Source organism: Nocardia sp. NPDC049190 (assembly GCF_040648115.1).
In the GTDB taxonomy this organism is placed as follows: domain Bacteria; phylum Actinomycetota; class Actinomycetes; order Mycobacteriales; family Mycobacteriaceae; genus Nocardia.
In genome coordinates, this window is record NZ_JBEZDE010000043.1 from 1 (window position 1) to 42,253 (window position 42,253).

31 protein-coding genes, 1 tRNA gene and 2 pseudogenes are annotated in these 42,253 nt (G+C 67.6%); 18 read left to right on the forward strand and 16 right to left on the reverse strand.

Translation table 11 applies throughout. From position 1 onward, the window contains the following. Positions 1–192 (forward strand): hypothetical protein (locus AB0B25_RS27125; RefSeq protein WP_357185080.1); only part of this gene is annotated, 192 nt, incomplete at its 5' end. A 425-nt stretch (positions 193–617) separates the two neighbouring features. Further along, positions 618–2,351, forward strand: coding sequence for a glycerol-3-phosphate dehydrogenase/oxidase (locus AB0B25_RS27130; protein ID WP_357185083.1), 1,734 nt, complete (start codon positions 618–620; stop codon positions 2,349–2,351). Between the two features lie 191 nt (positions 2,352–2,542). Here the strand turns inward: AB0B25_RS27130 and AB0B25_RS27135 are convergent, their stop codons facing one another. The 3 genes from AB0B25_RS27135 to AB0B25_RS27145 form a co-directional block, all read right to left on the reverse strand. Continuing rightward, the gene (locus tag AB0B25_RS27135; RefSeq protein WP_357185086.1) at positions 2,543–2,725 is read right to left on the reverse strand and encodes a hypothetical protein; all 183 of its coding nucleotides are present in this window, start codon (positions 2,723–2,725) and stop codon (positions 2,543–2,545) included. Between the two features lie 158 nt (positions 2,726–2,883). Further along, complete coding sequence (locus AB0B25_RS27140) at positions 2,884–3,666, reverse strand: DNA-formamidopyrimidine glycosylase family protein (RefSeq protein WP_357185089.1); 783 nt, start codon at positions 3,664–3,666, stop codon at positions 2,884–2,886. Between the two features lie 204 nt (positions 3,667–3,870). Next, the gene (locus tag AB0B25_RS27145) at positions 3,871–8,928 is read right to left on the reverse strand and encodes an ATP-dependent helicase (RefSeq protein WP_357185092.1); all 5,058 of its coding nucleotides are present in this window, start codon (positions 8,926–8,928) and stop codon (positions 3,871–3,873) included. 102 nt (positions 8,929–9,030) lie between these two features. On the opposite strand from AB0B25_RS27145, the gene AB0B25_RS27150 reads away from it, so the two are divergent. Then, positions 9,031–9,576, forward strand: coding sequence for a histidine phosphatase family protein (locus AB0B25_RS27150; protein ID WP_357185095.1), 546 nt, complete (start codon positions 9,031–9,033; stop codon positions 9,574–9,576). Positions 9,577–9,618: 42 nt separating this feature from the next. On the opposite strand, the gene AB0B25_RS27155 is transcribed toward AB0B25_RS27150, so the two are convergent. Together AB0B25_RS27155 and AB0B25_RS27160 are read right to left on the reverse strand one after the other, a co-directional pair. Beyond that, on the reverse strand, positions 9,619–10,719 hold the full coding sequence (locus AB0B25_RS27155) for a lipase family protein (RefSeq protein WP_357185152.1): 1,101 nt from the start codon (positions 10,717–10,719) through the stop codon (positions 9,619–9,621). Positions 10,720–11,181: 462 nt separating this feature from the next. Further along, the gene (locus AB0B25_RS27160; RefSeq protein ID WP_357185097.1) at positions 11,182–11,676 is read right to left on the reverse strand and encodes a hypothetical protein; all 495 of its coding nucleotides are present in this window, start codon (positions 11,674–11,676) and stop codon (positions 11,182–11,184) included. A gap of 312 nt (positions 11,677–11,988) precedes the next feature. Here AB0B25_RS27160 and AB0B25_RS27165 point away from each other — a divergent pair, with 312 nt between their 5' ends. Together AB0B25_RS27165 and AB0B25_RS27170 are read left to right on the forward strand one after the other, a co-directional pair. After that, the gene (locus AB0B25_RS27165; RefSeq protein WP_357185100.1) at positions 11,989–15,462 is read left to right on the forward strand and encodes an indolepyruvate ferredoxin oxidoreductase family protein; all 3,474 of its coding nucleotides are present in this window, start codon (positions 11,989–11,991) and stop codon (positions 15,460–15,462) included. A gap of 613 nt (positions 15,463–16,075) precedes the next feature. Continuing rightward, complete coding sequence (locus AB0B25_RS27170; protein WP_357185103.1) at positions 16,076–17,425, forward strand: cytochrome P450; 1,350 nt, start codon at positions 16,076–16,078, stop codon at positions 17,423–17,425. 702 nt (positions 17,426–18,127) lie between these two features. On the opposite strand, the gene AB0B25_RS27175 is transcribed toward AB0B25_RS27170, so the two are convergent. Then, positions 18,128–18,201 (reverse strand) — tRNA-Met (locus AB0B25_RS27175). A gap of 75 nt (positions 18,202–18,276) precedes the next feature. Continuing rightward, the gene (locus tag AB0B25_RS27180; protein WP_357185106.1) at positions 18,277–19,806 is read right to left on the reverse strand and encodes an aldehyde dehydrogenase family protein; all 1,530 of its coding nucleotides are present in this window, start codon (positions 19,804–19,806) and stop codon (positions 18,277–18,279) included. 110 nt (positions 19,807–19,916) lie between these two features. Between AB0B25_RS27180 and AB0B25_RS27185 the strand changes: the two genes are divergently transcribed. The 3 genes from AB0B25_RS27185 (at position 19,917) to AB0B25_RS27195 (ending at position 23,112) form a co-directional block, all read left to right on the forward strand. Next, a complete protein-coding gene (locus AB0B25_RS27185) occupies positions 19,917–20,375 on the forward strand; it encodes an Lrp/AsnC family transcriptional regulator (protein WP_357185109.1) in 459 nt (152 codons plus the stop codon). A 59-nt stretch (positions 20,376–20,434) separates the two neighbouring features. Further along, positions 20,435–21,769, forward strand: a complete 1,335-nt coding sequence (lat, locus tag AB0B25_RS27190) for an L-lysine 6-transaminase (protein WP_357185112.1) — start codon at positions 20,435–20,437, stop codon at positions 21,767–21,769. Positions 21,770–21,894: 125 nt separating this feature from the next. Beyond that, complete coding sequence (locus tag AB0B25_RS27195) at positions 21,895–23,112, forward strand: YncE family protein (RefSeq protein WP_357185115.1); 1,218 nt, start codon at positions 21,895–21,897, stop codon at positions 23,110–23,112. A 154-nt stretch (positions 23,113–23,266) separates the two neighbouring features. On the opposite strand, the gene AB0B25_RS27200 is transcribed toward AB0B25_RS27195, so the two are convergent. Beyond that, the gene (locus tag AB0B25_RS27200; protein ID WP_357185117.1) at positions 23,267–23,611 is read right to left on the reverse strand and encodes a hypothetical protein; all 345 of its coding nucleotides are present in this window, start codon (positions 23,609–23,611) and stop codon (positions 23,267–23,269) included. A gap of 348 nt (positions 23,612–23,959) precedes the next feature. Here AB0B25_RS27200 and AB0B25_RS27205 point away from each other — a divergent pair, with 348 nt between their 5' ends. Beyond that, on the forward strand, positions 23,960–25,999 hold the full coding sequence (locus tag AB0B25_RS27205; RefSeq protein WP_357185120.1) for a protein kinase: 2,040 nt from the start codon (positions 23,960–23,962) through the stop codon (positions 25,997–25,999). A gap of 37 nt (positions 26,000–26,036) precedes the next feature. Here the strand turns inward: AB0B25_RS27205 and AB0B25_RS27210 are convergent, their stop codons facing one another. The 3 genes and pseudogenes from AB0B25_RS27210 to AB0B25_RS27220 form a co-directional block, all read right to left on the reverse strand. After that, positions 26,037–26,975: a patatin family protein gene (locus AB0B25_RS27210; protein ID WP_357185122.1), complete on the reverse strand. Its 939-nt coding sequence runs from the start codon at positions 26,973–26,975 to the stop codon at positions 26,037–26,039. A 240-nt stretch (positions 26,976–27,215) separates the two neighbouring features. Further along, entirely contained in the window at positions 27,216–29,021 is a 1,806-nt protein-coding gene (locus AB0B25_RS27215) for an acetyl/propionyl/methylcrotonyl-CoA carboxylase subunit alpha (RefSeq protein ID WP_357185124.1), read from the reverse strand. Positions 29,022–29,411: 390 nt separating this feature from the next. After that, positions 29,412–29,564, reverse strand: a pseudogene (locus tag AB0B25_RS27220) (sulfurtransferase); the annotation flags it as partial. Between the two features lie 252 nt (positions 29,565–29,816). Between AB0B25_RS27220 and AB0B25_RS27225 the strand changes: the two are divergent. After that, positions 29,817–30,608: a transcriptional regulator gene (locus tag AB0B25_RS27225; protein WP_357185126.1), complete on the forward strand. Its 792-nt coding sequence runs from the start codon at positions 29,817–29,819 to the stop codon at positions 30,606–30,608. Here AB0B25_RS27225 and AB0B25_RS27230 read toward each other — a convergent pair. The 3 genes from AB0B25_RS27230 to AB0B25_RS27240 all read right to left on the reverse strand — a co-directional run bounded on the left by AB0B25_RS27230 (position 30,537) and on the right by AB0B25_RS27240 (position 33,290). Further along, entirely contained in the window at positions 30,537–31,169 is a 633-nt protein-coding gene (locus AB0B25_RS27230) for a nucleoside triphosphate pyrophosphatase (RefSeq protein WP_357185129.1), read from the reverse strand. The genes AB0B25_RS27225 and AB0B25_RS27230 overlap by 72 nt on opposite strands. Then, the gene (locus tag AB0B25_RS27235; protein WP_357185132.1) at positions 31,166–31,501 is read right to left on the reverse strand and encodes an acyl-CoA carboxylase subunit epsilon; all 336 of its coding nucleotides are present in this window, start codon (positions 31,499–31,501) and stop codon (positions 31,166–31,168) included. Before AB0B25_RS27235 ends, AB0B25_RS27230 begins: the two co-directional genes overlap by 4 nt. Positions 31,502–31,649: 148 nt before the next feature. Next, positions 31,650–33,290: an acyl-CoA carboxylase subunit beta gene (locus tag AB0B25_RS27240; protein ID WP_357185135.1), complete on the reverse strand. Its 1,641-nt coding sequence runs from the start codon at positions 33,288–33,290 to the stop codon at positions 31,650–31,652. A gap of 432 nt (positions 33,291–33,722) precedes the next feature. On the opposite strand from AB0B25_RS27240, the gene AB0B25_RS27245 reads away from it, so the two are divergent. From AB0B25_RS27245 to AB0B25_RS27260, 4 genes are all read left to right on the forward strand, one after another. After that, positions 33,723–34,523, forward strand: coding sequence for a biotin--[acetyl-CoA-carboxylase] ligase (locus tag AB0B25_RS27245; protein WP_357185137.1), 801 nt, complete (start codon positions 33,723–33,725; stop codon positions 34,521–34,523). Between the two features lie 124 nt (positions 34,524–34,647). Next, positions 34,648–35,190: a PH domain-containing protein gene (locus AB0B25_RS27250; RefSeq protein WP_357185139.1), complete on the forward strand. Its 543-nt coding sequence runs from the start codon at positions 34,648–34,650 to the stop codon at positions 35,188–35,190. A 16-nt stretch (positions 35,191–35,206) separates the two neighbouring features. Continuing rightward, positions 35,207–35,884 (forward strand): response regulator transcription factor, encoded by a 678-nt coding sequence (locus tag AB0B25_RS27255; RefSeq protein WP_357185142.1) that lies wholly within the window; start codon positions 35,207–35,209, stop codon positions 35,882–35,884. Between the two features lies 1 nt (position 35,885). Next, complete coding sequence (locus tag AB0B25_RS27260; RefSeq protein WP_357185144.1) at positions 35,886–37,193, forward strand: HAMP domain-containing sensor histidine kinase; 1,308 nt, start codon at positions 35,886–35,888, stop codon at positions 37,191–37,193. 61 nt (positions 37,194–37,254) lie between these two features. Here the strand turns inward: AB0B25_RS27260 and AB0B25_RS27265 are convergent. After that, a pseudogene (locus AB0B25_RS27265) lies at positions 37,255–37,734 on the reverse strand (GtrA family protein); the annotation flags it as partial. A gap of 87 nt (positions 37,735–37,821) precedes the next feature. Between AB0B25_RS27265 and AB0B25_RS27270 the strand changes: the two are divergent. The 4 genes from AB0B25_RS27270 to AB0B25_RS27285 all read left to right on the forward strand — a co-directional run bounded on the left by AB0B25_RS27270 (position 37,822) and on the right by AB0B25_RS27285 (position 41,638). Then, complete coding sequence (locus AB0B25_RS27270) at positions 37,822–38,994, forward strand: 5-(carboxyamino)imidazole ribonucleotide synthase (protein ID WP_357185155.1); 1,173 nt, start codon at positions 37,822–37,824, stop codon at positions 38,992–38,994. Continuing rightward, positions 38,987–39,502, forward strand: a complete 516-nt coding sequence (gene purE / locus AB0B25_RS27275; RefSeq protein WP_357185147.1) for a 5-(carboxyamino)imidazole ribonucleotide mutase — start codon at positions 38,987–38,989, stop codon at positions 39,500–39,502. The genes AB0B25_RS27270 and purE overlap by 8 nt, the downstream gene beginning before the upstream one ends. Before the next feature lie 190 nt (positions 39,503–39,692). After that, positions 39,693–40,319 (forward strand): TetR family transcriptional regulator, encoded by a 627-nt coding sequence (locus AB0B25_RS27280; protein ID WP_357185158.1) that lies wholly within the window; start codon positions 39,693–39,695, stop codon positions 40,317–40,319. A gap of 161 nt (positions 40,320–40,480) precedes the next feature. After that, positions 40,481–41,638 carry an acyl-CoA dehydrogenase gene (locus AB0B25_RS27285; protein ID WP_357185161.1) on the forward strand — a complete coding sequence of 386 codons (1,158 nt, stop codon included), beginning with the start codon at positions 40,481–40,483 and terminating at the stop codon, positions 41,636–41,638. A gap of 105 nt (positions 41,639–41,743) precedes the next feature. Here the strand turns inward: AB0B25_RS27285 and AB0B25_RS27290 are convergent. Next, the coding region (locus tag AB0B25_RS27290) for a cytochrome P450 (RefSeq protein WP_357185149.1) at positions 41,744–42,253 on the reverse strand (510 nt) is incomplete at its 5' end.

Below are 42,253 nucleotides of genomic sequence, written 5' to 3' on the forward strand. Positions count from 1 at the left end.
GCGAACTTCGTCGACCATCATGACCCGCGCGGCGCGCAGCAGAGCACCCGCACGGCGCTGGCCGCGCTGGACCCGGCCGAATTCCCGGTACTGACAGGGCAACTGGACACCATCGTCGCCGCGGTCACCGACCACGGCGTCTACCACGACGGGCTGCGGCGGATCATCGCCTCCTGGGTCTCACCTGCGTGAGGGCGCGATCGATCTCATCGACGGCCGCACAGCCCGCATGCCGTACAGCCGCGGTAAGCGATACGGCAGGTGCAGGGGCACATCGTTCGTGCGGAGGGCGCGGCGCGCCTGAGCAGTTCCGGCTCGGAAGCAGTGCCTGGGCTTGTGTGTGGAGACGGTGGAATGGGGTTTCGGGGCTGTGTTCGGCTGGCGGGATATCGGCGGTGAAGGGTGATCGTGGTCTCGCGCCGCTCGGAAATCGGGATCAGCCGGTGCGCTGTGCCGACACCGTGCGAGGGCGCGCCGGTCGGCTAGGGTGGATCTTGTTACCGACGGGTAGTTGATTGTGGCATGAACTCGGCTGCGGTCCGGGATCCAGGTAGGTCGCCTAGCCTGGAGCTGAACGGCTCGATCGAGCACATCCGCGGCGGCTGGAGGAGTCGAGCATGACCATGAAACCGGATTCGCAGTTCCTCGGCCCGGAGCAGCGCAGGACGGCCTGGGATCGCTTCGGCAAGGAGCACTTCGATGTGGTCGTGGTCGGCGGGGGCGTGGTCGGAGCGGGGATCGCACTGGACGCGGCGACCCGCGGCCTGCGGGTCGCGCTGGTCGAGGCGCGCGACCTCGCCTCCGGTACCTCCAGTCGGTCGTCGAAGATGTTCCACGGTGGCCTGCGGTACCTGGAGCAGTTGGAGTTCGGGCTGGTGCGCGAGGCACTGCGGGAACGCGAACTCGCGCTGTCCACCCTGGCGCCGCACCTGGTCAAGCCACTGCGCTTCCTGTATCCGCTGACCCGCCGGGCCTGGGAACGTCCATATGTGGCGGCCGGGCTGCTGCTCTACGACACCATGGGTGGTGCCAAATCGGTACCCGGACAACGTCATCTTTCCCGCGCCGGCGCGTTGCGGTTGGCGCCGGGGTTGCGGCGCGACTCGTTGATCGGCGGTGTGAGTTACGACGACGCGGTCGTCGACGATGCGCGGCACACCATGACCGTGGCCCGCACGGCCGCGCACTACGGCGCGGTGATCCGCACCTCGACCCAGGTGGTCGGGCTCCTGCGGGAGGCCGACCGGGTGATCGGCGTCAAGGTGCGCGACACCGAGGACGGGCAGATCGGCGAGGTCCGCGGACACGTGGTGATCAACGCGACCGGCGTATGGACCGACGAGGTCCAGGCACTCTCGCATCAGCGGGGCCGGTTCCATGTGCGCGCGTCCAAGGGGGTGCACATCGTGGTACCCCGCGACCGGATCGTCAGCGACACCGCGATCATCCTGCGCACCGCGACCTCGGTATTGTTCGTCATCCCGTGGGGCACGCACTGGATCATCGGCACCACCGACACCGACTGGAACCTCGATCTGGCACATCCGGCGGCCACCAAGGCTGACATCGACTACCTGCTCGACCGGGTGAACCAGGTGCTGGTCGCCCCGCTCACCCCGGATGACATCGACGGCGTGTACGCGGGTCTGCGGCCGCTGCTGGCGGGGGAGAGCGACGAGACCTCCAAGCTGTCGCGTGAGCACGCCGTCGCGAGGGTCGCGCCCGGACTGATCGGTATCGCGGGCGGCAAATACACCACCTACCGCGTGATGGCTTACGACGCGATGGACGAGGCGGCACAGGATATTCCGGCCCGGGTCTCGCCCTCGATCACCGAGAAGGTGCCGTTGCTCGGCGCGGAGGGCTATTTCGCACTGGTCAACCAGACGGTCCAATTGGCCGAGGCATACGGTGTGCACCCCTACCGGATCAAGCATCTGCTCGACCGGTACGGCTCGCTGATCGATGAGGTCATGGCCCTCGCCGACGGTAAACCCGAACTGCGGCAACCGATCACCGACGCGCCATCGTATCTGCAGGTGGAGGCGGTCTACGCGGCCGCGGCCGAGGGCGCCTTGCATCTGGACGACATTCTGGCCCGGCGAACCAGGATCTCGATCGAGTACTCGCACCGCGGCGTCAACTGCGCCGAGCAGGTGGCCAGGCTGGTCGCGCCGATCCTGGGCTGGGACGACGACGAAATAGATCGCGAGGTTCTGACCTATCAGGCGCGGGTCGAGGCGGAGATCCGCTCGCAGACCCAGCCCGATGACGCCGCCGCGGACGCCTTGCGGGTGGCGGCGCCGGAAACCCGGCCGGAGATCCTGGAACCGGTGCCGTCGGAAGGCTGAGCCGACTGCGCGGGCCACGCCCGCCGTGTGGCCACCACGCGCCCCGCGACATCCACCGCGACGTCGGCGCCGTCGGAACGTGGTGCTTGCTCCCGATGCCGTTGGATGCGACCGCGCTCGACCCCCGCGCTACGGGCTGGTAGCGGCATCTGCTTGCCCGTTGTCGGTCGACCGGGGAGGGGCGTGGTGGGTCAAGGGTGTGACGAGACGGTCGACAGCGGTCCGCCGGGGGTGGTAGGCCTGCCCGTCAACGAATTCTGGTGCAGCAGAAGGTAGCTGAACACGACGGTGGCGAGCGTTGCCGTCACAGCCGTCAGCAGGCGCATCGCGATCGCGATGAGCAGCCGCCCGCCCGATCTCGTTACCGCCGTCATGTGCCTGCTCCTGTGTTCGGGTCACTGTCCTGAACTGTCACCAGGGGTGTCGTGACGCGGGCACGGATCGTTAGCAACTGGGCGGCATACGGTGGCTCGGCGGGTTCGGCGTCCGGGATCGCCCACACGGCAGGCGCGGTGTCGCGGCGGTGGATTGATCAAGGGGCCGGGACAGGCTGACAACGCGGGCAGAAGTAGATGCCGCGTTCGCGCTGGACGACGCGATCGAAGTCGGGGGCGGTGTCGCCGAGCAGGTCGGCCACCAGCGACGTGCCGCAGCGCTGACACGGGCGGTGGGCGCGGCCATACGCCAGGGGGCGTCGCGGCGGTGTGCGGACGGCTTCGGTGAGGATCCGATTCGCCTCGTTGACCAGGGCGAGTAGGTCGGGGACGGCACCGACCCTGGTAGCCGGGTGCACCCGGCGCAGGAAACAGATCTCGCTGCGGAAGATATTGCCGATGCCGGCCAGATTGCGTTGATCGAGCAGCGCGACACCGATCGACTGATCCGGATACCGCTCCAGCCGCCGGACGGCGTCGGCCGCGTTCCAATTCGGACCGAGCAGATCCGGTCCGAGGTGGTCGACGATCCGGTGCTCCTCGCTCGCCCGTACGACCTCGACGGTGCCCAGCGAGAAGCCGACGGCCTCCACCTCGTCGGTACTCAGTACGATCCGCGCGGCGACCCGAGGTTTGGTCCACCGCTGCCCGCAGTGGAAGACGTGCCAGCTGCCTTCCATCTTCAGGTGGGTGTGCACACTCACGGCCGGCGTCCGGATGAACAGGTGCTTGCCGTAGCTGCCCACGCTGTCGACCACCTCGTCGCGCAGGTCGACCGTCGCATATCGCGGCACTCGGAAGTCACTGCGCGTCAAGGTCTTTCCGGCCAACGCCGCACGCAGACGCCTGGCGGCCAGGTAGACGGTGTCGCCCTCAGGCATGTCGCGGCTCCGATCGCGCCGGCTCTGCTTGGGCGGCCGGGTCCGGGAGATCGGCGCGCAGCGGCGGGTCGGGTCGGGGCACCCGGCCGGTCGGCCTGCTGCCCGCGGTGTCGACCGTGCACAGAGAGGTAGGCGGCCGGCCGCATTGTCGCGGCACGGCGGTTGCCCTGGTGACCTCCGCAAGAACGGCCCTGGTAGGCGGATTCATGGCCGGCTCCGCAAGCGAAGCCCGCGTGGGGTTGCGGAGAAGCCCGCTTCGATGAGGAAGCCGGCGAAAGTGTTGCCGTGCACGGTGTCGCCGTTGACGCGGTCGATGACCAGCGCGTCGACCCGGCGGCGGTGCACCAGGTCGCCCAGCGCCTGCGCGGCGCGGCGGCGCGCATCGGGGTCCTCGGTGAAGGTCAGCAAGGTCTTGCCACCGCGTTCCAGGTAGAGGACGAGGTCACCGTCGACCAGCACGACGAGGGCCCCGGCTTTTCGTCCTGGCCGGTGCCCGCCCTCGACGTCGCCTTTCGGCCAGGCCAGCGCCGCACCGTAGGGGTTCGCGGGATCGCACGCGGCCAGGGCGAGCACGGTGCCGCTCGACTGCCTGCTCTCGGGACGGGCGCGTTCGGTGTCGAAGGAACGCATCCGGTCCACCACATCGGTGGTGGAGAACTGGGCGCCGCCGAGCGAGTCGACGAAGTAGCCACGGCGGCAGCGCCCGCGATCCTCGAACTCGGTCAGCACGCGATACATCAGCGCGAAGCCGCCGGCGACGCCCTCGTTCTGCACCGATCCTCTGGTCAGGACCCCATAGCGTTCCAGGAGCAAGTCTGCGGTCGCGTGCGCGCGCACGGTGTTGTCCGACACCCGCTCCGGCAGCAACGACCACCGCCCTGCGACAGCGGGCGGACCGGAACGGGTCGGCATGCTCGGCCTGGGCAGATAGGCCCGACCACGGGGCGCGCGCCGCGGTGTCCGATGCGCGGTGGTGGTCCGCGTCGTGCCGGACAGCAGTGCCCGCACCGGTGCGAATGTGTCGCCGGAAACCACGCCCGCCCAGACCAGGTCCCACAGCGCCGCGGCGACCGCCGTATCGTCGAGCAGGCCGGTCGCATCCGACAGTTGCCGGAAGAAGAACGCGCCGCCGCTCTGGGGCACCGGCACCAGGTGCGGGGCATCGTCGGCGAGGTCGTCCAGTGGCGTTGCCGTGGCGTCGTATTCGGACGGTGATCGCCGTCCGGCCGTTCCACCCACGGGCGCGCCGCCGTTCGGAGACCGCCCGGAAATCGCCGAGTCACGAGTGCCTGGCCCCCGGCGGTCGGTAGCGTCCCCGGATCGCATTTCATCGAGCTGAACCGGCGCTCGGCGCGGGTCCCCGGCGGGTGGCGGTGTCCACGGCACCAGGGCGGCGCCGAGCGCCGCCAGCAGTCGCCGCTGCGTGTCCGAAAAGTCGATCTCGTCCGGCGGGGCCAAGGTGAACGGGGCCTGGTCGGTCAGATGTAAGGCGATCCAGCCGTCCTTCGCGGTGATCGCGCCGTGGCCGGACCAGATCACCTCGCCGGTCGCCATGAGCTCGTCTAGCATGGCGGGGGAGTAGTCACGCACTCGTGCGGGCAGGACCAGCGATTCCCACGCCGACGCCGGAATCGGCACGCCGGCGAGCTGTTCCACCACGGCCGCCACACCGTCGACGCCGCGCAACTCACCGGTGTCGATATGCTGCCAGGATGCCAGGAAGCGGGCGAGCGCCGCGGTCGACACCGGTTCGACCTCGTGCCGTGCCGCAGCGAGTGACCGGCGGCGCAGCCGGCGCAGCACCTGCGCGTCACACCATTCCGATCCAGTGGCCGCGGGGCTGAATTCCCCTTCCACCAGCCGCTTTTCGGCGGCGAGCCGGTGCAGTGCGGTGGCCGCGACAGCAGTGCCGAGGCCGAACCGGGCCGCGACGGCCGCGGTATCGAACGGGCCGTGCGTGCGTGCGTAGCGGCCGACCAGGTCGCCGAGCGGGTCGGGCACCGGTTCGATGAATGCCGCCGGAGTGCCGATCGGCAGCGGTACCCCCAGTGCGTCGCGTAGCCGGGACGCGTCCTCCACCGCCACCCACCAGACCCGGCCCGCGAACGTCACTTCCAGTGCCCGACGCGCAGTCACGAGGCCCCCGAACCAGGCGGCCGGATCCGCATCACAGCGCTCGGCTGCTTCGGCGGCGGTGAGCGGTCCGAGCAACCGCAGCAGATCGGCCAAACCCTCCGCGTCCCTGGCGCGACGTTCCGGGGTGAGCCGCTGCAACTCTCGTTCGGTCTGGTCGATGACCGCCGCGTCGAGCAGCTCACGGAGTTCGACTCGGCCGAGCAGTTCCGCGAGCAGCCCCGAGTCGAGCGAGAGCGCCGCGGCGCGCCGCTCGGCCAAGGGGCTGTCCCCGTCGTACATGAACTGTCCGATGTAGTCGAACAGCAGGGCGTTCGCGAACGGTGACGGCGTCGTGGTCGCGACCTCGATCAGCCGTATCTGGCGCCGCGCCACCCGGCTGAGCAGGTCGCGCAGCGATGGCAGGTCATAGACATCGCGAAGGCATTCGCGCACCGTCTCCAACAGGATCGGGAAGTCGGGAAACTTGCGGGCCACATCGAGCAGCTGGGCCGAGCGTTGGCGTTGCTGCCACAGCGGGGCGCGTTTGCCCGGGTCGCGTCGGGGCAGCAGCAGTGCGCGCGCGGCGCACTCGCGGAACCGGGAGGCGAACAGTGCCGATCCGCCGACCTGTTCGGTGACGATGTCGTCGATCTCATCGGGCTCGAAGACGAACAATTCCGCACCGGGCGGATCGTCGGTGGTGTCGGGCAGCCGCACCACGATGCCGTCGTCGGAGGCGTTCGGCGCGGCGTCCACGCCGAACCGCTCGCGAAGTCGTGCTCCGATGGCCAGCGCCCATGGCGCGTGCACCGGCAGGCCGTACGGCGAATGCAGGACCAGCCGCCAGTCGCCGAGCTCGTCGCGGAATCGCTCGACCAGCAGCGTTCGATCGGTGGGCAGCTGACCGGTCGCGGTGAGTTGTTCGTCGAGCAGCGTGATCAGATTCGCGGTCGCGTTGTCGTCGAGACCAGCCGAAGCCATGATTCGCGCGAGGCCCTCCTGCGCTGGATCAGCACCGGGGGCGGCTGGGGAAGCGTCGGACTTTCGCCGTGCTCGACGCCTCGACGGCGGCTCGACCGAATCGTTGTCGCCGACCGGTACGTGGGGCGACCCAGCCGCGGTCGAACCGTCCGCCGCTGACGCGGTGGTTCCCCATTCGCCCGTGATCGGCCTTGCCGGAATCGCATCGGCATTGTGCCGTACCGCTTTTCGGGTATGTACCGCACTGTTCGACGCGGCGACGCGCTCCTGGCCGACTGTGCGCACGAACTCACCGAGCGCCGCGCCGAGTTCCGCCGGCCGACCGAGTCCGTCGCCATGCCAGAACGGCAACCGGCCCGGCTGTCCGAACGCCGGCGTGACCAGCACCCGATCGAAGGTGATCTCTTCGATCCGCCAACTCGTCGCCCCGAGCGCGAACACGTCGCCGACCCGGGACTCGTAGACCATCTCCTCGTCGAGCTCCCCGACCCGCGAGGCCTTTTCCCCGACCATGTACACCGCGAACATGCCGCGATCGGGAATTGCTCCGCCCGAGGTCACGGCTAGTCGCTGCGCACCGGGCCGCCCGGTGAGCGTCCCCGCGTCGCGGTCCCAGACCAGTCGGGGCCGCAGCTCGGCGAACTCGTCGGAGGGATATCGCCCTGACAGCAGATCCAGCACCGATTCGTAGGCCGAACGCGGCAGCGAAGCATAACTTCCCGTGCGGCGCACGACGTCGAACCACGCGTCGACGTCGATCGGATCGAGCGCGCAGGCGGCCACCGTCTGCTGCGCGAGAATGTCGAGCGGGTGCGCCGGGATCTGGATCGCCTCGATCCGGCCCGCGGTCATTCGCTGCGCGGCCACCGCGCAGTGGATCACATCGGTGCGATGCTTGGGGAAGATCACCCCACGCGAGATCTCGCCGACCTGATGCCCGGCCCGGCCGATCCGCTGCAATCCGCTGGCCACCGAGGGCGGCGCCTCCACCTGCACCACCAGGTCGACCGCGCCCATGTCGATGCCGAGTTCCAGGCTGCTGGTCGCGACGACACAGCGCAGCCGTCCGCTCTTCAGATCGTCTTCGATCAGCGCACGCTGCTCCTTGCTCACCGAACCGTGGTGCGCGCGCGCCAGCAGGAGCCCCGCGCCGTGGATCACTTCGGTGGGCGAACCGAGCTGCGCGGGGGGCCGGTGTCCGGCGCGCGCGTCCGGTCCGGCGGCGGCAGCCTGCCCGACCATGGCGAGCCCCGGCGCCGAATCGGGCGCGGGCGGCGGCTCGTCGAGCCGCGCGGCATACGCCTCGTTCAGCCGGGCCGTGAGACGCTCGGCCAGCCTGCGCGAATTCGCGAACACGATCGAGGAGCGATGGTCCAGAACGAGGCTCACGATCGCCTCGTCCACGTGCGGCCAGATCGATCCGGGTTGGTCGGAATCGCCCGGCTCGGTCATGTCCGCGACCGGCACCCGCACCGACAGGTCGAACGTCTTGGGCGCTGGCGGTGCGACGAGGGTGATCGGCGCGTCCCCGACCAGGAATCGCCCGACCTCCGCCGCGGGCCGCACCGTCGCGGACAGGCCGATCCGCTGCGCGGGTTGTTCGGTCAGCAGGTCGAGCCGGGCCAGCGACAACGCCAGATGCGCGCCGCGCTTGGAACCGGCGATCGCGTGCACCTCGTCCACTATCACCGTGCCCACGTCGCGCAATGTCTCCCGTGCCGCCGAGGTGAGCATCAGGAACAGCGATTCCGGTGTGGTGATCAGGATGTCCGGCGGAGTGCGCTGGATGGCCCGTCGATCGGCGGCGCTGGTATCGCCGGAGCGGACGCCGACGGTGATCCGCGGCGGGTCGAGCCCCAAGCGTTTGGCGGTCTGTGTCACGCCGACCAGTGGCGCCCGCAGATTGCGCTCCACATCCACCGCGAGCGCTTTCAGCGGCGAGATGTAGAGCACCGAGGTTCGCGGCTGCTCGGTGGGCCGTTCCCGCGTCGCGAGGCGATCGATCGCCCAGAGGAATGCCGAGAGAGTTTTGCCCGATCCGGTCGGCGCGATGACCAGCGTATGCTCGCCCGCCGCGATCGCGTCCCAGGCCCCGAGCTGAGCTGCCGTCGGCGCGGGGAACGCGCCGTCGAACCACTCTTGGGTGGCGCGGGAGAACTGGGCCATGGCATCAGTGTGCACCCGGGTACCGACACGCCGTACGGTTCGGTCGGCGAAGCGGGAGCAATCGAAGTACGGCCGTCGGCGTCTCGCCGTACGCTTCGATCCGTGCAAAAGGTGCTCAGACTCGACCTGGTCAGCCATGGCATGACCGAGGCGATGCGAAAGGCACGTTTTCCGGTCGACGAATCGCTGACCGAGGCAGGCCGCCGGGCCATCTCCGACTGTGGCCCGCTCACCGCCGCGCGGGTGCTCACCGGACCGGAGCGCAGGACCGTGGAGACCGCCGCGTTGTTGGGGTTACCCGGCGAAGAGGACACCAGGCTGCGGGATCTCGATGCGGGCGCGTGGCGCGGTGGGCAGCTGATGTCGGTGCCCCAGGACGAGCTCTACGCCTGGCTGACCGATCCCGGGTTCAGCGGGCACGGCGGCGAGTCCGTGGTGGATGTGATCGAGCGGACCAGGCAGTGGATGGCCGAGATCGCCGCGGCCGGGATGTCCACGATCGCGGTCACCCACCCGGCGGTGGTCCGGGCGGCGCTGCTGGTGACGCTGGACGCACCGCCGAAATCGTTCTGGCGGATCGATATTCCGCCGGGCAGCGTCACGCGCCTGCACTATCGCGGCGAATGGACGTTGCACTTCACGGCGTGACGGCCCAGGAGAACCGCTCCTGGGCCGCTTTCGGGTACGCGGCTAACAGCTCGTCGGCGCGGGTTCGCCGCGGAATCTGGCCTCGACATAGTTCCAGGCGTCGACGAATCCGGCGACGGCCGTGGTCATGTGCTCGGCGATGTCATGGGGGCGGAATTGCAGTGGCGCCCCCGCCTTGCAGTAGCGGTCGACGACCTCGGCGACGGGGTCGAAGAAGGTGAGTTCATCGAAGCGGCCCTGCCAGAACAAGGTGGGCGCGGTCGGAACGCCCTCGAAGTAGCGCAGGCTGTTCTCCCGCAGGACGGCGTGCGCCTCCGGGCTGTTCATCAGATTCTTGGACGCCGCCATCTGCTCGGCGTTGCGGAAGATGCCGTGGAAGAGCAGGAAGCGGCGGCAGGCGTCGTGCGTGAATTCCCGGAACCATAGACCATTTTCGTTGAGCTGGTCCGAGATCGGCAGCCGGTCCGGGTATTCGCGTTCCAACCCCATCGCCGCGGCGAAGGCCAGGCCGAAACCGGGGTGTGGTGCGAATCCGAGAGCCAGTGCCATCTGCTCGAGGTCGGCGGGGATCCCGCCCGCGACCACCGCGCTGAGCTGTAGATCCGGCGCGTATGTGGGTTGCAGCGCAGCCGCCCACGCGGTGGCCATTCCGCCGCCGGAGTAGCCCGCGATGGCCACCGGGGAGTCGGCCAGACCGAGATCGGCGACCTTGCGCACGGCCCGGACGCTGTCGAGGGTCATCATGCCGCTCAGGCGCGCCGCCCCGTAGGCGGAAGTGGGGCCGAGGTAATCCGGCACCGAGATGGCCCACCCGCGGCCGATGGGCAGCATCGCGCCGACCGCGTCCTGCAGTTCGCCGTTGAACAGCGAGCGTGACGGATTGCACTGGGTTCCGAGGGAATTGATCAAGGCCTGGTAGGACACCAGCGGCGGATTCTTCACCCCGACCGGGAGCAGCACGGTCGTCATGCCAAGGACGGGTTTGTTTTGCGAGTTGGTGGAGCGGAACGCCACCTGCCAGCCCTCGGTCCCCAGATAGAAACCGGTGTCGATCTTGCGGGTCCGCACGACGTCACCCGGCTGGAGCGCCGCGAGGTCGGAGGGTGCGGCGTAGAACGGATCAGGATCTGGGGTGGGATACATCGGCTGAGCGGTCGCGGGGAGGCCGAGCGAGCCGACCGACACGATGCTCAACAGCAGAATCGCGCACCTGAACGGAACTCTGAACACCTTTTTCCTTCGAAGGTCAGCCGCCACCGAGGCACCGGCCGATGGCGGAGACGCCGCGGCGATGGTGATTCGGACGGACCGGCACTGCACGGAAAGCTGCAGCGAACCACCTCGTCCACTGCGTGGATGGAGGAAAGAAGAGCCAGCCGGAACGAGCGTGAGCGATCTCGGTGGATTGGCACACCTTCTTCGGCCCCGAGACCGCCGGGTAACCACGGTGGGGCTCCATCCGCTGCGAAAGATAGCGCCGAAGCGGGACCGATGCCTACTCGAAAAGGGTAATTGGGACATCTCACAACGACCCCGGGCATCTCGTGCATCAAGATCACTATGTGATCGTCGTCTCGGGCGCTCGAAACCCTACGGAGCATCCGCTCAGGTGCGGCTGAGCACCCGCCGAGCGCCGAGCGGACTGCGCAGGTCGACCACCACTACGCCGTATTCCCGTTTCTGCTCCGGGTTCGCGTTCTGGCACGGTGGCATGCCGCGGTGCAGACCTCGGATGAGCGTGACGCTCACCAGCTCGGCCGATTCCTCGATCTGCGCTGTGAAACCGATGCTCGAGCAGCCGACCGGTCCAGGGATGTGGATAGCGAGTCGGTCCTTGCCGTCCTCGGTGTCATAGGTCGAGAAGGGGACCGCGGCACTGGGTTCCAGATCCGCCGAGTGCGGTATGACGACCATGGTTCCGCCCACATAGTGCCGGGGGCCGGGGTCTGCCCGCATTTCCGACGTCGCATTCGCTGGCGCCTGCGCCGGGGACGTGGCGACCGGGCCCGCCGATGGGGCCAGCTGCCGGCCGCACGCGGTCGGCGCGCCGACGGTGGCCACCACGACGATCGCCGACGCGACCCGCCTGCGCATGCCCATCATCCCCCCACCTTCACACAGGTCGCGCTCAACCCGACGGAGGTAGCTACGTGGGTGCGTCGGGGTCGGCCCTTGCTGCGGTCCCGGTGCGGGACGGCAGCACCGACAGTCGCGGTGCCCAGTGCGTCGGGATGCCGGACGCATGGACCTCGCAGCCTGCATAGGTAGCGCCATCTCGATTGCGTCACAGTGGGCAGAGTGCTCAACATGTGGAGCATCTATTGTGCGTTCGGTCACTCGAGGACAGGATATCGGGGAGAAGTGCTCAACGATGTGGGTACCCGACCGGTGCCGAGTGAATGGGTGATCTGGATGACCGAGCTTGCCGACCGCGATCTGATCGCCGCTCCCTATGATCTTGCCGACCGGTACCGGGTCGGCGCGGGGAGCGTACTGCTCACCGGTGTCCAGGCGATTGCTCGACAGCTGGTCGAACAGCATGTGCGCGACCTGCGCGCCGGGCGTCGCGTCGGCACGTTCGTGTCGGGGTATCAGGGCAGTCCGCTCGGGGGTGTGGACAAGATGCTGGCCGGGATGCCGGATGTCCTGGCCGAGCACGACATCACGTTCGTGCCGGGGTTGAACGAGGAGCTCGCCGCCACCTCGGTGTGGGGCAGCCAGGCCGATCTGCCCGCGGGCGCCGCGACTCACGATGGCGTCGTCGGAGTGTGGTATGGCAAGGGGCCCGGGCTCGACCGCGCGACCGATTCTTTGCGCCACGCCAACATGTACGGCGCGAACGCGCGCGGTGGGGTGCTGCTGCTGGTCGGCGACGATCCGGCGTCCAAGTCCTCTACCGTGCCCGCAGTCAGCGAGCGTTCCCTGGCGGCCATGAACATTCCGGTGCTGTTCCCGCGTAACGCCCGCGAAATCATCACCATGGGATTGCACGGCGTCGCTCTCTCGCGTGCCTCGGGATGTCTGGTGGCATTGAAGATCGTCGCCGACGTCGCGGACGGCGCCTGGACGGTCGATGGGACGGTCGGCGACATCGACATCGTCGTGCCCGAGATCGACTGGGAGGGTCACCCGTTCAGTTACCGCCAGCGTCCGATGGCCGCCCCGGCCGATAGCGTGCTCGCCGAAGCCGACCTCTACGGTCCGCGCTGGGAGCTGGTGCGCGCCTACAGCACTCGCAACGGGCTGGACGTGATCGAGGTGAACCCGGCCCGGGCGACGGTGGGGATCGCGGCGACCGGCACCACCTTCGATGCCGTCCGCCAGGCGCTGATCGACCTCGGGGTGGACGACGACGGGCTGCGCCGCGCCGGCGTGCGACTCCTGCGCATCGGCATGCCGTATCCCATCGCCCCCGACCGGGTCCGGGAGTTCGCCGACGGGCTCACCCGCCTGATCGTCGTCGAGGACAAGACCGCGTTCGTCGAGACGCAGCTGCGCGACATCCTGTACGGCACGCCGGGCGGGCCGGAGATCATCGGTAAGCGCGACGCCACCGGACGCCCATTGTTTCCCCAGGATGGTGAACTGACCACCGGGCGCATCACCGCGCCGCTGCGCCGCGCGCTCGACGGCTATCTGGAGCTGAAACGTCCACTACCGCAGCCGCTCGCACTGTCGGTCCTGTCGACCAAGCGTGCCGCCTATTTCTGTAGCGGTTGCCCGCACAACCGCTCCACCGCGATACCGGAAGGGTCGCTCGCGGGCGGCGGGATCGGCTGTCACACCATGGTGACCATGTCGGGACGCGCCGACAGCCAGGTCACCGGGTTGACCCAAATGGGTGGCGAGGGCGCGCAGTGGATCGGCCAAGCCCCGTTCACCGATGTCGCGCACCTGTTCCAGAACATCGGTGACGGCACGTATTTCCACTCCGGCCAGCTCGCCGTGCAGGCGTGCGTTGCCGCGGGGGTGAATATCACCTTCAAACTGCTGCACAACGATGTCGTCGCGATGACCGGCGCCCAGAATGCCGAAGGGGCGCTCACAGTACCGATGCTGACGCACAAGCTGACCACCGAGGGGGTTCGACAGGTCATCATCTGCGCCGACGAACCGGCGCGCTATCGCAAACGCGATCTCGCCGCGGGAACGCTGCTGTGGCACCGGGATCGGCTCGACGAAGCTCAGCGCATGCTGCGCGAAATTCCCGGCGTGACGGTGCTCATCTATGACCAGCACTGCGCTGCCGACGCGCGGCGAAGGCGCAAGCGCGGCACCCTGCCGGTCCGCCGCACCCGGGTGATCATCAACGAGGCGGTGTGCGAGGGCTGCGGCGACTGCGGCGTCAAGAGCAACTGTCTGTCGGTCCAGCCGGTGGACACCGAATTCGGCAGGAAGACCAGGATCGACCAGACCTCGTGCAACACCGACTACAGCTGTCTGAACGGTGACTGCCCATCGTTCGTGACCGTCGAGCTGCCTGATCCGGCAAAGGCGACCGAGCCCGCCAGGACTCGGCGGCCCGAGCCGCCACGGCTACCCGACCTGCCACACAGTGCGCCGGCCTCGACGCAGAACATCTTCCTCGCCGGTATCGGCGGGACCGGGATTGTCACGGTCAATCAAGTGTTGGCGACCGCGGCGCTGCGGGCCGGATACGAGGTGGCGAGTCTGGATCAGATCGGCTTGAGCCAGAAGGCCGGCCCGGTGGTCTCCCACCTGCGGTTCGTGCTCGGCGAACTGGAGCCGGCCAACCGGCTGACGCCCGCCTCGGCCGACTGCATCGTGGCCTTCGACCTGCTTGCCGCCACCGACGTCAAGAATCTCGCGTACGGCTCGAAGACGACCACTGTTTCGGTCGCCTCGACCAGCAAGACGCCGACCGGCGACATGGTCTACGACAAGTCGGTCGGCTATCCGGAGGAGAGCCTGCTGCTGTCCCGGTTGGCGCAGGTGTCGCGCTCGGTACGCTCGTTCGACGCGCTGGCCGCCGCCGACACGCTGTTCGGCAACACCGCCGCCGCCAACTTCCTGCTGGTCGGCGCCGCGTACCAAGCCGGAGGATTGCGGCTTCCCGCCGCGGCGATCGAAGAGGCCATCACGATCAACGGTGTCGCGGTCGAGGCGAATATCGCCGCCTTCCGGTGGGGCCGCGCCGCGGTCGCACAGCCGGACGACTTCGCCGCCGCCACCACTCGGCAGCGGCGACAGAAATCCGAGATCGCGGTTCCGGCAGACCTTTTCGAGGAATTGACCGCGACGGGCGAGACCCGACGCCTGGTCGAATTGCGCGCCGTCGAGCTGATCGGGTTCCAGAGCGTCGCGGTCGCCCGCACCTACGTCCGGACGGTGCAACGGATCTGGGCGGCGCAACAGCGGGTCGGCGATCGCACCGAATTCAGCGAGCAGGTGGCGCGCGGGCTGTACAAGTTCACCGCGTACAAGGACGAATACGAGGTGGCGCGCCGGCTCACCGATCCGGATTTCCTCGACGACGTCACAGCGCAACTCCCCGATGGCGCGAACCTGACCTACCGGCTGCACCCGCCGACCCTGCGCGCCATGGGGCGCGAGAAGAAGATCGGAATCGGTCCGCGCGGCCACATCGCACTGCGCCTGTTGGCCAAGGGGAAGCGTCTGCGCGGCACCAAGTTCGATCCGTTCGGTTATGCGCATGTGCGCCGGGTGGAGCGTGCCTTGCTCGGCCACTACACCGGGATGGTGACGACGCTGGCCGACGCCCTCGATACGGCAACCTACGACCGCGCGGTGGCGGCCGCGGCTCTGCCCGATCTGGTGCGCGGTTACGAGGACATCAAGCTCGCCAATGTCGAGCGTTATTGTGACCGCGTGCGTGAGTTCGGCATCGAGCCCCCGCGGGTGTAGGCGCCGCCGCGGTCGCCATCGAATTCGGTCCCGGTCCCACACTCGGCCGGTGTGCGGTTCGGGGGTCACAGTCCGATGGGAGACCGGTCGCCGAGAAGTGTTGGCTCTTGTGCGGTCGTGATCGCAGCGTCGGGCTCGGTCGATTGCCGGGTGTCCGCGTCGGGAGATGGCCGGCCCATCCGGAATGCCGTGTTCCCCCGCCGGACCGTTCAGTCGACATCCCGCTGAATGACAGGTACTTCAGGCATCAATGGGCCGTGTCCGCGGTGCGCGGTGGTGCGGTAATCGTGGTTCACGCGCGCCCTCCCCGTGGGACTCGGAGGCACAAGGTTCGGTGTCGCACGGCTCAGATTGTCGGATGCCGATCCACCGCCACGCATCATCGGCGGCCCCATGCCGCGCGTGTGGAAATGCCGAAACCGAGTGTTGCCGCACGCCATGGCAGCGGACCTGGTCCGCTCGGTTCCGAGTCACACATCGCCGCCTGCCGTGTGCGCCCGATATCCGTATCGGCAGACGCCTTCCGCTTGGCTCAATAGCATAAATAGCAAGAAGATCGACGAAAATCTAAGTGCCCCTTAATGGTCCGCGACACATCGCCAGAGGAGTCACTGTGCCAACTCGCGAAATTGCCGCTGCCCCCGGCGGCCTACCGCTGCTGGGGCACGCCCTGCGACTACGCAATGATCCCCTGGAGTTCTTCACGTCGTTGCCGCAGTTCGGCGACATCGTGCAGATCAGGCTGGGACCCGAGCGGGCCTTCGTGGTCAGTTCGGCGGAACTGGCGCGCGAAGTGCTCGTCGTCCAGCCGCGAAAGTTCGACAAGGGCGCGCAGATTCGTGGCGCCCGTGGGCATATCGGTGATGGTCTGCTCAGTTCCGAAGGCGACGTACACAAGCAGCAGCGCCGCCTGATGCAACCGGCGTTTCGCCGCGAGCGGATTGCGGAGTACGCGCAGACCATGCGGGAGCAGATCATCGCGCGAACCGACGCTTGGCACAGTGGCAAGGTGCTCGATGTTCGAGTCGAGATGACCGCTTTGACGCTCGCGGTCACCGCCAAGGCGCTGATCTCCGCCGAGCCGGGCAAGGATCTGGTGGCGGAGATGCAGCACAATCTGCCGCGTCTGCTGGACCTGATGTACCAGCAGCTGACCACCCCGCTTCCGGCGCTGAACAAACTGCCACTGCCGCGCAACCGCGAATATGCCGCGGGTGTGGCGCGACTGCACTCGATGATCGACAACGTCATCGCCGATTACCGGCAGAGCGAGAATCCCCGGCACGATCTGCTGAGCACACTGCTCGAAGAGACGGATGAAGAGACCGGCAGAGGGTTGTCGGATGCGGAGATTCGCGACCAGATCACGACTATCCTCGTCGCTGGATCGGAAACCACCGCGGCGACCCTGGCATGGGTGTTCGGCGTGCTCGCCGAGCATCCGGATGTGGAGGTGCGACTACACGCCGAAGTGGATGACGTACTCGATGGCAGACCTGCGGAATACGCCGACATCCCGCGGCTCACATATACCGCCCAGGTGATCAGCGAGGCGCTGCGCTGCTACCCACCGGCCTGGATCATCACCCGTCGCGCCACCGAGGATCTGGAACTCGAGGGATATCCGATCCCGAAGGGTGCTTCGGTGATCGTCAGTTCCTATATCGTGCAACGTGATCCGCGCGTGTTCTCGGATCCGGAGAAGTTCGATCCGGAGCGATGGCTGCCGGAGCGGGCGGCACAGATTCCCCGAGATGCGATCATCCAATTCGGAAACGGGCCATGCAAGTGCATCGGTGACGTCTTCGCGATCGTCGAGGGGACTCTGGCCCTCGCCACGATCGCGGCCAGATGGCGGTTGCGCGCCGAGGCGGTCACCACGATGGAAAAGATCGCCGCGTCTACGTACACCCCGCGCAACCTGTTCCTGACCGCGGAGAAGCGTCGCGACCGAACCTCGTGATCAAGGTATTGACGACCTCGAAGACCAGCGGGAACACGTATGTCCGATGAGATCGGCGCTCCCCTCCCGGCAGAAGGTGTCGACCAGCGGGATGGCGATGTCCTCACGATGCCATGCAGCGCATAGAGATCTATCGTGTCGAGGCTCGCGGTAATGGCTTGCCGGTAGCGCAGGAAGTCGAGCCCGTCGTTCTTACTCGAGATCGGCCGCCATCCCATCAGCGGGATGACCGGACTGTTGCTGGGGACGGTCTTCGGCCAGGTTCGAGGATCGGCGGGGAAGTGTTCCGGATCGTGTGTACTACGGGTCGTGCGGCGCGCATTCCATGCCGAGTCGCACGCTCTGTGCGCGACTTATCCGGTTCCGGCCGGAACGGCCTGACGATATAGCGTCGGTTCGGCATCGAATCTTCGTGCGTGGCAACGATTTCCGATTGTCGACCGGTCCGCGATCGTCGCCTACCCCTGGTTGTGTCGGTCCGCGAGCGAGTCGGCCAGGTCGAGGTGCGCACGTTCGAGACCTACTCGCCGTGTTACCGGGGATGGATCGGGACGTGGCAGTGCGTGGCGCGGACTATCAACTGGGCGACGCAGGCTCGGACCCATAGTCGATCCGGAATCCTGAGTTCGGCGGAGGTTGCCGATGTCTGTCCCCAGGGGGATGAAAAACGGCCCGGACACTGTGTCCGGGCCGTTTACCTAGTAGCGGGGACAGGATTTGAACCTGCGACCTCTGGGTTATGAGCCCAGCGAGCTACCGAGCTGCTCCACCCCGCGTCGGGTAGGGATAACACTACACAACTGTGCGCCCACGACCGAATCGTGCAGGTGAGGCAGGGTAGCGGGGGTTGGTCAGCCGAACTCGATGCCCTGTGCGAGGGGTAGTTGGTCGGAGTAGTTGACCGTGTTGGTGGCCCGGCGCATGTATGCCTTCCAGGAGTCCGATCCGGATTCGCGGCCGCCGCCGGTCTGCTTTTCCCCACCGAACGCGCCGCCGATCTCGGCGCCGGACGTGCCGATATTGACGTTGGCGATGCCGCAGTCGGACCCGTCGGCGGCCAGGAAGCGTTCGGCCTCGCGCTGGTCGGTGGTGAAGATCGAGGACGAAAGGCCCTGCGGCACTTCGTTGTGCAAGGCGATCGCGCGGTCGAAGTCGTCGTAGCCGAGCACATACAGGATGGGGGCGAAAGTCTCCTCCTGGACCACGGCGGTCTGGGCGGGCATGCGCACGATGGCGGGCCGCACGTAGTAGGCGTCGTCACCGAATCCGTCGACTCGCTCGCCACCGCAGACCACTTCGCCGCCGTCGGCGATCGCCTTGTCCAGTGCGGCGCGCATCCCGAGGTAGGCTCTGCGGTCGATCAGCGGGCCGACCAGTACCCCGTCGTCGAGCGGGTTGCCCACGGGCAGTTGCCGATACGCGTGTTCGAGCCGTTCGATCAGTGGACCGACCACGTCGCGATGCACGATCAGCCGCCGCAGTGTAGTGCACCGCTGCCCGGCGGTGCCCGCGGCCGCGAACACGATCGCCCGCGCCGCGAGCTCCAGATCGGCCGACGGCGTGACGATCGCGCCGTTGTTGCCGCCCAATTCCAGCAGGCTGCGCCCGAGTCGTTCGGCCACGCGGGGCGCGACGAGACGGCCCATGCGCACCGAGCCGGTCGCGCTCACCAGCGCCACCCGCTCGTCCTCGACCAGTCGGGACCCGACCTCGCTCGCGCCCTGGATCAGTTGGTGTACTTCGGGGTCCGCGCCGATCTCGACGGCTGCGCGGCGCAGCAGGGTGTGACAGGCCACCGCCGTCAGGGGTGTCGTCTCCGATGGTTTCCACACCACGGTGTCACCGCAGACCAGCGCGACCGCCGTGTTCCAGGCCCACACCGCGACCGGGAAGTTGAACGCCGAGATCACCCCGACCACGCCGAGCGGATGCCAGGTCTCCATCAACCGGTGCCCCGGCCGCTCCGACGGCATGGTGCGTCCGTACAGCTGTCGGGAGAGCCCGATGGCGAACTCGCAGATGTCGATCATCTCCTGTACCTCGCCAGCGGCCTCGGCGGGGATCTTGCCCGCCTCCAGCGTCACCAGTTCGGCGAGGTCGCTCTTGTGCGCGGTGAGCAACTCCGCCAGCCTGCGCACCACCGCGGCTCGGACGGGGGCGGGCACGCGGCGCCACGCTCGGAACGCGGTGGCGGCCCGGCCGATCGCGGCATCGACTTCGTCGAGCGTGGTGGGGCGCAGGGTCAGCAGTTGCCCTCCGGTGATCGGAGTGTGTGCGGCTAGCTCGCCGGGCTCGGGTGGTTGCACGTCGAGTGCGCGCAATAATGCGGCCGCGCGAGCGGCGAGTTCCGGGGTGGTCTCGGTGCCTAGTACTTCAGTCATGTGTTGTTCCGCTGTACCTTTCGGCCGCTTCGCGGCGGTCTATCCCATATATCGGGAGGGTGGGGATACGGTTTCGGGCGCAGTCGGGCCGCCTGGGTTAGCCTTCGCTGATGGCGGATACACCAGCTAGACCGGCACTCGACGACATCGATCGCCTGTTGATACGTGAACTGATGGCAGATGGCCGGGCCACCCTGTCGAACTTGGCCGAAAAGGCAAGTCTGTCGGTGTCCGCCGTGCAATCACGGGTACGTCGGCTGGAAGCGCGCGGGGTGATTCGCGGGTACACCGCACACGTCGATCCCGAAGCGCTCGGTCAGCTCTTGTCGGCATTCGTAGCGATCACTCCTCTCGACCCGTCACAGCCCGATGATGCGCCCGCGGCCCTGCAGCACATCCCCGGGATCGAGGCGTGTCACTCGGTGGCGGGTGACGAGAGCTATGTCCTGCTGGTGCGGGTGGCGTCCCCGAGACACCTCGAGCAGCTGCTGCAACAGATCAGGGCGACCGCCAACGTCAGGACTCGAAGCACCATTATCTTGCAGACATTCTATGACAGAGAGTCATAACGCGGAATATATACACCATTTCGTAGAGATTCCGTAAATTTTTGCGTACCCTCGGTGGCGTGACCATCGAACTGGAACGCACTCTCACGGCGGTCACCCCCGCCGCCCGAGTACACGAGATCTTGTCGGCCAGCATCCTCGCCGATGGCTTCGATCTGGTGCTGGACCTCCGACAATCCCGCGGCTGTCGTCTCGTCGACGAACGTGACGGCAGCTCCTACCTCGATATGTTCGGCTTCTTCGCGTCCAACGCGCTGGGCATGAATCATCCCGCCCTCGCCGACGACGCCGCGTTCCGCGACGAACTCGTCGTCGCGGCGCTGAACAAGCCGAGCAACTCCGACATCTACACCGTCGAGATGGCGCGCTTCGTGGAAACCTTCGTCCGAGTGCTCGGTGATCCGCGACTGCCGCACCTGTTCTTCATCGATGGTGGCGGCCTCGCGGTGGAGAACGCGCTCAAGATCGCGTTCGACTGGAAGAGCAGGCACAACCAATGCCGCGGCCGCGCACCGGGACTCGGCACCAAGGTGCTGCATCTGACCGGCGCGTTCCATGGCCGCACCGGCTACACCATGTCGCTCACCAACACCGACCCGGTCAAGACCGCGCGCTTCCCCAAGTTCGACTGGCCACGCATCGAGGCGCCGTACCGGACCGAGGCCTTCGACGTCGAGGACGCCGAGGCGCGTGCGCTGGACCAGGCGCGGCGGGCATTCGCGGAAAATCCGTACAACATTGCCTGTTTCATCGCGGAGCCGATTCAGGGTGAGGGCGGCGACCGGCACCTGCGTCCGGAGTTCCTGCAGGCGATGCAGCGGCTGTGCCACGAGAACGACGCGCTGTTTGTCCTCGACGAGGTGCAGACCGGTGTGGGAATGACCGGAACCACCTGGGCCTACCAGCAACTCGAGCTCGCGCCGGACATTGTCGCCTTCGGCAAGAAGACCCAGGTGTGCGGCGTGATGGCGGGCGGGCGGGTGGACGAGATACCCGACAACGTGTTCGCGGTCGGCTCCCGGCTCAACTCGACCTGGGGCGGCAATCTCGCCGACATGGTGCGGACCCGACGCATCCTCGAGGTGCTCGAGCGCGACGAGCTGATCGAACGGTCGCGTCCGCTCGGCGCGCACCTGCTCGATCGGCTGCAGACGCTGGCCGCCGAGCACGCCGACGTCAGCGAGCCACGGGGACGGGGACTGATGTGTGCGATCACGCTGTCCTCGGCCGAGCTGCGCGACCAGGTGCTGACCGCGCTGCGTGAGCGTGAGCACGTGTTGATCCTCGGCACCGGCGAGCGAGGCATTCGCTTCCGCCCGCCGCTGACGGTCACCGCCGCCGAACTCGACGAAGCCGTCGCCGCGCTGGATCGGGTACTGACCGCCCTCGTCTGACCTGCGTAAGCGAATGATCCGGGATTCCGGTCGCCCCGGCGCGGACTACGCCGGAATCCCGGATCCACCACTTAGGCTTCGCGTACATGTCCCCTTGTTCACCACTCCCTGACCCGGTGCAGCGCGTGAACCGACAGCGCGGGCACCGAAGGCGCCTGCCGCATCATCTCGGGGTCGCCCTCGCCGCCGTGGTAGTTGTGGCCGGCTGTGCCTCCAGCGACGCGGGCACCGCCAATATCCCGACTGCCCCGGCCACCATGCCCGCCCCGGCCGCCGCCGCGCTCCCGCCCGGCCCGGCCGAACTGCTCCCGGGAATGCCCGCGCCGCTCTCGCCCACCGACGTGTATGCCGCCAACCGCGAGCTGAGCCCGAGCGTGGCCGACCATCGCGAACTCGTCTACGTGCCCAACAGCATGTCGAACACCGTCTCGGTGATCGATCCGAACACTTTCCGGGTGATCGATACCTTCCCGGCGGGTGGCCTGGAGCCGCAGCATGTCGTGCCGTCCTATGATCTGCAGACGCTGTTCGTCACCAATGACCTGCCGCTGGGCAGTGGCAGCCTGTTGCCGATCGATCCGCGCACCGGCAAACCCGGGCAGCCGTTCCCGGTGCGCGATCCGTACAACATGTACTACACACCGGACGGCCGGTACGCGCTGGTTGTCGCGGAGGCGGACAAATCGCTGGACTTCTACGACCCGCAGACCTGGCAGGAAATGCACAGCCTGCCGGTGCCGGACTGTGCCGGCATCGATCACATGGACTTCACCGCCGACGGCCGCTTCGGGTTGGCCTCCTGCGAATTCATCGGCCGGATGCTCGTGTTCGATGTCGCCGAGCGCCGGGTCGTCAAGATGATCGACCTGCCGGGCGGCCGCTCCGGCAAGCCGCAGGATGTGAAGCTGTCACCGGACGGGAATACCTTCTTCGTCGCCGACATGGTCGCGAACGGCGTGTACACCATCGACGCGCACACCTTCGACAACACCGGGTTCGTGCCGACCGGCAAGGGGACGCACGGGCTCTACGTGACCCGTGACTCCCAGCAGATGCTGATCACCAACCGGCACGAGGGCAGCATCTCGGTGTGGGATTTCGCGGCGAACGGGCTGGTGCACAAGTGGTTCGTACCGGGCGGCGGCAGTCCCGACATGGGCAATATCTCCGCGGACGGCCGAATCTTCTGGGCGTCGGGCCGCCACCACGGCGAGGTGTACGCCATCGACATCGTCAACTGGACCTTGTTGGCTCGTATTCCGGTCGGCAAGGGGCCACACGGGCTCACCATCTGGCCTCAGCCCGGGCGCTACTCCACCGGGCACACCGGTGTCATGCGCTGACCCGGTACGGCTGCGTCTATCCGGAGAGCGTTTGCGCCGCACCGGATTCCGCGAGCTGGAATGACACCCGAGAGCGCTGCGCGGGGCTGCTGATGTGCTGGCAGGGCTACCTCGGCCTGAGTCGATAAGTGCTGCCCACGCACGTTGTGTTCGATCAGGAAGCGACCGGGCGCAGGCCCAATCCGCCCTCGACGAAGCGTCGGACGGCGGTGAGCCCGGTCTCCAGCGCCGGCGTGTATCCCGGACGCGCCCACCCGGTGACGCTCGCAGTGCCGTCGCCCGCGGGCGTCACGCCGATCTCGGCGACAAGTTCGGCGGTGGTCGGTTCGCAGACTGCCCAGGTGAAGTGGGTCTCCTCGGCCCAGCCCCGGCTGCGCTCGGCCACGTAATCGGGGTCGGTGATACCGCCCTCCGCCAGGGCCGGGCGGTCATCGATGCGGTTGTCCGCGCGCAGAGCACGCAGATACCAGGTGCCCGCGTTGATCTCGATCGGTTCCATTGGCGCTTGTTCTCCTCGTCACGGTGCTTCTCGTCGGGGACCGGTGTCGTGGGGCGCCGAACAATGCCGCCGCGCGAAATCGCTGAGCCGCTGCTTCCGAGCCACCCCGCGAAATGATCGGACACGAGGTAAGACAAGGCAAACCGGGCCACGGTGAGGGGATGGGCGCGTAGGCAGGCGCGCGCGGATTGTCGTTGAGCGCACAGTGGTGTCCGAGTCGGCATGCGATTAGGCTCCGAAAGAGGCCGGATTATTCGGCATTCGTATGGTGAGCTGCTGATTTCCGTTGTCGGCTCGTCCGGGCGGAGGTCGAGTCCGCCAGATGTCGACGGCGACTGGAGGTTCGCGATGGGGGAGGTGCGATTCGGCGGTTATCGGCTGGAGCGGCTGCTCGGCAAGGGCGGCATGGGGCAGGTCTGGCTGGCGTATGACACAGCGGCGACGAGATGGGTGGCGCTGAAACTTCTGCCGCCCGAACTCGCGACCGCCGCCGACTACCGCAAACGGTTCGAGCGTGAAGCCGAGGCGGTCGCCACACTGCGCGATCCACACGTACCGCGGATCCACGGATTCGGCGAGATCGATGGCCGGCTCTACATCGACATGCAGTTCGTCGAGGGCACCGATCTCGCGGGCAAGCTGGCCGCCGAGGGGCCGATGCGCCCGGACGTCGCGGTCGGCATCGTGGGGCACGCGGCGATCGCACTGGATGTGGCCCATCGGGCCGGGTTGGTGCACCGCGACGTCAAACCGTCGAACATCGTCGTGCATCCCACCGGTTACACCTACCTGATCGACTTCGGCATCGCACACGGACTCGGACAGACCGCCGTGACCGCCACGGGCATGGCGATCGGCACCCTGGCGTACATGGCCCCGGAGCGGTTCGCCGGCACCGTGGACGGACGCGCGGACGTCTATTCGCTGGCCTGTGTGCTCTACGAATGTCTCACCGGCGCGCGGCCCTACGGTGACACCGATCCCGCGCAGCAGATGCACGCCCACCTGATGACACCACCGCCGCGCATCAGCGCGGTATGCGCCGATGTTCCCGTCGAGCTCGACGCGGTCATCGCCCGTGGTCTGGCGAAGGACCCGGCCGATCGGTACTGCACCGCAGGCGATTTCGCTGCCGCGGCGCGCACCGCGCTCGGTGTGCCCGCCCCGCGTGGGCAGACCGCGCCGGCGCCCGCGGCCGAGTCGATGCCGCGGACCAGATATCTTTCCGAACCGGGCCGTCCGGCAACGAAGAGGCAGCCCGAGGAGTCCTCGGCGGAGCCTCCGCCCAGGCCCGAGCAGGCACCGGCCCCTGCACCGACCAAGGTCCTACCGGATCCCGGCCCGACGCCAACTCTGGTAGCGACCAAGCTCGACGTACCTGTCATTCCGCGTCCGTATTCCGATGTGGCACACAATAATCCGAATTCCGTGTCGTCGTCCGGCGGGGGGTGGGCACAGTACGGCGCACCGCAGTCACCTGGGGCTGCCGGTCCGGCAAATCCCGTTGCCGGACAGCCGAACCCAGGCGCGCTGCCCTGGTATTCGAACGGATCGCAGTCTGTCGTTGCTCGGTCTGGTCAGTCGGGCGCGAGTCCCGCCGGATGGCAGGCGCGGCTGCTCGCCTTCCAGGCGCGGGTGCAGCCTCGGAAGCACCGGCCGGTCGCGCCGTTGCCCGTACCGTATTCCCGGGTCGGCGCTCCTGCGCGCAAGGTCTTTCCCGCTCGGGTCGATCAGCGTGCCTATCAACCGGTTTCGCAGCGGCGCCCCTTCGTCCCCGCAGCGCGTCGACGGCCGCGGCGGCGGAACCTGATGTCGAAAGTGATCGGCGCACTGGTCGTGATCGTCCTGACGCCGTTCGCGCTCGCGGCGGGGTGTTTCGCGCTGATCGCCGCCGGGGGCAAGGCGGGCGACTCGGGTCCGCCCGCCCTGCCGCCCTCGGTGCGGGCGCAAGAATATCCCGGGCCGCCCCGGGATCAGTCGCCCGCCGAACCGGCAGTCCCGGCGTCGGTCGGCACCCCGGTTCGCGACGGCAAGTTCGAGTTCGTGGTGACGAAGGTCGACGCGGGCGTGTCGCGGGTCGGATTGCAAACGGCGGTGGGTTCGTTCCTGATCGTCACCGTGACCGTTCGCAACATCTCCGACGAGGTGAAATGGTTCCTGCCGATGGGCCAGCGACTGTTCGACACCCATGGCGCGCCGTTCGATCACAACGCCACCGCCACCATGTGGCAGAACACCCAACAGCGCCTCGGCTATTCATTCGAGCTGCGTCCCGGCCAGTCCGCCACCACCCAACTGGTCTTCGACCTACCCTCGCAGGCCGGTCCCGCCCAACTCGAACTGCACGACTTCGTTTTCTCCCACGGCGTCCAGGTGCGCCTCGACTGACCGGGCCACGCCGCACGCACGGTCGCCGACAGTCGGCTCAGGCGACGCGGACGGTGTCGAAGAGGGCGGTGCGGACCGCTTGGCGTCCGATGTCCAGTGCCCGGGCCAACAAGGTGGTGTCCCGGGCCGCGCTGTCGACGTCCGGGGAACCGGCCGGGGGGTGAATTGGCAGGACCGAGTCGCCGAGCTCGGTTAGCGCTCTGTCCTCGATGTCCTGCTGGTACGGGCGTTCGAGCCAGGCGCGGTACGCGCCGGGGGCTACGGCGCGCAGGTAGCCGCCACCGACGAGTTGGTGTAGTCGGGAGGCGGTCGGGCGTTTCTCGTCGACGCGGCGTGTGCGCAAGACCAAGGCATGGGTGGCGCCGCCGCGGACAGCGGCGCGGATCGGCACCGTTTCGGTCAGTCCGCCGTCGAAGTAGGCGGAGCCGCCGAGGGTGACCGGTGGCCCGGCCAGGATGGGCAGGCCCGCCGAGGCCCGTAGCGCGCGCATGAGCGTGCGCTTGTCGCTGATGTGCGGGTGGAGGTCGACGGCCTGGCCGGTGCGGGTGTCGGTGGCGATCGGATGAAGGGTGGTCGGGTTGGCCAGGATCGCGGGGAAGTCCATCGGCTCGATGCCGTCGTATACCTGGTGGACCAGATAGCGCAGGTCGAATGCGGGACGCCCACGCAGCAGACGCGACGGATCGACGGCTCGCCGCATGATCACCGGATCGGTCCAGGAGCGCATGCCGGGTACGGCGCGCCCGGACAGCAGCCACGCGCCGTTGATCGCGCCCGCGGACGTGCCGTAGACCGCGTCGAACACACCAGCGAGACCGAGTTCCTCCAGTGCGGCCACCATGCCGCTGGAGTAGACACCGCGGCTGCCGCCACCTTCCACGACGAGCACGAGCCGATGCCCGTCGGCACGGCCGGCGGAACTGTAGCGGTCGCGGATCACCTCCGCGACGGGGGAGACGCCTGGCGAGCTGGACACTCGACCACGATACGACACCACGGAATACGCATCAGGTCCGCAGGAGGTAGCTCACGTATCCCGGCGGGAGGCCGGCGAACGAATCGGACATCGCGGGGTGCGCGTCAGACGTGGGCGGAGGTAGCTCGCATATCCCGGGGAGCCGGCGCACGTCGCGCGATCGAACGGTCGGCGAGTTGCGCAGAGCGGGCGTTGGACATCGTTGTCCAACGCCCGCTCGGAACGGTTTTCGCCTGGTGTCTACTTGATTTCCGCGAGGACCGTGCCCTGGGTGATCGCTACGCCCGCTTCCACGGACAGACCGGTGACCACACCCGCTTTGTGTGCGTTGACCGGGTTCTCCATCTTCATCGCCTCGAGCACCACGATCAGGTCGCCCGCCTCGACGGACTGGCCTTCCTCGACGGCGACCTTGACGACGGTGCCTTGCATCGGAGCGGTGACCGCGTCACCGGAAGCCGCGCCGCCGCCCGCGCCGCCGCGCTTGCGCGGCTTGGGCTTCTTGCGGATCACACCGGCGCCGTTGCTCGCCGACGCGCCCGCTCCGCCGCCGACGGTGAAGTTGCCGGGCAGCGACACCTCGACCCGGCGCCCGCCGACCTCGACGACGACCTTCTGCCGAGGCAGATCTTCGTCCGCGTCAGCCGCGGCGCCCGCACCGGTGAACGGTTCGACGGTGTTGTTCCACTCGGTTTCGATCCACTTGGTGTAGACGTCGAACGTTTCGCCGTTTCCGACGAACGCCGGGTCTTCGACGATCGCACGGTGGAACGGGATGACGGTGGCCAGACCCTCGACCTGGAATTCGGCCAAGGCGCGCCGCGCCCGCTCCAGCGCTTGGAGGCGGTTCTCGCCGGTGACGATCAGTTTGGCCAGCATCGAGTCGAACTGTCCGCCGATCACGCTGCCCTGCACCACGCCGGAGTCGACCCGCACGCCGGGGCCGGTCGGCTCCTTGTACACGCTGACCGGGCCCGGGGCCGGCAGGAAGCCACGGCCCGCGTCCTCGCCGTTGATGCGGAATTCGAAGGAGTGGCCGCGGGGCGTCGGGTCTTCTTTGATCTCCAACTCTTCGCCGTTGGCGATACGGAACTGCTGGCGCACCAGGTCGAGGCCCGCGGTCTCCTCGGTGACCGGGTGCTCGACCTGCAGGCGGGTGTTCACTTCGAGGAAGGAGACCGTGTCGCCCTGCACCAGGTATTCGACCGTGCCCGCGCCGTAGTAGCCCGCTTCCCGGCAGATGGCCTTGGCGGAGGCGTGGATCTTCGCGCGCACCTCGTCGGACAGGAACGGCGCGGGGGCCTCCTCGACGAGCTTCTGGAAGCGCCGCTGCAGCGAGCAGTCGCGGGTACCCGCGACTACGACATTGCCATGCTTGTCGGCGATGACCTGCGCCTCGACATGGCGGGCCTTGTCCAGGTACTGCTCGACGAAGCACTCGCCGCGACCGAACGCGGCGATCGCCTCCCGGGTGGCCGACTCGAACAGTTCGGGGATCTCCTCGATGGAGTGCGCGACCTTCATGCCGCGGCCACCGCCGCCGAACGCTGCTTTGATCGCCACCGGAACGCCGTACTTCTCGGCGAACTCCACGACCTCGGCCGCGTTCTCGACCGGATCCTTGGTGCCTGCGGCCATCGGCGCCTTCGCGCGCTCGGCGATGTGTCGCGCGGTGACTTTGTCACCCAGATCGCGAATCGACTGCGGGGACGGGCCGATCCAGATCAGCCCGGCGTCGATGACAGCCTGGGCGAAATCGGCGTTCTCGGAAAGGAAGCCGTAGCCGGGGTGGATCGCGTCGGCGCCGGACTTGGCCGCGGCGTCCAGGATCTTGTCGAATACGAGGTACGACTCGGCCGAGGTCTGTCCGCCCAGGGCGAATGCCTCGTCAGCGAGCTGCACGAACGGCGCATCGGCATCCGGCTCGGCGTACACCGCGACGCTGCCGATGCCCGCGTCCTTGGCGGCCCGGATCACGCGCACCGCGATCTCACCTCGGTTGGCTACGAGTACCTTCGTGATCCGCGCGCTGGCATGGCTGGGCACTGAGCCTCCTGTGTGCAATCTTTGGTCGCTTCGCGGGGATGGGGTCGCTGCGCAGGCTCCGCTCCCGTGGTCGACAATTTACCTCTCGGGCGAGTGTAGGCAGTCCGCCGATACACGCCGAACTCGACCAGCCCTACTCGACAGTAGGTCGCAGATCATAACCCATGGCGCTGACCTGGTGGTGGCGGCCTGCCTACCTGCTGCGAGCCCGTCGCCAGCCGCCTCGAGGGATCTCGTCGGGTCCATTCCCGGTGGCGATCGACATCCGTACCGCGTTGCCCCATTCGGTCCGGGAACCGTCGAGGTTGCGGCAGTGTCGCAGCCGAGCGGGTAGGAACCACGGGTGACTGGACCGTACACGGCGTGGCTGTAGACCATCGCATCGTCCTGTTCGGTAAAACGGGTTCCGTCGATATAGTCGCGCGTGACCGGATCGTTCGGATCGCCTCGCCAGTCCACTGTCGTGGCGTCCGTAACGTGGCCGATGTCGTAGAGCACTATGTCCACATCGGACTCGATGAGGACGAGTCCTTTCGTGCCCATGTTTGCCGATAGCCACTCTGTGGTTACTAGTCGGTGAGGATGCGTATCGAATCGGATGAGGAGATGAGGATCCTGGCAGCGGGCACGTGTGGGTTCTTCATACGTGGGTAGGCGGTGGTGACAACGGGTTCGGGTCTCACAGCGACGCCAGGTGTGAGGCGATAGTGACTCTCGTTTCAGATCACAAATCGGATGAGGGATCAATAAATGGCACCTACATCCGATAAAGTCTCCCGGGAGGAGGGGTGAGCTATGTCCGATTCTTGGCCGCGGCGGCGATTGCTTGCGATCCTACGTGGCGCCAGCGAACCTCTCGACGCCCAGGAACTGGCCAGAATCACCGGACAGCACGTCACGACGGTTCGCTTCCATCTCGACGTGCTCACCAGGGAATCCCTTGTCCGGCAATTCCAGCAGCCACCCCGCGGTCGCGGGCGGCCGCGTATCGGATACAGCGCGGTACAGCGATCTGTTGGCTACCAGGATTTGGCGCAGGTGCTGGCCGATCAGTTGGGGCCCGACCCGCGGCGTCGCTCGGAAGCCGCCATAGCGGCGGGCCGGGCCTGGGGCGCCAAACTCGACGTCGATGACCACCGGATCGAATCGCTGGAAGATGCCAAAGACGTCACCATGACGCTGATGTCGGAGCTGGGCTTCGCGCCGGAGCGCGACTCGGCCGCGGAGACCGCCGAGCGCGTCGTGATCCGGCTTCCGGCCTGTCCGCTGCGCGAACTCGCTCGCACGCACTCCGAGGTGGTGTGCGGTGTGCACCTCGGCCTGATCGAAGAGGTGCTCGACCGCAGCGGGGCGCGCGGCGAGGTCGACGTCCAGTTGTATCCGTTCATCGAGCCGGAGCTGTGTATGGCGCGGCTGGAACTCGTCGCGGCCCGGCCCCCGGTCGACCAAGACGGGGCAACGGTTCCCGCCGCGTATGACGACGACGAGATGCCTCCCGAGCCGTTGATCGCGCCGTCAGGCCGTGTGGCCCCACAACTGCGTAACTCCGATGCCCACGTCGCCAAGCAGTCGGCGCAGCAGTGGTAGTCCGATGCCGATGACGCTGGATGGATCTCCGTCGATGCGGTCGACGAACCAGCCGCCCAGCCCATCGAGGGTGAACGCACCCGCCACGTGCAACGGTTCACCGGTCGCGATGTAGGCGTCCAACTCGTCGGGTTCCGGTTTGGCGAAATGCACCGTGGTGGCGCTGTGGTCGACCGCCTCGGCAGCGATCTGCCCTTCCCGCAGCCGCAGTACGCAGTGGCCGGTCACCAGATCGGCGCTGCGCCCCGCCATCACGCCCCAGCGAGCACGGGCGACGTCGGGAGTGTGTGGTTTGCCCTGTAACTCGCCATCGACGAGCAGCATGGAGTCGCAGGCCACGACCACGCAATCGGTGGCGAATTCGGGAATGGCGGCGGCTACCGCGGCCGCTTTGGCGCGGGCCAGTTCGACAACCACCACCTGGGGCGCGGTGCCCTGCGGGAGAGCGTCGGCCACCGCGTCTTCGTCCACCTCCGATACTCGGACGATCGGATCGATACCCGCCGCGCGGAGTACTTCTCGGCGCGCTGGGGACGCGGAAGCGAGAACCAGCCTGGTCACCCGCGCAGGTGCGACAGCTGAGGGAATGCGTACGGAGCGAACGGCGAACTGCCGCGGTGCATCAGGGTCGGGCGACCCCACAGGTCCGGCGGACCGGACGGGCCCACCGCTGCCGCGCTGTTCGCGGCGGCGGACAGGACGCATACCAATGCGGCGAGTTCCTCGTCGGTGGGCGCGCCCTTGAGAACGCGGAACAACGGTTCCGCGGTGGCTTCGGCACGTGCGGCGATCACGTTCGCGTCGGAAGTCGCTACGACCTCCTCCGCGATCGGGTCGACTGTGAAATCCAGTTCGACGGCGCTCAACACATCTTCTTCTGCCACGGTTGTCACAGTGCCAGATCCTCTCTTTGCCTCGATCGCGTTGTCCTGATCAGGCATGTTCGGCGTATTCCGATGTATCCGGATGAAGCGATTATCCTCGGATCCACTCATTACGTCTCCGCAACCAGTGTGCGCGGCCTACCGAGGTATCGCTTGATCACAGCGGGATGTTGCCGTGTTTCTTCGGTGGGAGACTGACCATCTTGCGTTCGAGCAGTCGCAGCGCCGACACGATCTGACCGCGCGTGTGCGACGGCGGAATGACCGCGTCCACGTATCCACGCTCGGCGGCTACGTACGGGTTGACCAGCGTGTCCTCGTACTCGTTCTGTAGCTCGAGCCGCAGCGCGTCGACGTCGGCGCCGTCCTTGGCGGCCTGCTGCAATTGTTTGCGGTACACGAATCCGACCGCGCCGGAAGCGCCCATGACCGCAATCTGAGCGGTCGGCCAGGCGAGGTTCACGTCGGCGCCCATGTGCTTGGAACCCATGACGTCGTAGGCGCCGCCGTAGGCCTTACGCGTGATGATCGTGATTTTGCCCACGGTGGCCTCGCCGTAGGCGTACAGCAGCTTCGCGCCACGCCGGATGATGCCGTTGTATTCCTGGTCGGTGCCGGGCAGGAATCCGGGGACGTCGACCAGGGTGACGATCGGGATGTTGAACGCGTCGCAGGTGCGTACGAAACGCGCCGCCTTCTCCGAGGCGTCGATGTCCAGGCAGCCCGCGAACTGCGTGGGTTGGTTGGCCACGATGCCGACACTGCGGCCGTCGATCCGGCCGAAGCCGACGATGATGTTCATCGCGCGCTCGGCCTGCACTTCGAGGAACTCGTCGTCGTCGAGCAGACGACAGATCACCTCGTGCATGTCGTAGGGCTGGTTCGGCGAATCCGGGATGATCGAGTCCAACTCGAGGTCCTCGTCGGTGAGCGAGTCCTCGATCGCGCCGTCGACCGGGTCGGTGGCCGGGAAACGCGGCGCCTCGGCGCGGTTGTTGCTCGGCAGGTAGGACAGCAGGTCCTTGACGTAGTCCAACGCGTCCTGCTCGCCGGACGCGACGTAGTGCGCGACGCCCGACTTGGTCATGTGCGTGTGCGCACCGCCGAGATCCTCCATGGTGACGTCTTCGCCGGTGACCGTCTTGATGACGTCCGGGCCGGTGACGAACATCTGGCTGGCGCCGTCGACCATCACCACGAAGTCGGTCAACGCGGGGGAGTACACGTGACCGCCGGCGGCCGGGCCCATGATCAGCGAGATCTGCGGGATCACGCCGGAGGCCTGGATGTTGCGGTGGAAGATCTCGCCGTAGAGGCCGAGTGAGACGACGCCCTCCTGAATGCGTGCACCCGCGCCTTCGTTGATGCCGATCAGCGGACGGCCGGTCTTCAGTGCCAAATCCATTACTTTGACGATCTTCTCGCCGTAGACCTCGCCGAGGCTGCCACCGAATACGGTGACGTCCTGGCTGAACAGGCAGACGTCGCGGCCGTCGATGGTGCCGTAGCCGGTCACCACCCCGTCGCCGAGCGGCCGGTTGTTCTCCAGACCGAAGTTCACGCTCCGATGGCGGGCCAACGCGTCGAGTTCGACGAACGAACCTTCGTCCAGCAGGGCGAGGATGCGCTCACGGGCGGTCATCTTGCCCTTCGCATGCACCTTGTCGACTGCGGCCTCACCCATCGGGTGCTTGGCGTCTTCCAGCCGATTCCGCAGGTCAGCCAGCTTCCCGGCAGTGGTGTGGATATCGGGGGAGCCCGCCGAACCTGATGCGGGCTGCTGCTGGACACTCGTCATGGCTCCGGAGTGTAACGAGTGCCAGTGCTTCGTTCTAGCGGAGGCCGGCCTACCGGTGAGTAAAAACCGCAGCTAGATCAGGTTTCAGGCTCGAATTTCCCCGTCGGTCGGTGGGTGCGGGAGGCGCACGATGAGTATCGCGGGCGGTGCGGTCGGGATCGCCTGGGACGACCGATTTCGAGATGCCGAAAGAACCGGCGGAAGGGATCTGGGGCAGAACGGTCGCCGAACCCGACGCGACTGCCGCGGCATGGACGAGGATGTCGACCGTCGAAGTCGCGCGGACCTACGACGAGTCCGATCACGGCGCCGGTGGCGGTGCGGACACGGACGGCGTCCGAGCAGGACCGGGCGGAAAGGGCGGCCGGCGACCCCGAGTCCGCGAGCCCGACCTCGTCGGGTGGCATGGTGCGCGGCGAGTAGCCTGCCGATGTGCAAAGGCAACCGTTGGATGCAGGGCAATTGCGGCGCAGTGTCGTCGAGTCGCCCGAGCTGTCGTTCTTCCGCCACATCGATGTGGTGGAGACGACCGGGTCCACGAACGTGGACCTGATCGCGCGCGCGGGCGAGCCGGACGCCGACCGGGCGGTGCTGCTCGCGGAGGCACAGCAACACGGGCGTGGACGACACGCGCGAACCTGGGTCAGCCCGTCGCGGGCACAGATCGCGATGTCGATGCTGCTGCGGTTGCCCGGAATCGAACCCGCCTCGCTCGGCTGGCTGCCGCTGCTGACCGGCGTCGCCGTGGTCGACGCGCTGCGTGCGACCGCGGGGGTCGCCGCATACCTCAAGTGGCCCAACGACGTGCTGATCGACGGCCGAAAGGTCGCGGGCATCCTCGCCGAAGTCGCGGCGGGTGACCAGGGGCCTGCCGTGGTGGTCGGCGTCGGGCTCAACGTGAGTCTGACCGAGGCGGAACTGCCGGCGCCGCATACCACGTCGCTCACCCTGGCCGGCGCGACGCAGACCGATCGCACCGTGCTCGCGCGAGCGCTGCTGACCGAGTTCGCCCGTCGCTTCACCGCGTGGCGCGACCGGAACTGGGCTACCACCGACCTCGCCGCCGCCTACCGTGAGCGGTGCAGCACGATCGGCGCCGAGGTTCGGGCCGAGTTGCCCGGCGGTCGGACGCTGACCGGTCTCGCCGGCGGTATCGACGACGCGGGCCGCCTACTCATCGGCGACCAGGCGGTGTCGGCGGCCGATGTCACCCATTTGCGCGCGGAATACTGATACTGCCGAGAGTGCCCGCCTGCTCGCCGGATCGTCGGGAACCGGCAGACGCGCCGACGATCGTGCCGCACGACGCGCTTCGGTGTCGGCCGCTCGGGCTCGAGCACGCGGTAGGGTGCCTGACATGGGTTATCCGGAGGATGTGCTGGCGCCCGACGAACAGCTGATACTCCATCGTCATCCGCACTGGAAAATGCTGTTCTGGCCGATTGTGACACTCATCGTCGCTACCGCACTCGCCGGTTTCGCCGGGGGACTCATCGCACGCAAGACCGAGGCAAGTGCGCGGTCCGCGCTGCTGATCACGGTGCTCGTGGTGTACCTGGTCGTCCTCGGATGGCGTTGTGTCGCACCGATAGTCAGCTGGAAGTCGACGCATTTCATCATCACCGACCGCAGGGTGCTCGTTCGCCTCGGTGTGCTCACGCACACCGGTATCGACATTCCGATGAGCCGGATCTCCAGTGTGCAGTTCCGGCACGGACTGTTCGACCGCATGCTCGGCACCGGCACGCTGATCATCGAGTCGTCGTCGGCCGAACCGCTCGAGTACGACGACATCCCCGCCGTGCAGCAGGTGCACGCGCTGCTCTACCACCAGGTGTTCGATGTCGAGCGCGGTCACGCCGGTCGCGGTACCCGGGACGACCGTGGCGGCTACCGATAAGCCGTAACCTGGGCAGATGACCGCTGTACTGCTGGCCGAAGACGACGAGGCCATCGCCGCGCCGCTGTCGCGTGCGCTCGGGCGTGAGGGCTATTCGGTGACCGTCGAGCGTTTCGGGCCCGCCGTGCTGACGCGTGCGCTGGAAGGCAACCACGATCTGCTCATCCTCGATCTCGGCCTGCCCGGCATGGACGGGCTGGAGGTGTGCCGTCAGGTGCGTGCTCGCGGTGCGGATCTGGCCGTGCTGATGCTCACCGCGCGCACCGACGAGGTGGATTTCGTGGTCGGCCTGGACGCGGGCGCCGATGACTATGTCGGCAAGCCGTTCCGGCTCGCGGAATTGCTCGCCCGGGTGCGGGCGTTGTTGCGCCGCAGCGGAATCGGTGACGACACGGTCGAGGTCGGCGGTATCCGGTTGGAGCCGGCGGCACGGCGGGTTCTGGTCAATGGCGTCGAAATCGGGTTGGCCAACAAGGAATACGAGTTGCTCAAGGTACTGATCGACCGAGCGGGCCAAGTGGTGCCGCGCGAAACGATCTTGCGTGAGGTCTGGGGGGACGCAGAGCTACGCGGATCCAAGACCCTGGACATGCACATGTCTTGGCTGCGCCGCAAGATCGGCGACGAGGGCCCGATGGCCGAGCGCCGTATCGTCACCGTCCGCGGTGTCGGATTCCGACTGAATACCGACTGACGTGCGCCGGAGGATTCTGCGTTCGATGCTCACCGTGCTGACCCTCACCACGGTGGTGCTCGGCTTGCCGCTCATCTACACGGCTTGGCTGTGGGTCGAGGACATCACCCGCAACGACTTGCAGAACCGGTTGGACCGGATCGCCGTGGAGATCATCGCGCAGGAGCGTGGCGACGGCACGGTGCTCGGCGAACTGGACACCCGGTCGGTGGCGCCACTGGTTCCGGAGCACGGCAAGCTCACCATCGTCTACCCGTCGCCACAGGACAACGCTTCGCGGCGCGACATCGGGGTGGCCGACGTGTCCGACCCGCTGGTGGAGTCACTGTCGATGGGGACACTGGGATCGCTGCGCTTGGAGGTGCCTTCGGCGCCGATGCACGCCATGCAGCGTCAGGCGGTCGCGGTGGTCGCGCTCGCGGTGCTCGCCTCGCTGGGCGCGGCGGTCTCGGTCGCGGTGGTCACCGCCCGCCGGGTGGCCGATCCGTTGCGCGATGTCGCCGCACGCGCCGCCCGGCTGGCGATGGGCGATTTCCGCCCCGATCCGCGCCGGCACGGCATCTCGGAACTGGACCGCGTCTCGGATGTGCTGGACTCGGCGACCGTGGAGATCGCCGGACGGCTCCAGCGCGAGCACGCGTTGGTCGCCGATGTCTCGCACCAACTGCGCAGCAGGCTCACCGCCGTGCGGCTCCGTCTCGACGAGTTGTCCACGCACTCCGACCCCGAGGTGGTGCACGAGGCGGAGGAGGCAATGGCCCAGGTGGACCGGCTCACCGACGCGATCGACGATCTTGTGCGCACCTCTCGTGACGAGGACGCGGCCGACCGGGATCCGGTGCCGGTGATGGCCGAACTGCGCGGTGTGGTCGCCGAATGGACCCACCCGTTCAGTGAGGCGGGCCGGACGCTCACGTTGACCGGAGACGAGTCATTGCGCGCGCCGATCACCGGTTCGCGGCTGCGCGAGGCGGTCGCGGTGCTGGTGGACAACGCGCTCATGCACGGTGGCGGGACCTGCACGGTGTCGGTGCGCACGGTCCGGCCGGGGGGCGACCGGGAACCGCTCGTCTGTGTCGAGGTCGCCGACGAGGGCGATGGGATCCGCGACGAGTTGGCGCCGCACGTTTTCGATCGGGGATTCTCCGCGGGCGGATCGACCGGCGTGGGATTGGCGCTGGCGCGGGCGTTGGTCGAAGCCGACGGCGGGCGCCTGGAATTGCAGCGACGCAGACCCGCGCTGTTCGCGGTATTCCTGGGGGCTTCGGCGTCCCGGCCGTCGAACGTGGGTGTGTCCGAGCCGCGGTGACTCAGCCGCGGCCGAGTTCCTCTTCCACCAGATCCTCGAATTCCGCGTCGATCTCGCTCATTTCGTCGGGGAAGACCCAGCGGCGCATGGCCCAGAACCGGAAGGCCATCTGCAGCAGATTACCGATGACGAAGGCGCTGATGAAGTCGGCGACGTTCTCGACGGTGAAGCTCACATTGGGCTGGCGCAGGTCGAAGACGTAGCTGGAAATCCAGAGCGGAGTGAAGGCGAGCACCACCCCGACGCCGCTGACGCCGAAGAACAACAGCGCTTCGTGGTGGCGTTCGCGGCCACCGCGGTTCTTGAACGACCATTCCCGATTCAGGATGTAGGACGCGATCACGGCGAGGACGCCGGAAATGATCTTGGCGGTGACCGGTTTCTCCGCCAGCACCGTCCACTTCAGCATGTAGAAGATGCCGCTGTCGATCACGAAGGTGGTCGCGCCGACGATCGCGAACTTGATCAACTCCCGATGCCGGTACGCGATGTCTTGCAGCGGCTTGGGGAGGACGCTGACCACGTCGTCGACGAATGACACAACACCGGAGTGTACCGGTACCGCTCATTGCCACCGGACATGACAATATTGTCCGACGTGAGCGCACGTTCTTTCGATCCGTCGGCCATGCCCACCGTCACCATGATCGGTGGCGGTCAGTTGGCGCGCATGACCCACCAGGCGGCGATCGCGCTCGGCCAGCGGCTCCGTGTGCTCGCCGAGACCCCCGACGACCCGGCCGCTCAGGTGAGTCCCGAGGTGGTACTCGGCAGCCACACCGACCTGGCCGCCCTGCGCAAGGCGGCGGTCGGCTCGCACGCCCTGACCTTCGACCACGAACATGTGCCGACCGAGCACCTGGAGACACTGGTCGCCGAGGGCGTCAACGTGCAGCCGCCACCGCAGGCTTTGGTCTTCGCGCAGGACAAGCTGGCCATGCGCACCAAACTCGCCGAACTGGGGCTGCCCGTGCCCGCGTTCACACCGGTGACCTCGCCGGCCGACGCGGTGCGTTTCGGTGCCGAACACGACTGGCGCGTGGTGTTGAAGGCGGTGCGCGGCGGTTACGACGGGCGCGGCGTGTGGATGCCCGACTCCGCCGAGGCGGCCGAGGCGATCGTCGTCGATCAACTCGCACACGGTGTGCAACTGCTCGCGGAGGCGAAGGTCGACCTGAAGCGGGAGCTGTCGGCGATGGTGGCCCGCTCGCCGTTCGGGCAGGCGGCGACCTGGCCGGTGGTGGAGACCGTGCAGCGCAACGGGCAGTGCGCGGTGGTGATCGCGCCCGCGCCCGGCCTGCCCGAGCAGGTGGCTGTGGCCGCCGAGACCATGGCGCTGAACCTGGCCGAGGAGCTCGGCGTCGTCGGCGCGATGGCGGTGGAGTTGTTCGAGACCGACGACGGCGCCTTGCTGGTGAACGAATTGGCTATGCGCCCGCATAATTCCGGGCACTGGGGGATGGACGGTGCGCGCACCGGACAGTTCGAGCAGCATCTGCGTGCGGTGCTGGACTACCCGCTCGGCGACACCAGCCCGTTGGCGCCGGTCACCGTGATGGCCAATATCCTCGGCGCGCCCGAGGCGCCGGCCATGTCGATGGACGAGCGGCTGCACCACCTGTTCGCCAGGATGCCCGCGGCCAAAGTGCACCTGTACGGCAAGGGCGAGCGCCCCGCACGCAAGATCGGGCATGTCAACATCCTCGGCGACGACGTGGCCGAGGTCAGGGAGAAGGCCGAGCGCGCGGCGCACTGGATGTCGCACGCAGTTTGGACCGATGGATGGGATCCGCATGAGTGACGCAGTGGCAGTGACGCCGGCGGTCGGCCTGATCATGGGCAGCGACTCGGACTGGCCGACCATGGAGGCCGCCGCGCAAGCATTGGCGGAGTTCGGAATTCGCTTCGAGGTGGGTGTCGTCTCAGCGCACCGCACCCCACAGCGCATGCTCGACTACGCACGTGACGCGGCGGGCCGTGGGCTGAAGGTCATCATCGCGGGCGCGGGTGGCGCGGCCCACCTCCCCGGCATGGTCGCCTCGGCAACGGCCCTTCCGGTGATCGGTGTGCCCGTCCCACTGAAGTATCTCGACGGCATGGACTCGCTGCTGTCCATAGTCCAGATGCCTGCGGGCGTCCCGGTGGCTACCGTCTCCATCGGAGGCGCACGTAACGCGGGCCTGCTCGCCGTGCGCATCCTCGCCGCCGCCGACCCCGCCCTGCGGACCCGCATGGAAGAGTTCCAGGCCGGGCTCGAACAGATGGTCTCGGAAAAGGACGACGCGCTGCGCGCACGACTCCTGGGCTGAGTCGCAGTCGATCCGGGTAGCGCGACAGGCGGATGATCCTCTGGGCCGGAGTTGTCCGCCTCGGCGACACCACACGCAGGAACGTCACTGTGGGGAACTCGCGTCCGCGCCTTCTGACTACGGTGAGTCCGTGACTACTGGTGACATCGCTCGGGTGCGGGGCGGCGACGACACCGCGCACTTTCGACTCATGGTCGTGGATCAGGCATTGCGGTTGTTTGCCGCGAAGGGGTACGAGTCGACGGCGGTGGATGAGATCGCGGAGGCGGCCGGGATCTCGCGGCGGACGTTCTTCCGGCAATTCCGGTCGAAGGAGGACGTGATCTTCGCCGACCACGAGTCGCAGTTGGCGCAGGCGCAGGAGTTTCTGACGGCCTCGCGCGAGGATCCGTGGGAGGCGGTGTGCGCGGCGGTGGTGCTGGTGTTCGAGCGATTCACGCAGTGGCGGGAGATCGCGGCGCGGCGTTACCAGGTGGTCCGCCAAGTGCCCGCGCTGCGCGAGCGCGAGATCGTCACGGTGTTCCGCTATGAGCGGTTGTTCACCGACTACTTGCGTGAGCGACTGCCCGAGGTACCGGACCTGGCCCGGGTGCAGTTCGCCGCGGCTGTCACGACGACGCACAACTACCTGCTGCGCCGGATGGTGCGCGGCGAGTCGGACGCCGGCGCGGCCGACCTGCGGGTCGAGCTGGCCGCGATTCCGCGCGGCGCCGGGCGCGCGGTGCACGCCGACGAGTTGGTCGTCGCGGTCTTCCCGCGCGATGCCCCGCCCCGACAGGTCGCCGATCTGCTCGCCCGCAAACTCGGTACGCTCTAGCATCCACCGGAACGTCGGCTACTGACACTGAGTGTCAGGTAATACATGCATGTGATCGCCTTTTTGCGGGTATGCTGAGGTCATATATGGCACTGAGTGCCGATGCGTTGATCCGCCCGGCGCGGATCGGCGATCACGACCGACGACCAGGAGTGAGCCGCATGGCGGGAAACCCCGATTTCGACCTGTTCAAGCTCGAGGACTTTCACGATGAGCTGCGTGCTGCGATCCGCGGTCTCGCGGAGAAGGAGATCGCTCCGCACGCCAAGGACGTCGATGGCGATGCTCGCTTCCCCGAGGAGGCGCTGACCGCGCTCAATGCCGCGGGCTTCAACGCGGTGCACGTGCCGGAGGCCTACGGTGGCCAAGGCGCCGACTCGGTGGCCACCTGCATCGTGATCGAAGAGGTCGCTCGCGTCTGCGGTTCCTCGTCGCTGATCCCCGCGGTCAACAAACTCGGCACCATGGGAATGATCCTGAACGGCTCCGAGGAGTTGAAGAAGAAGGTCCTGCCGGACATCGTCGACGGCGAGATGGCCTCCTACGCCCTCTCCGAACGTGAGGCCGGTTCCGACGCGGCCGGCATGCGTACCCGGGCCAAGCGGGAGGGTGACGACTGGATCATCAACGGATCCAAATGCTGGATCACCAACGGCGGCAAGTCCTCCTGGTACACGGTCATGGCCGTGACCGACGCGGACAAGGGCGCCAACGGCATCTCGGCGTTCCTGGTACACAAGGACGACGAGGGCTTCGTGGTCGGCCCGCTGGAGCACAAGCTCGGCATCAAGGGTTCGCCTACGGCGGAGCTGTACTTCGAGAACTGCCGGGTACCGGGCGACCGGATCGTCGGCGAACCGGGCACCGGTTTCAAGACCGCGTTGCAGACCCTCGACCACACCCGCCCGACCATCGGGGCGCAGGCCGTCGGCCTGGCCCAAGGCGCGCTGGACGCGGCCATCGCGTATACCAAGGACCGCAAGCAATTCGGTACATCGATCGCCGACTTCCAGAACACCCAGTTCATGCTCGCCGACATGGCGATGAAGATCGAGGCCGCCCGCCTGATGGTCTACACCTCGGCCGCCCGCGCCGAGCGTGGCGAAAAGAATCTCGGCTTCATCTCCGCCGCCGCCAAGTGCTTCGCCTCCGACGTCGCGATGGAGGTGACGACCAACGCCGTCCAGCTGTTCGGCGGCGCGGGGTATACCACCGACTTCCCGGTGGAGCGCATGATGCGCGATGCGAAGATCACCCAGATCTACGAGGGCACCAACCAGATCCAGCGCCTGGTCATGTCCCGCGCCCTGCTCAAGTGATGTGGCGCGGCTTCGCCTGAAAACGCGAGTCGGGCCGTCTCCAGGCCGTAGCTCGAACAACCCGTGATCGCTGGCCGTGCGTGTGGGAAGGTCGACGCTGCGCGGCTAGCCCACCGGCAGCATGGCGGGCATGGAGCGGTAGGCGTGCAGGTTCCGCAGGTGGTGCGGGATCGGCGGGCCGTCCAGGCGCAGATCCGGGTATCGCTCGAAGAGGGCGCGTAGCGCGATGGTGCCCTCCAGTCGGGCGAGTCTGGCTCCCAGGCAGCCGTGTATCCCGCTGCTGAAGGAGAGATGGTCCGCGGCGTTGGCCCTGGTGACATCGAATTGTTCGGGATCGGGGAACACGCCGGGGTCGTAGTTGGCGCCCGCCAACGACAACAAGACCAGGGAACCGCGTTTGACATGCTGATCGGCGATGTCGATGTCGCAGCTCGCGACCCGGCCGGTCATCCGGACGGGGCCGTCGTAGCGGAGGATTTCGTCGACCGCGCCGTCCCAGAGTTCCGGCTGCGCCGACAGTAGCTCCAGCTGTTCTGGATGCCTGGTCAGCAGGGCGATGCCGTTGCCGAGCATGTTCACCGTCGTCAGGAATCCGGCGTCCAGGAGCAGGGCCGC

Excerpts from the sequence above, each read along its gene's own strand:
- AB0B25_RS27185 (WP_357185109.1), top strand. The coding sequence starts at position 19,917 with ATGGCGGATACACCAGCTAGACCGGCACTCGACGACATCGATCGCCTG.
- AB0B25_RS27180 (WP_357185106.1), bottom strand. The coding sequence starts at position 19,806 with ATGACTGAAGTACTAGGCACCGAGACCACCCCGGAACTCGCCGCTCGC.
- AB0B25_RS27135 (WP_357185086.1), bottom strand. The coding sequence starts at position 2,725 with ATGACGGCGGTAACGAGATCGGGCGGGCGGCTGCTCATCGCGATCGCG.
- AB0B25_RS27280 (WP_357185158.1), top strand. The coding sequence starts at position 39,693 with ATGGTCGTGGATCAGGCATTGCGGTTGTTTGCCGCGAAGGGGTACGAG.
- AB0B25_RS27240 (WP_357185135.1), bottom strand. The coding sequence starts at position 33,290 with ATGACGAGTGTCCAGCAGCAGCCCGCATCAGGTTCGGCGGGCTCCCCC.
- AB0B25_RS27270 (WP_357185155.1), top strand. The coding sequence starts at position 37,822 with ATGCCCACCGTCACCATGATCGGTGGCGGTCAGTTGGCGCGCATGACC.
- purE (WP_357185147.1), top strand. The coding sequence starts at position 38,987 with ATGAGTGACGCAGTGGCAGTGACGCCGGCGGTCGGCCTGATCATGGGC.
- AB0B25_RS27160 (WP_357185097.1), bottom strand. The coding sequence starts at position 11,676 with ATGGGCATGCGCAGGCGGGTCGCGTCGGCGATCGTCGTGGTGGCCACC.
- AB0B25_RS27255 (WP_357185142.1), top strand. The coding sequence starts at position 35,207 with ATGACCGCTGTACTGCTGGCCGAAGACGACGAGGCCATCGCCGCGCCG.
- AB0B25_RS27200 (WP_357185117.1), bottom strand. The coding sequence starts at position 23,611 with ATGGAACCGATCGAGATCAACGCGGGCACCTGGTATCTGCGTGCTCTG.
- AB0B25_RS27130 (WP_357185083.1), top strand. The coding sequence starts at position 618 with ATGACCATGAAACCGGATTCGCAGTTCCTCGGCCCGGAGCAGCGCAGG.
- AB0B25_RS27145 (WP_357185092.1), bottom strand. The coding sequence starts at position 8,928 with ATGGCCCAGTTCTCCCGCGCCACCCAAGAGTGGTTCGACGGCGCGTTC.
- AB0B25_RS27205 (WP_357185120.1), top strand. The coding sequence starts at position 23,960 with ATGGGGGAGGTGCGATTCGGCGGTTATCGGCTGGAGCGGCTGCTCGGC.
- AB0B25_RS27155 (WP_357185152.1), bottom strand. The coding sequence starts at position 10,719 with ATGTATCCCACCCCAGATCCTGATCCGTTCTACGCCGCACCCTCCGAC.
- AB0B25_RS27285 (WP_357185161.1), top strand. The coding sequence starts at position 40,481 with ATGGCGGGAAACCCCGATTTCGACCTGTTCAAGCTCGAGGACTTTCAC.
- AB0B25_RS27225 (WP_357185126.1), top strand. The coding sequence starts at position 29,817 with ATGTCCGATTCTTGGCCGCGGCGGCGATTGCTTGCGATCCTACGTGGC.
- AB0B25_RS27250 (WP_357185139.1), top strand. The coding sequence starts at position 34,648 with ATGGGTTATCCGGAGGATGTGCTGGCGCCCGACGAACAGCTGATACTC.
- AB0B25_RS27165 (WP_357185100.1), top strand. The coding sequence starts at position 11,989 with ATGACCGAGCTTGCCGACCGCGATCTGATCGCCGCTCCCTATGATCTT.
- AB0B25_RS27140 (WP_357185089.1), bottom strand. The coding sequence starts at position 3,666 with ATGCCTGAGGGCGACACCGTCTACCTGGCCGCCAGGCGTCTGCGTGCG.